Origin of the sequence: Providencia sp. PROV141, assembly GCF_028481645.1 — a bacterium.
Lineage (GTDB): Bacteria > Pseudomonadota > Gammaproteobacteria > Enterobacterales > Enterobacteriaceae > Providencia > Providencia rettgeri.
Genome location: NZ_JAMPPR010000008.1, coordinates 288,356 through 346,026 on the forward strand (window position 1 = coordinate 288,356; position 57,671 = coordinate 346,026).

General features: G+C 38.9%; 56 protein-coding genes, 1 tRNA gene and 1 riboswitch (2 of these 58 running past the window's edge). Of the genes, 27 read left to right on the forward strand and 30 right to left on the reverse strand.

Annotated features, from left to right (window positions below):
* A protein-coding gene (gene adhE / locus PSF09_RS07700; protein ID WP_198641108.1) for a bifunctional acetaldehyde-CoA/alcohol dehydrogenase crosses the window boundary here: on the forward strand, nt 1-611 show its 3' end. Its footprint begins 2,095 nt before the window's first position; 611 of the gene's 2,706 nt are visible here — the last part of the coding sequence; its start codon lies off the left edge, out of view; its stop codon occupies nt 609-611.
* Nucleotides 612-809: 198 nt separating this feature from the next.
* Here the strand turns inward: adhE and PSF09_RS07705 are convergent, their stop codons facing one another.
* Complete coding sequence (locus tag PSF09_RS07705) at nt 810-1,439, reverse strand: thymidine kinase (protein ID WP_210838696.1); 630 nt, start codon at nt 1,437-1,439, stop codon at nt 810-812.
* A 531-nt stretch (nt 1,440-1,970) separates the two neighbouring features.
* Here PSF09_RS07705 and hns point away from each other — a divergent pair.
* On the forward strand, nt 1,971-2,381 hold the full coding sequence (hns, locus tag PSF09_RS07710) for a histone-like nucleoid-structuring protein H-NS (RefSeq protein WP_004254106.1): 411 nt from the start codon (nt 1,971-1,973) through the stop codon (nt 2,379-2,381).
* 465 nt (nt 2,382-2,846) lie between these two features.
* On the opposite strand, the gene galU is transcribed toward hns, so the two are convergent.
* Both galU and rssB read right to left on the reverse strand, forming a co-directional pair.
* A complete protein-coding gene (galU, locus tag PSF09_RS07715; RefSeq protein ID WP_272683707.1) occupies nt 2,847-3,767 on the reverse strand; it encodes a UTP--glucose-1-phosphate uridylyltransferase GalU in 921 nt (306 codons plus the stop codon).
* 159 nt (nt 3,768-3,926) lie between these two features.
* A complete protein-coding gene (rssB, locus tag PSF09_RS07720; RefSeq protein ID WP_210840354.1) occupies nt 3,927-4,937 on the reverse strand; it encodes a two-component system response regulator RssB in 1,011 nt (336 codons plus the stop codon).
* 125 nt (nt 4,938-5,062) lie between these two features.
* Between rssB and PSF09_RS07725 the strand changes: the two genes are divergently transcribed.
* The 3 genes from PSF09_RS07725 (at nt 5,063) to PSF09_RS07735 (ending at nt 6,728) form a co-directional block, all read left to right on the forward strand.
* Entirely contained in the window at nt 5,063-5,542 is a 480-nt protein-coding gene (locus PSF09_RS07725; protein WP_272664816.1) for a YchJ family protein, read from the forward strand.
* Between the two features lie 93 nt (nt 5,543-5,635).
* The gene (purU, locus tag PSF09_RS07730; RefSeq protein ID WP_210840352.1) at nt 5,636-6,484 is read left to right on the forward strand and encodes a formyltetrahydrofolate deformylase; all 849 of its coding nucleotides are present in this window, start codon (nt 5,636-5,638) and stop codon (nt 6,482-6,484) included.
* A gap of 159 nt (nt 6,485-6,643) precedes the next feature.
* Nucleotides 6,644-6,728 (forward strand) — tRNA-Tyr (locus PSF09_RS07735).
* A 1-nt stretch (nt 6,729) separates the two neighbouring features.
* Here the strand turns inward: PSF09_RS07735 and PSF09_RS07740 are convergent.
* Nucleotides 6,730-7,605, reverse strand: a complete 876-nt coding sequence (locus PSF09_RS07740; protein WP_004911163.1) for a LysR family transcriptional regulator — start codon at nt 7,603-7,605, stop codon at nt 6,730-6,732.
* 565 nt (nt 7,606-8,170) lie between these two features.
* Here PSF09_RS07740 and xthA point away from each other — a divergent pair.
* Complete coding sequence (gene xthA / locus PSF09_RS07745; protein ID WP_272683708.1) at nt 8,171-8,983, forward strand: exodeoxyribonuclease III; 813 nt, start codon at nt 8,171-8,173, stop codon at nt 8,981-8,983.
* Between the two features lie 65 nt (nt 8,984-9,048).
* On the opposite strand, the gene PSF09_RS07750 is transcribed toward xthA, so the two are convergent.
* The 3 genes from PSF09_RS07750 to PSF09_RS07760 are packed head-to-tail and all read right to left on the reverse strand — an operon-like array spanning nt 9,049 to nt 12,578.
* A complete protein-coding gene (locus PSF09_RS07750; RefSeq protein WP_272664815.1) occupies nt 9,049-10,968 on the reverse strand; it encodes a DNA topoisomerase III in 1,920 nt (639 codons plus the stop codon).
* A 3-nt stretch (nt 10,969-10,971) separates the two neighbouring features.
* Nucleotides 10,972-12,015 carry a selenide, water dikinase SelD gene (selD, locus tag PSF09_RS07755; RefSeq protein WP_004911178.1) on the reverse strand — a complete coding sequence of 348 codons (1,044 nt, stop codon included), beginning with the start codon at nt 12,013-12,015 and terminating at the stop codon, nt 10,972-10,974.
* An 11-nt stretch (nt 12,016-12,026) separates the two neighbouring features.
* Nucleotides 12,027-12,578 carry an NAD(P)H nitroreductase gene (locus PSF09_RS07760; RefSeq protein ID WP_272664814.1) on the reverse strand — a complete coding sequence of 184 codons (552 nt, stop codon included), beginning with the start codon at nt 12,576-12,578 and terminating at the stop codon, nt 12,027-12,029.
* Between the two features lie 471 nt (nt 12,579-13,049).
* Here PSF09_RS07760 and sppA point away from each other — a divergent pair, with 471 nt between their 5' ends.
* The 3 genes from sppA to pncA all read left to right on the forward strand — a co-directional run bounded on the left by sppA (nt 13,050) and on the right by pncA (nt 16,742).
* Nucleotides 13,050-14,906, forward strand: a complete 1,857-nt coding sequence (gene sppA / locus PSF09_RS07765) for a signal peptide peptidase SppA (RefSeq protein WP_272683709.1) — start codon at nt 13,050-13,052, stop codon at nt 14,904-14,906.
* A gap of 167 nt (nt 14,907-15,073) precedes the next feature.
* A complete protein-coding gene (gene ansA / locus PSF09_RS07770; protein ID WP_272664812.1) occupies nt 15,074-16,093 on the forward strand; it encodes an asparaginase in 1,020 nt (339 codons plus the stop codon).
* 22 nt (nt 16,094-16,115) lie between these two features.
* A complete protein-coding gene (gene pncA / locus PSF09_RS07775) occupies nt 16,116-16,742 on the forward strand; it encodes a bifunctional nicotinamidase/pyrazinamidase (protein ID WP_272664811.1) in 627 nt (208 codons plus the stop codon).
* A gap of 110 nt (nt 16,743-16,852) precedes the next feature.
* Here pncA and PSF09_RS07780 read toward each other — a convergent pair whose 3' ends face one another.
* Both PSF09_RS07780 and msrB read right to left on the reverse strand, forming a co-directional pair.
* On the reverse strand, nt 16,853-17,158 hold the full coding sequence (locus PSF09_RS07780) for a YeaC family protein (protein WP_004911191.1): 306 nt from the start codon (nt 17,156-17,158) through the stop codon (nt 16,853-16,855).
* Between the two features lie 107 nt (nt 17,159-17,265).
* Nucleotides 17,266-17,679, reverse strand: a complete 414-nt coding sequence (gene msrB, locus PSF09_RS07785; RefSeq protein WP_115167186.1) for a peptide-methionine (R)-S-oxide reductase MsrB — start codon at nt 17,677-17,679, stop codon at nt 17,266-17,268.
* A 355-nt stretch (nt 17,680-18,034) separates the two neighbouring features.
* Between msrB and gapA the strand changes: the two genes are divergently transcribed.
* A complete protein-coding gene (gene gapA / locus PSF09_RS07790) occupies nt 18,035-19,030 on the forward strand; it encodes a glyceraldehyde-3-phosphate dehydrogenase (RefSeq protein WP_004911198.1) in 996 nt (331 codons plus the stop codon).
* Nucleotides 19,031-19,314: 284 nt separating this feature from the next.
* Nucleotides 19,315-20,196 (forward strand): D-hexose-6-phosphate mutarotase, encoded by an 882-nt coding sequence (locus PSF09_RS07795; protein WP_272664810.1) that lies wholly within the window; start codon nt 19,315-19,317, stop codon nt 20,194-20,196.
* Nucleotides 20,197-20,298: 102 nt separating this feature from the next.
* Here PSF09_RS07795 and PSF09_RS07800 read toward each other — a convergent pair whose 3' ends face one another.
* From PSF09_RS07800 to PSF09_RS07810, 3 genes are all read right to left on the reverse strand, one after another.
* Nucleotides 20,299-21,051: a MipA/OmpV family protein gene (locus PSF09_RS07800; protein ID WP_004911202.1), complete on the reverse strand. Its 753-nt coding sequence runs from the start codon at nt 21,049-21,051 to the stop codon at nt 20,299-20,301.
* Between the two features lie 133 nt (nt 21,052-21,184).
* On the reverse strand, nt 21,185-22,264 hold the full coding sequence (gene alr / locus PSF09_RS07805; RefSeq protein WP_272683710.1) for an alanine racemase: 1,080 nt from the start codon (nt 22,262-22,264) through the stop codon (nt 21,185-21,187).
* A 61-nt stretch (nt 22,265-22,325) separates the two neighbouring features.
* Nucleotides 22,326-23,627: a D-amino acid dehydrogenase gene (locus PSF09_RS07810; RefSeq protein ID WP_272683711.1), complete on the reverse strand. Its 1,302-nt coding sequence runs from the start codon at nt 23,625-23,627 to the stop codon at nt 22,326-22,328.
* A gap of 444 nt (nt 23,628-24,071) precedes the next feature.
* Between PSF09_RS07810 and PSF09_RS07815 the strand changes: the two genes are divergently transcribed.
* Nucleotides 24,072-24,422: a hypothetical protein gene (locus PSF09_RS07815; RefSeq protein WP_272683712.1), complete on the forward strand. Its 351-nt coding sequence runs from the start codon at nt 24,072-24,074 to the stop codon at nt 24,420-24,422.
* A 92-nt stretch (nt 24,423-24,514) separates the two neighbouring features.
* On the opposite strand, the gene fadR is transcribed toward PSF09_RS07815, so the two are convergent.
* Nucleotides 24,515-25,231, reverse strand: a complete 717-nt coding sequence (gene fadR, locus PSF09_RS07820; RefSeq protein ID WP_272683713.1) for a fatty acid metabolism transcriptional regulator FadR — start codon at nt 25,229-25,231, stop codon at nt 24,515-24,517.
* Between the two features lie 221 nt (nt 25,232-25,452).
* On the opposite strand from fadR, the gene nhaB reads away from it, so the two are divergent.
* Both nhaB and dsbB read left to right on the forward strand, forming a co-directional pair.
* Complete coding sequence (gene nhaB, locus PSF09_RS07825; protein WP_272683714.1) at nt 25,453-27,003, forward strand: sodium/proton antiporter NhaB; 1,551 nt, start codon at nt 25,453-25,455, stop codon at nt 27,001-27,003.
* Nucleotides 27,004-27,153: 150 nt separating this feature from the next.
* Complete coding sequence (gene dsbB, locus PSF09_RS07830; RefSeq protein WP_210838327.1) at nt 27,154-27,669, forward strand: disulfide bond formation protein DsbB; 516 nt, start codon at nt 27,154-27,156, stop codon at nt 27,667-27,669.
* Between the two features lie 57 nt (nt 27,670-27,726).
* Here dsbB and PSF09_RS07835 read toward each other — a convergent pair whose 3' ends face one another.
* The 4 genes from PSF09_RS07835 to PSF09_RS07850 form a co-directional block, all read right to left on the reverse strand.
* A complete protein-coding gene (locus tag PSF09_RS07835) occupies nt 27,727-30,009 on the reverse strand; it encodes an FdhF/YdeP family oxidoreductase (protein WP_272664806.1) in 2,283 nt (760 codons plus the stop codon).
* A gap of 288 nt (nt 30,010-30,297) precedes the next feature.
* Complete coding sequence (locus PSF09_RS07840; RefSeq protein WP_004911219.1) at nt 30,298-30,597, reverse strand: DUF333 domain-containing protein; 300 nt, start codon at nt 30,595-30,597, stop codon at nt 30,298-30,300.
* A gap of 47 nt (nt 30,598-30,644) precedes the next feature.
* A complete protein-coding gene (locus PSF09_RS07845; RefSeq protein ID WP_115167178.1) occupies nt 30,645-30,977 on the reverse strand; it encodes a DMT family transporter in 333 nt (110 codons plus the stop codon).
* A 140-nt stretch (nt 30,978-31,117) separates the two neighbouring features.
* Entirely contained in the window at nt 31,118-32,317 is a 1,200-nt protein-coding gene (locus tag PSF09_RS07850; protein WP_210838331.1) for a sugar transporter, read from the reverse strand.
* A 382-nt stretch (nt 32,318-32,699) separates the two neighbouring features.
* On the opposite strand from PSF09_RS07850, the gene PSF09_RS07855 reads away from it, so the two are divergent.
* A complete protein-coding gene (locus PSF09_RS07855; RefSeq protein WP_102138673.1) occupies nt 32,700-32,921 on the forward strand; it encodes a DUF2594 family protein in 222 nt (73 codons plus the stop codon).
* Nucleotides 32,922-33,098: 177 nt separating this feature from the next.
* Here the strand turns inward: PSF09_RS07855 and PSF09_RS07860 are convergent, their stop codons facing one another.
* From PSF09_RS07860 to PSF09_RS07890, 7 genes are all read right to left on the reverse strand, one after another.
* Nucleotides 33,099-33,377: a hypothetical protein gene (locus PSF09_RS07860; protein ID WP_004911225.1), complete on the reverse strand. Its 279-nt coding sequence runs from the start codon at nt 33,375-33,377 to the stop codon at nt 33,099-33,101.
* Nucleotides 33,378-33,575: 198 nt separating this feature from the next.
* Complete coding sequence (locus PSF09_RS07865) at nt 33,576-34,958, reverse strand: alanine/glycine:cation symporter family protein (RefSeq protein WP_272664803.1); 1,383 nt, start codon at nt 34,956-34,958, stop codon at nt 33,576-33,578.
* Between the two features lie 344 nt (nt 34,959-35,302).
* Nucleotides 35,303-36,184 carry a protease HtpX gene (htpX, locus tag PSF09_RS07870; RefSeq protein WP_272683715.1) on the reverse strand — a complete coding sequence of 294 codons (882 nt, stop codon included), beginning with the start codon at nt 36,182-36,184 and terminating at the stop codon, nt 35,303-35,305.
* A 417-nt stretch (nt 36,185-36,601) separates the two neighbouring features.
* Complete coding sequence (locus PSF09_RS07875) at nt 36,602-37,273, reverse strand: cell envelope biogenesis protein TolA (RefSeq protein ID WP_272683716.1); 672 nt, start codon at nt 37,271-37,273, stop codon at nt 36,602-36,604.
* Between the two features lie 283 nt (nt 37,274-37,556).
* Nucleotides 37,557-39,599 (reverse strand): carboxy terminal-processing peptidase, encoded by a 2,043-nt coding sequence (gene prc / locus PSF09_RS07880; RefSeq protein WP_272683717.1) that lies wholly within the window; start codon nt 39,597-39,599, stop codon nt 37,557-37,559.
* Between the two features lie 19 nt (nt 39,600-39,618).
* On the reverse strand, nt 39,619-40,308 hold the full coding sequence (gene proQ / locus PSF09_RS07885) for an RNA chaperone ProQ (RefSeq protein ID WP_004911233.1): 690 nt from the start codon (nt 40,306-40,308) through the stop codon (nt 39,619-39,621).
* 110 nt (nt 40,309-40,418) lie between these two features.
* Nucleotides 40,419-40,901 carry a GAF domain-containing protein gene (locus tag PSF09_RS07890; protein ID WP_004911236.1) on the reverse strand — a complete coding sequence of 161 codons (483 nt, stop codon included), beginning with the start codon at nt 40,899-40,901 and terminating at the stop codon, nt 40,419-40,421.
* Between the two features lie 132 nt (nt 40,902-41,033).
* Between PSF09_RS07890 and yebS the strand changes: the two genes are divergently transcribed.
* From yebS to PSF09_RS07905, 3 genes are all read left to right on the forward strand, one after another.
* Nucleotides 41,034-42,260, forward strand: coding sequence for a membrane integrity lipid transport subunit YebS (gene yebS / locus PSF09_RS07895; protein WP_272664791.1), 1,227 nt, complete (start codon nt 41,034-41,036; stop codon nt 42,258-42,260).
* Nucleotides 42,235-44,574 carry a PqiB family protein gene (locus PSF09_RS07900; protein WP_272683718.1) on the forward strand — a complete coding sequence of 780 codons (2,340 nt, stop codon included), beginning with the start codon at nt 42,235-42,237 and terminating at the stop codon, nt 44,572-44,574. Before yebS ends, PSF09_RS07900 begins: the two co-directional genes overlap by 26 nt.
* A 147-nt stretch (nt 44,575-44,721) precedes the next feature.
* The gene (locus PSF09_RS07905; protein ID WP_272683719.1) at nt 44,722-44,955 is read left to right on the forward strand and encodes a DUF1480 family protein; all 234 of its coding nucleotides are present in this window, start codon (nt 44,722-44,724) and stop codon (nt 44,953-44,955) included.
* Nucleotides 44,956-45,377: 422 nt separating this feature from the next.
* On the opposite strand, the gene PSF09_RS07910 is transcribed toward PSF09_RS07905, so the two are convergent.
* From PSF09_RS07910 to ftnA, 4 genes are all read right to left on the reverse strand, one after another.
* Nucleotides 45,378-45,725, reverse strand: coding sequence for a YebY family protein (locus PSF09_RS07910; protein WP_210838344.1), 348 nt, complete (start codon nt 45,723-45,725; stop codon nt 45,378-45,380).
* Between the two features lie 64 nt (nt 45,726-45,789).
* Nucleotides 45,790-46,686 (reverse strand): copper homeostasis membrane protein CopD, encoded by an 897-nt coding sequence (copD, locus tag PSF09_RS07915; protein WP_272683720.1) that lies wholly within the window; start codon nt 46,684-46,686, stop codon nt 45,790-45,792.
* A 1-nt stretch (nt 46,687) separates the two neighbouring features.
* Nucleotides 46,688-47,074, reverse strand: a complete 387-nt coding sequence (gene copC / locus PSF09_RS07920) for a copper homeostasis periplasmic binding protein CopC (RefSeq protein ID WP_210838348.1) — start codon at nt 47,072-47,074, stop codon at nt 46,688-46,690.
* A gap of 238 nt (nt 47,075-47,312) precedes the next feature.
* On the reverse strand, nt 47,313-47,816 hold the full coding sequence (ftnA, locus tag PSF09_RS07925) for a non-heme ferritin (protein WP_272683721.1): 504 nt from the start codon (nt 47,814-47,816) through the stop codon (nt 47,313-47,315).
* A gap of 290 nt (nt 47,817-48,106) precedes the next feature.
* Here ftnA and PSF09_RS07930 point away from each other — a divergent pair, with 290 nt between their 5' ends.
* Nucleotides 48,107-48,337, forward strand: a complete 231-nt coding sequence (locus PSF09_RS07930; RefSeq protein ID WP_004253885.1) for a DNA polymerase III subunit theta — start codon at nt 48,107-48,109, stop codon at nt 48,335-48,337.
* A 77-nt stretch (nt 48,338-48,414) separates the two neighbouring features.
* Here the strand turns inward: PSF09_RS07930 and yebF are convergent, their stop codons facing one another.
* Nucleotides 48,415-48,780 carry a protein YebF gene (yebF, locus tag PSF09_RS07935; RefSeq protein WP_272683722.1) on the reverse strand — a complete coding sequence of 122 codons (366 nt, stop codon included), beginning with the start codon at nt 48,778-48,780 and terminating at the stop codon, nt 48,415-48,417.
* A 180-nt stretch (nt 48,781-48,960) separates the two neighbouring features.
* Complete coding sequence (locus PSF09_RS07940; RefSeq protein ID WP_004911263.1) at nt 48,961-49,140, reverse strand: YoaH family protein; 180 nt, start codon at nt 49,138-49,140, stop codon at nt 48,961-48,963.
* A gap of 124 nt (nt 49,141-49,264) precedes the next feature.
* Between PSF09_RS07940 and pabB the strand changes: the two genes are divergently transcribed.
* The 8 genes from pabB to mntP form a co-directional block, all read left to right on the forward strand.
* Nucleotides 49,265-50,635, forward strand: coding sequence for an aminodeoxychorismate synthase component 1 (gene pabB / locus PSF09_RS07945; RefSeq protein ID WP_272683723.1), 1,371 nt, complete (start codon nt 49,265-49,267; stop codon nt 50,633-50,635).
* Entirely contained in the window at nt 50,628-51,188 is a 561-nt protein-coding gene (locus PSF09_RS07950; protein WP_210840166.1) for a CoA pyrophosphatase, read from the forward strand. Before pabB ends, PSF09_RS07950 begins: the two co-directional genes overlap by 8 nt.
* 280 nt (nt 51,189-51,468) lie before the next feature.
* Entirely contained in the window at nt 51,469-52,833 is a 1,365-nt protein-coding gene (locus PSF09_RS07955) for an L-serine ammonia-lyase (RefSeq protein WP_210840165.1), read from the forward strand.
* Nucleotides 52,834-53,507: 674 nt separating this feature from the next.
* Nucleotides 53,508-54,476: a PTS mannose transporter subunit IIAB gene (gene manX / locus PSF09_RS07960; protein WP_272664786.1), complete on the forward strand. Its 969-nt coding sequence runs from the start codon at nt 53,508-53,510 to the stop codon at nt 54,474-54,476.
* Between the two features lie 80 nt (nt 54,477-54,556).
* Nucleotides 54,557-55,360: a PTS mannose/fructose/sorbose transporter subunit IIC gene (locus tag PSF09_RS07965; RefSeq protein WP_004253851.1), complete on the forward strand. Its 804-nt coding sequence runs from the start codon at nt 54,557-54,559 to the stop codon at nt 55,358-55,360.
* A 12-nt stretch (nt 55,361-55,372) separates the two neighbouring features.
* Nucleotides 55,373-56,224: a PTS mannose transporter subunit IID gene (locus PSF09_RS07970; RefSeq protein WP_102138691.1), complete on the forward strand. Its 852-nt coding sequence runs from the start codon at nt 55,373-55,375 to the stop codon at nt 56,222-56,224.
* Between the two features lie 89 nt (nt 56,225-56,313).
* Nucleotides 56,314-56,772, forward strand: a complete 459-nt coding sequence (locus PSF09_RS07975; RefSeq protein WP_004911283.1) for a DUF986 family protein — start codon at nt 56,314-56,316, stop codon at nt 56,770-56,772.
* Between the two features lie 152 nt (nt 56,773-56,924).
* Nucleotides 56,925-57,069, forward strand: a riboswitch (yybP-ykoY riboswitch).
* Nucleotides 57,070-57,115: 46 nt separating this feature from the next.
* Nucleotides 57,116-57,671, forward strand: partial view of a manganese efflux pump MntP gene (gene mntP, locus PSF09_RS07980; RefSeq protein WP_004911288.1) — the 5' portion only. 26 nt of this gene lie beyond the right edge of the window; 556 of the gene's 582 nt are visible here — the first part of the coding sequence; its start codon is at nt 57,116-57,118; its stop codon lies beyond the right edge, outside the window.

Consider the following 57,671-nt stretch of genomic DNA (forward strand, 5'->3'; position numbering starts at 1 on the left):
CAAGAGAACGTGTTCATAACGGAGCGACACTTGCGGGTATTGCATTTGCAAACGCATTCTTAGGTGTCTGTCACTCAATGGCTCACAAACTTGGTTCAGAGTTCCATATTCCTCATGGCCTTGCGAACGCATTATTAATTTGTAATGTTATCCGTTTTAATGCTAATGATAACCCAACAAAACAAACTGCGTTTAGCCAATACGATCGACCTCATGCACGTCGCCAATATGCAGAAATTGCAGATCATTTAGGGCTCACTAAAGTTGGAGATCGGACTGCTGAGAAAATTGAAAAATTACTCGCATGGTTGGAGGAAATGAAAGCTGATTTAGGCATTCCTAAATCTATTCGTGAGACTGGTGTAACTGAAGCCGACTTCTTAGCCCGTGTAGATAAACTTTCTGAAGATGCATTTGATGACCAATGTACAGGAGCAAACCCCCGCTATCCTTTAATCTCTGAAATTAAACAGTTATTACTGGATTCTTATTATGGTCGTGAGTTTGTTGAGCATCAAGATACGCCTGTGATTGATAAAGAGGAAAAAAAAGCGCCTCAGAAAAAAACAGCCGTAAAAAAAGAAGTAGAAAAGAAAAACGCTAAGAAATAATGTGTTAAACATTATTTAAAATAAAGGCACTACAATTATTGTAGTGCCTTTTGTTTCACTATTTGAAATGGATGACAGCAAGAATACATAAAATCAATATTATATAAAATAATTTAACCCACTGAGTTGATTTCATTAACTGCCGTAATAATCCGATAACCGAAGCCTATTTTAGTCCCTACACCAAAATATTTCTGCTCATCGAAAATGAAGTGGCTGCTTAGGTATAACGCCCTCATTCATCAACTGAGCTTGTTTTATTGCTTCTGAATAGTGCTTACGACAAACAGAGATATACTTTTCATTACCCCCTATATCGACTTGTAAGCCTTCATATACAGGCACCCCATCACTTCCTATTCGTAATACCTTGCTCGCCTTACGCCCGCAATAGCAAACCGTTTTTAGCTCAACTAATTTATCAGCCCAAGCAAGCAAATATTGACTACCCTCAAATAATTGTCCTGCAAAGTCGGTACGCAATCCATAACATAAAACCGGAATATCCTCGTTATCGACTATGTCACATAATTCTTCAACTTGCTTTTTTGTTAGAAACTGACATTCATCAATAAGAACACAATGTACTTTTTGTTCACTATTTTCTTTTTTGATTAACTCGGCCATATTTGTTGTCGTTGAGTATAGTAACGCTTCTGCAGATAAACCTATTCGCGATGAGACTTTTCCTTGTTCAAAACGGTTATCTATCTCTGCCGTAAAAATAACCGTACGCATTCCTCTTTCATTATAGTTATACGATGATTGCAATAATGACGTTGATTTTCCCGCGTTCATTGCTGAATAATAAAAGTAAAGCTGAGCCATTTGGCTGTTCCCTCAAAATTAATATACATAATAATTTTACCATAAAACATACTTCAGGATTAACAATATTGGTGTAGATGTCCTTTACTTATTGAAAATTTAACTTTTTTTAGGCTCAACTTACACCTTATTGCAAATAATTGCTTAGCTCGTATGCAATAAAAATCAATTTGATATTAACTATAAACAGTTTCAACTAAAGCACATTCCGCTAAAAAACATCATCAAAAAAAGAAAATTTAAGCCAGACCTTCCCTTCAATTCATTCCGAGTAAAAGTAAAATGAGACACGCCTCTTCTTTTTTGAATTATTTAATCACTAAGATTTTGGCTTATTCCTATTTTTCGTTTAGTTCAGTTATTGATAATAGCTATATATATATCTACGAAAAGTTTATTTTTCTTTTGTAAAAAAATTGCATTCGTTAAAGATTACTTTTAAACTAAGGAAGTAATTTAGCTATTGCAGAATTTAAAATAGCATTCTATTATTACTGTACACATGCCAACAAATAATTTGAGACCAGGAAAATGAGCGAATCATTAAAAGCGTTAAATAACATCCGTACTCTTCGTGCTCAAGCTCGCGAAGTAACTTTAGAATCTTTAGAAGAAATGCTGGAAAAATTAACCGTCGTTGTTGAAGAACGTCGTGATGAAGAGAGCCAAGCTCGCGCGGAATTAGAAGAACGTAACCGTAAATTGGAAAAAGTTCGTGAAATGATTCTTGAGCAAGGCGTCGATTTAAATGACCTTCTGCAAACCATGGACTCAGGTAAAAGCACTAGCACCCGTGCTAAACGTGCTGCACGTCCAGCTAAATATAAATATGTTGATGAAAATGGCGAAACTAAAACTTGGACAGGCCAAGGCCGTACTCCAGCGGTAATCAAGGTTGCCATTGAAGAACAAGGCAAATCTTTAGATGATTTCTTAATCTAATAGCCTCAACATGTATTCTAAACACCCTTTTATAAGGGTGTTTTTGTTTAAACCTTTATATATTATTTTATATTAACCTCTACTAAGAAAAAGCGCTTAGCTATTATACCCCCCTTTTTTAGCACTAAAGCCGCATAACTACCGCCCCACTTCATTTAACTGTTCTGTTTAAGCCTTTGCGCTGTATTACACTACCAATCAAATAATCATGATAAATAAAAAAGAGTAGTAAAGATATGTAAGCTTAATTAGATAAACTTAAATATTGTTCAGTGATTTTATTTATATAATGGGGTTATATGTTAATTTTTGTACACCTCTCACTTATAATGAGTAGCAACTAAACAGTCTAAATCAGAGCGATACGCCTTAATACCTGATGTTTATTGTTAATAATTTATTTTTTTACGCATAAAAAAGGCTAACAAATTAAGTTAGCCTTTAATAAAAATTTATTGTGAAATTTTATTTTGTTGAATTCAATGACATTGATAATTTCGTCAGCCACTGAGTAAACTCTTCACCCAACGCATCATGCTGCATTCCATATTCAACAAATGCTTTCATATAACCTAATTTATTTCCACAGTCATGACTTTTACCACATAAGTGGTAGGCCTCTACAGGCTCATTATTTTCCATCATTAATGCAATAGCATCAGTTAATTGTATTTCATCACCAGCACCGGGGGCTGTTTTAGCTAATGCATCCCAAATCTTTTCAGATAAAACATAGCGACCAACAATAGATAAATTAGATGGAGCTTCTTCACGTTTTGGTTTTTCAACCATACGAACAATTCTTTTGCTATCCCCAGGCGCTAGTGTTTCTCCACTGCAATCCACAATACCATAGCTAGATACATCTTCTTCAGGGACTGGTTCAACTAAAATTTGACTTGCACCTGTTGATTCATATTGTTCGAGCATTTCACGCAAGTTAAACTTGGTTAAATCTGTACTGTAACGGTCTAAAATGACATCAGGTAAAATAACCGCAAAAGGTACTTCACCGACTAACGGTTTAGCACACAAAATTGCATGCCCTAATCCTTTTGCTATTCCTTGTCGCGTTTGCATAATCGTTACATGGCTTGGACAAATAGATTGAACCTCATCCAATAACTGGCGCTTAACACGCGCTTCTAAAATAGCTTCTAACTCAAAGCTTGTGTCAAAGTGGTTCTCAATGGAATTTTTTGATGAATGTGTTACTAAAACAATTTCATTGATCCCCGCAGCAATACACTCATTAACAACATATTGAATAAGTGGCTTATCGACTATTGGCAACATTTCTTTTGGAATCGCTTTTGTTGCAGGAAGCATACGTGTCCCTAAGCCCGCAACGGGGATTACCGCTTTACGCACCTTGCGCTGTGTCATTTTTATCACTCCAGATATCATCCTTGTCTCTCGAATTTCACTAAAGTATCAAGAGGCATTTTAAGTGCGCAAAAGTATATCAGGAAATATTTATGAATAAATAGCGACGAGTCTGAATAGAGTTATTTAGATGACATATGCATGTATTTTAGGCATTAGTTATGTCTCCGAGTTAAACATAAGTTTTATTTTCTGGCTATCATTACGAATTAAACACTGCCAAGCAGTCCCTTTTACCTCTAAATGATTAGATTGATAAAATTTAAGTGTGCCTAAAGGAAGACTTCTTGGTAACTTAACATGCGTATTTTCTGTCGTTATTTCCGCTTCTAAGCCTGCACTCGCCATTATAATTGCTTTATTCTGTGTATTAAAATACCCCAATAAGAGAGGGAATTGCCCACTAAACCCCGAGTCCTCTAGTAAATAGTTTATTTGATTAATAATCCTATCAATATTCGGTAATTTTTTTTCTGGGTAGCTTACCGCACTTTTTAATAGGTCATTGAACACAACACGAATCAAAAAAGCAGCCATAATACCTTCCTGGGGAGAGCGCTCAGTGTCAATGCAGTAAAATCCTATTTGACTGTCTGAAATAGCGGCTAAATCTAATAATAAGCCAAAGCGGTTAGCCTCATTAAGTTGGCGATAGTTAATTCGGTAATTATTTATAATTTGGTGTACCGGCGGTTGTAACTGCTTCAACACTGTCAACATATCTTGAGTATGATCTTGCATTAATGTAGAAATTTGATGAATTTCCTCCCCCATTAGCTCTGTTAGATTATTTTTCTCAGGATACAGTGCAGAAAGGAGGGTCACTTTAACTTCATCTAAATTTTTTATTGGCTTAAGCAAAGCATCTTTTGCCCCTAAACGAAACATTCTATCTAACTGGGTAAAATCGGTTGTTGCTGTAATCACAATGACTGGAATATCAATATTACGAGCGATCAGCTCTCGCATAAACGCTTCACCATTCATTATCGGCATATTAAGGTCACATAGAATGATATCAGGGTTGATACCGTCTATTGTTAACATCTCTATTGCTAATTGACCATTATCTGCGGTATAGATCTCAATACCCAGCGTTTCGAGGTAATTTTTTAAAATTGTACAGAAGGTGATTTCGTCTTCTATTATGAGTACTTTTCTATTTTTCATAAGATACCTACTGCAAAAGCCTGGTTTAATTAACAATACAATTATTCATACGATAAAATCATTTATTCGCCATCATTTAAGTATAGTGACTTTTCAATCTTATACTTATTTTTATAGAGAGTGTTATGAAATCACAAGTAGAAGATAGGTGTTGCTGTGGCAACGAAGCACAATTTGAACAATGCTGCGCCCCTTTTTTACAAGGGAAATCTATTCCACAGACGCCTGAACAGCTTATGCGCTCCAGATATAGCGCTTATGTACACCAAAATGCCGATTATCTGATTAAAACATGGCACCCGGATTGCCATGCTCAAGAATGGCACCAAGAAATTGTAAATAGTTTTTCGAAGACACGCTGGTGTGGTCTTCGTGTTATTAGTTCTTCTTATGCTAAAAATCACGATGAAGCTTATGTCGAATTTTCGGCTTGCTTTATTGATGAAAAAGCTGATCATAAGCAGCTTATTCATGAACGTTCGCGTTTTATTAAGATGGATTCGTGTTGGTATTATATAGACGGTATTACCCCAAAAATCGGTCGTAATGATTTATGTCCTTGTGGCTCTGGCCAAAAATATAAAAAGTGTGGGCACCCAGACTAATTACCCTTTATTTAATACCTGTCAACAAGACACATTTAATACTCAATCCGTCATTTTTTATATCGCTTTGTTAGTTAAGGATTAGGCTGTTTCATGCAACACAAAATTGTACAAAAGAAAATTCTCAGGACAATTTGCCCTGACGCGAAAGGATTAATCGCGAAAATCACCAATATTTGCTATAAACACCAACTCAACATTGTACAAAATAATGAATTTGTTGATCATCACACTGGCCGTTTCTTCATGAGAACTGAGCTAGAAGGTATTTTCAACGATGAAACATTATTAGCGGATCTCGATGATGCATTACCTGTCGGGTCTCAACGTGAATTAAATACTGCAGGTCGACGTCGTATTGTCGTCATGGTAACCAAAGAAGCGCATTGTCTGGGCGACCTACTCATGAAAAGTGCTTATGATGGCTTGGATGTTGAAATTGCTGCGGTTATTGGAAACCACGATACACTAAAGAACTTAGTCGAACAATTTGGCATCCCGTTCCACCATATTAGTCATGAAGGCTTAACTCGCGAACAACATGACGAAAAAATGACAGCACAGATTGACCAGTATCAGCCTGACTATGTTGTGTTGGCTAAATATATGCGCGTATTAACGCCTGCATTTGTTCAGCATTACCCAAACCAGATTATCAATATTCACCATTCGTTTTTACCTGCCTTTATTGGTGCCCGCCCGTATCACCAAGCTTATGAGCGTGGCGTAAAAATTATTGGTGCTACTGCGCATTTTGTTAATGACAGCCTTGATGAAGGACCAATCATTACACAGAACGTGATTAATGTAGACCATACATTCACAGCGGATGATATGATGCGTGCTGGACGTGATGTTGAAAAAAATGTACTAAGCCATGCTCTTTACTGGGTTTTAGCTCAACGTGTATTTGTATATGGTAATCGCACCATTATTTTATAAGCCAACACTGTGGCTTCTTTAGCAACACTTTGTTGATTTAACACGCATTAAGAATAAAAAAACAGCAAACAACCATTTTATTGAAAATTAATGCTTTACAGCGGCGCGTCATTTGATATGATGCCGCCCGCTGTCAATGATTACAGCAACTCAAAATCTGGTGGGATACCCAAGCGGCCAAAGGGAGCAGACTGTAAATCTGCCGTCACAGACTTCGAAGGTTCGAATCCTTCTCCCACCACCATTTAATTAACATCCCCCCCTAGTTTATCAACAACACCCATAAAACGATTTAGTACACTAGAGTGTGATTTCGATTTATAAATGTAACAAACACTTTTCCCCAAAATCTTGTTTAATGGTATATAAATTAATGATTTATCGATTAATTCTTCTTCTGGATAGTGGTCTATAATGCCTATAAAGTCACCATCTTGAATAAAACTTTGGCAACAGCCAATATTATCCATTTGCCTCACGCTCGTTTTATTATCAACCGTTTCAATTTTTGCTAATAAATCGCTCATCAATGAACTTTTATAAAATGCTGGGTCACATAGCCAGGTACTTTTTTGTAATAATGTAACAAGATCATAATGAAATTTCTCATACAGTTCTTTCCGACAATAAATACCTAATGGTGAATTTTCTATTATTTTTTGTAATGAAAATCGCTCACTGACAACCTGCTCTGAACTAAGAATAAGTGTATTTCCATCATAATCGACAATTTCATCTACTTCATCATAATTAAACCTTAATATATTTACTTGTACATTATTTTGATGTGCTGATTGATATAAATTAATTAAATGATTTTCCTTACCCCAGTCATAATAAATATTAGCCTCATTGATTATATAACCTGAAAAATGTTTTTTCGTTATTTCCTTCTCCTGTAAATAAAGATCTCTTAGATCGTTATAAAGTTCTTGGCCATCCTTAGTTAATGTCATTCCAAATTTTTCTCGTTTAAAAAGCCGTTTACCTAGGCTTGTCTCAAAGTCTTTGATTGACTTTGCGATGGGAGGTGTCGTACGGTTCATCACTCTTGCCGCTTTGCTTAACGAGCCATTCTCAACAACCGCCATAAACGCCTCTAATTTTCTTGAAAAGAACATATCTATGACCCCATTCCATTTATTAAAATGTTAATCAACATACTTAACTTTCTCATTAATAATTATATTGATTAGCCCATAAATTAATCCAAAAAATAAAAAGTCAAAGTTGATTTTTTATTGAATGATTAACAATATTTCATAAAAGTATTTTTATAATTTCCATCATTACAAAGCAATATATTATACTGTTTCGATTAATTATTTTTTATGCCTCCACTATTAAATCACATTAAAATATAAATAACCAATTGACTTTAAATGAAATTAAAACTAGTTAATATTGAAATTATTAATTTAATTTTAATCGGAAATTAAATTCTAGCACCCATAATAAATTTAATTAATCATAATATTTTTTGATTAACTAAATTTATTATAATTTTTATATTAAGCGCTAAATTTTGATATTATACCAAGAATGAGTTATGTAATGACCATTTTTATCATAATCGTTATTAACTATAAAACAACCTAATCGTTGAAACATGCTACGCGGGGTTACAGTATTGCTACCATCTGGTAGAATAAGCATAATAATCATAAAACTAGGTGATAAAAAACCATGAAATTCATATCGTTCAATATCAATGGCCTTCGAGCTCGTCCTCACCAACTCGCTGCAATCATCGAAAAACATCAACCTGAGGTTATTGGTTTACAAGAAACAAAAGTCCATGATGATATGTTCCCTTATGAAGAGGTTAGCCAGCTCGGCTATCATGTTTTTTTTCACGGCCAAAAAGCCCATTATGGCGTGGCTCTTTTAACAAAAAATGAGCCTCTTGCTGTCCGTAAAGGCTTTCCAACTGACGATGATGACGCACAGCGCCGTATTATCATGGCTGACATCCAAACAGGGCGTGGCCCATTGACTGTTGTTAATGGTTATTTTCCTCAAGGGGAAAGCCGCGACCACCCAACAAAATTTCCAGCAAAAGAAAAATTTTATCAAGATTTACAGAATTACATTACATCAACACAAACGGCTGAATCTCAATTACTCATTATGGGTGATATGAATATTAGCCCAACCGATCTGGATATCGGTATTGGTGATGCAAACCGCAAACGTTGGTTAAAAACCGGAAAATGTTCTTTTTTACCTGAAGAACGTGAATGGTTGGCTAAATTGTTAGGCTGGGGCTTGGTCGATACATACCGAGCTAAAAATCCTGATGTTGCTGATTGCTACTCATGGTTTGACTACCGTTCTAAGGGTTTTGATGATAACCGCGGTTTACGTATTGATTTATTACTAGCCTCAAATAACCTTGCTGAACGTTGTATTGCAACGGGCATTGATTATGATATTCGCGGAATGGAAAAACCATCAGACCATGCACCGGTGTGGTCTGAGTTTGACCTAACAAAATAATTTTCCTCACTGGTTATAATGCAAAAAGGCGCTTAAAGCGCCTTTTATTGGTTTACCAGACTCAGCTAATTCTTTTTCGTTTTCTTACCCGTTTTTGCTGATTTTTTCCCTGCTTTTGCTGATGGGGCTGGTAATTCTCGAAATGCCCTCAAATTTGAAAATTGGCGTGCATGGTGAATTAATTGCATCAACGTTTGACCTAGCGGGTGCATAAAGTCATCATAACGTGATTGTTTTTCACTAATTTGAGTTAACACTGATTCCCAATGAGCGGTCATGTCCGGTAATGTTGCCATATCGGGTAGAACATGAATTAGAGCCCTTCCCGCCGGAGAGGAATGAATGTAACGCCCTTTCTTGTAGAGAAATTGGCGCTTGAATAGTAAGTCAATGATGCCCGCCCTAGTCGCTTCCGTACCAAGGCCATCCGTTTCTCGCAATACTTTTTTTAATGCTTTATCTTGCACAAACCGCGCGATCCCAGTCATTGCTGATAATAACGTTGCATCCGTAAAAGGGCGCGGAGGCTGTGTTTGCCGTTCGACAACTTCCCCTTTCTCACATAACAACTCATCATTTTTGCTCACAACCGGCAAAGGCATGCCATCGTTTTCGGCATCACGTTCTTTATTGCCTAATACAACTCGCCAACCCGCTTCAGCAAGAAAACGAGCTTTTGCAATAAATTTACCCTTTTCAATTTCGAGATCAATTGTACACTTACGGTATACCGCATCTGCCATAAACTGGATAATATATTGGCGTGCAATCAGTTGGTAAATTTTACTTTCATTTTCCGTTAATTTGACTGCTGCCGTTTTTGCTGTTGGAATAATTGCATGGTGGGCATCCACTTTTTTATCATCCCAACAACGATTCTTCTTATCTAACTCTGGCAGTTCAAATTCAGTGAGATCAGGCTGATGCACAGCAATCGCATTCAATACACTGTGTCGCCCTGCAAAATGTTCATCAGGTATATAGCGACTATCTGAACGTGGATAAGTAATTAACTTATGTGTTTCATACAAGCGTTGGCATATATCCAACACTTCTTGTGCACTCAACGCATACTTTTTAGCGGCTTCAATCTGTAAAGACGACAAAGAGAAAGGCAATGGTGCAATTTCAGACTCGCGCTTGTCCTGATATTGCGTCACGATGGCAGGCTTGCCCTCAATTCGCGATACCACATGATCTGCAAGCGGCCGGTGGAACAAACGCCCTTCTTCGTCTTGGTAATCTATGCAGGAGTCACTTGGCTGCCATATCGCCACAAAACGCTCATCTTTTGGCGTAACAATATGGGCTTTCACCTCGAAATAGTCTTTAGGGATAAAATTTTCTATTTCTTCATCACGCCTAACAACGAGGCCCAAAACTGGTGTTTGTACTCGCCCAACAGAAAGAACACCTTGATATCCACCTCGTTGCCCTAATAGCGTATAAGCACGAGTCATATTGATACCATAAAGCCAATCCGCCCTTGCTCTCGCTAAGGCTGAGACACAAAGAGGGATAAACTCACGATTTTCTCTTAAGCGGTCAATTGCCCGCTCAACGGCTTGTGGGTTAAGGTCATTGATCAAACAACGCTTTACGGTTTTGCGTTTCTCAGGGTCGAGCTTTAAAAAATCAAGCACTTCGTCCACTAGCAGTTGACCTTCTCTATCGGGGTCTCCTGCATGGACGACTATTGAAGCTTGCTTCAGTAATGTTTCAATGGTTTTTAACTGTTTCGTTACTGCGGGACGGGGCTTCAATTGCCACTTATCTGGGATAATTGGCAAATCCTGAAGATTCCAACGTGCATACCGAGGTTCATAAGCATCGGGTTCCGCCTGCTCTAAAAGGTGGCCAATACACCATGTTACGGTTTGGCCATCACCACATTGAATAAAACCATCACCTCGTTTATGGGGTTTGGGTAATACATCTGCAATGGCCCTTGCAAGGCTCGGTTTTTCCGCAATAAACAAACGCATAAATTAATCTATCACTTCAACTAAAGGAACATTATCCTGATGGGGTAATAATTTACCGATAGACTGTAACAAAACACCTTGCTGCTGTGCAATCTCTTTAATTTTAGAGACTTCGGAAGGTTTTACTGCAATGAGTAAGCCACCAGAGGTTTGCGGGTCACACAATAACTGACGTTGCATATCACTCATTGGGCCAATAAGATGACCATAACTGTCGAAGTTACGGGTTGTTCCGCCAGGAACACAACCTGCTTCAATATATTTTTCGACGTTAGCTAATTTAGGAACTTTACTAAAGGAAATTTCAGCGCGAACTTTAGACCCTTCGCAAATCTCACTTAAATGCCCCAATAAACCAAAACCAGTTACATCCGTCATAGCCGTCACACCCTCTAAAGGTGCAACCACCGCCCCTAACTTATTCATTTGGCACATGGTTTCTGCCGCTAAGTGTTGATGCTCCGGCGCAAGTACCCCTTTTTTCTCAGCGGTTGTCAAAACACCGATTCCAAGCGGTTTAGTCAAGAACAATTCGCAATCCGCTGTTGCGGCACTATTTTTCTTCACATATTCTGTATTCACAACACCTGTAACTGCCAAACCAAAAATAGGTTCCGGTGCATCAATAGAGTGCCCTCCAGCCAATGATATGCCAGCATCCGCACAAGCGGCACGTCCACCCTCAATCACTTCACGAGCCACTTCTGGTGGTAACTTAGCAATTGGCCAGCCTAAAATAGCGATTGCCATAATCGGTTTTCCGCCCATAGCAAAGATATCGCTAATCGCATTAGTTGCGGCAATACGGCCAAACTCAAACGGAGAGTCAACGATCGGCATAAAAAAATCTGTCGTGCTGATGATACCAATCCCGTTACCGAGATCATAAACCGCCGCATCATCTTTCGTTTCATTTCCAACTAACAAATGTGGGTCATGAAATTTTGCTTGTTCCGTGTGTAAAATTTGCTCTAATACTTTAGGTGCAATTTTACAGCCGCAGCCTGCACCATGACTATATTGTGTTAATCTAATTTTTTCAGTCATTATTATTCTCTTTAGAAGTAAGATACAAAGCCTGTCATATCAGGAGATTGTACTTTTGCTGGTGCTTTAAGCTCTGGCGTTCCTAAATAAAGAAACCCAACAATACGGTCGTTATCTCCACAACCTAATCCCGCACGAACCACAGCATCTTCTGTCCATGCTCCTGAGCGCCATATACCGCCAAACCCTTGAGCAACCGCAGCCATTTGCATTGCTTGAACAGTGCAACTCGCAGCAACTAATTGTTCCCATTGTGGTATTTTCGGATGGTCTTTTAATTTTGCAATTACAGTAATAATGAGTGGAGCACGAAAAGGCGCGTTACGTGCTTTTTCTTCTACTTCAGCACCTAATTGCCCTTCAATTGCCGCTTTTTCTAATAGCTCACTGAAGCGGTTAATACCTTCATTTTGCATAACAACAAAATGCCACGGCTTCAACGCACCGTGATCAGGTGCTCTCATCCCCGCTGCAAGTATATTGTTAAGTTCTTCACCTTGCGGTGCTGGTGATGTGAGTCTTGAAGCTGAACGGCGGTTCAACAAAAGGGTTAAAGCATCCATATTTGTCTCCGTTTAAGAGTAAACTGATATGATAATCATTCAATTAGATAATGATACCCACGCTATCTATTGTTTAAGCTTAAAGGAAAATCGCTTACACTAATACAATAATAACGGTTATTCGCTAGGTAAAATTACGTTATAAATTCATTGAATTGTATCATTTGTCACACGTGAAAAATATCATTGAAGCATTGTACCTTGCGTATCATAATTTTGTGATGCATAAAAATAGCCTGCAGTTGCAACTAATTGTATTGATACAACTAAGACATCAACAGTTCGATGTGATGACCGGGTAACAGATTTGCTTTTGAGTATACTGTCGTAAATTCGTGCTACAGGCGGAAATAACCCAACTGTAGAAAGAAATATTTATGTGATATCCAAAAATAGTTTGTGCCATAAGCCAACGGCAAACCAGTGAAGCCAACACCCGTATGGTGCAAAATATACAGGATAGGAGAAAACATGCGTCAACTTTGGGACATCATCGCTACCATCTTTAGAATTAGCTGGCGAGCACTAAATTTTATTAGGGAATTCGTTTTTAACGCCATTTTCTTAGTGTTATTCTTTGTCGTTATTGGGTCAATTGCCCTTTACCAAACAGAGACTCAACCCGAAAAAAATTATTTTGGTGCTTTGTATGTTGATTTGCAAGGCGTTATCGTAGACCAAGTTTCTGCTCCGGACCCCTTTGGTCGTATGAGCCGTGAACTGCTTGGTACTTCAAATAGCCGCATGCAAGAAAATTCATTATTCGACATCGTTGACACCATTCGTACCGCCGCAAATGATGACCGTATTACAGGGATGGTATTACGCCTAGATGATTTAGTTGGTGCCGACCAACCCTCTCTGGCTTATATCGGTAAAGCAATCAATGAATTTAAAAGTTCAGGGAAACAGGTTTACGCTATCGGTAGCAGTTATAGCCAATCACAATACTATCTCGCCAGTTACGCTGATGATATCTACCTCACACCGCAAGGCGCTGTTGGGGTATATGGTTTTGCAACTAATAGCTTGTATTACAAGTCACTACTAGAAAAACTCAAAGTTAGCAGCCATATTTTCCGTGTTGGTACCTATAAATCAGCGGTTGAGCCATTAATGCGTGATGAAATGTCCCCTGAAGCACGTTTGGCCAATAAACAATGGTTGGATGCTCTGTGGAATAATTACCTAGAAGAGATCGCCAAAAACCGCAATACAACCAGCACGCAAATTTTCCCTGGGGCTGATGCTATTTTAGAACAATTACGTTCTGTGAAAGGCGATAGCGCACAATATGCTTTAAAACAAAAATTGGTTGATAAACTTTATACAAACGAACAAGTTGAAGATTTACTCAGTAAACACTTTGGCTGGAATAAAGATGATAAGCAATTCAATAATATTAGTATCTATGATTACTCCGCTAAAATAACAGATACCAATGCGAATCAAAGTGGCAATATCGCCGTGATTGTTGTTCAAGGTGCTATCATGGATGGCCCGCAAACGGCTGGGATTGCAGGAGGCGATACCATCGCAGCACAAATTCGAGATGCTCGCCTTGATGATAATATTAAAGCAATTGTGTTACGCGTTAATAGCCCGGGGGGAAGCGTAAGCGCTTCTGATTTGATTCGCAGTGAGCTGGCTTCGGCCCATGCTGCCGGTAAACCCGTGGTGGTTTCTATGGGGGGAATGGCAGCATCTGGGGGGTATTGGGTATCGACTCCAGCTGACTATATTATTGCCAGCCCAAACACGCTGACTGGTTCAATTGGTATATTTGGTGTGATCAATACCTTTGAAAAATCTTTAGATTCTATAGGGGTGTATACTGATGGAGTATCAACATCACCATTAGCCGATATTTCTCTGACTAAAGGGATTAGCCCACAATTTGCTGATATGATGCAAATTACGATTGAAAATGGTTATGAGACATTTATAGGCTTAGTCGCAAAAGCTCGCCATAAAACACCTGCAGAGATAGATAAAATCGCTCAGGGCCGTGTGTGGATCGGGCAAGACGCGCTTAAAAATGGCCTTGTAGACCAGCTAGGTGATTTTGACAATGCCATAGATAAAGCCGCTGAACTCGCTAAACTCACTGATGTTAAGCTAGATTGGATGAAGCCTGAGATGACCTTTATGGATCAATTGTTGCTTGAATTAACCACTAGCGTTCAAGCCGCGATGCCGGATGTACTACAGGTGTTTTTACCCCCCGCAGTCGCAACGGATATCCGCCAGCAAGCTCAGTTTTTCTTAAAAATGAATGACCCTCAAAACCGCTACGCATTTTGCTTAAATTGCGCGGAAATTAACTAATCGCTCAATCCCCTTCAGCGCTGATGAAGGGGATTTCTCTCACAAACCCATCAATAACCCCATATCAATCTAATTATTCGCAAGTTAACGATAGTAATACGCTAACAAATACGTCAAAATCCTAATAATCACTCTCCTTCGATAAGTTGGATAAATTAGGTAATAAGATGCAGAAGAAATCAATTTATGTAGTCTACACTGGCGGAACAATTGGCATGCGCCATTCACCACAGGGATATGTTCCTGTTTCTGGTCATTTGCAAACTCAGTTAGCTCAAATGCCCGAGTTTCACCGCCCTGAAATGCCTGAGTTTACCATCCGTGAGCATCAACCGTTGATTGATTCGTCTGATATCACCCCTGAAGATTGGCAGCTCATCGCTGATGATATTCAGGAAAATTATCCACTTTATGATGGCTTTGTTATATTACATGGCACTGATACCATGGCTTTCACCGCCTCAGCGTTATCTTTCATGTTTGAAAACTTGAAAAAGCCGGTAATCGTGACAGGGTCACAAATACCGTTAGAAGCATTACGTTCTGATGGGCAAACGAATCTATTAAATGCCTTATATTTAGCGGCTAATTATCCAGTTAATGAAGTTGGGCTATTTTTTAATAACAAATTATATCGCGGTAACCGCACCGTTAAGGCTCATGCTGACGGCTTTGATGCTTTCAGTTCGCCTAACTGCTCCCCCTTAATGGAGGCGGGTATCAATATTCGCACATTCAATACGTGCCCTGCACCTATTGGCATAGGTGAATTTAAAAGCCACCGAATTACGCCTCAACCTATCGGTGTTGTTACACTTTATCCTGGACTCTCGGTTGAGATTGTTCGCAATATTCTCCAACAACCTGTTAAAGCGCTTATATTGCGCTCTTATGGTGTCGGTAATGCCCCTCAGCAACCTGAATTACTACGTATACTCCGCGAGGCAACGAACCGAGGCATTATTGTGGTGAACCTGACACAATGTATTTCTGGCCGTGTTAATATGGAAGGCTATGCCACAGGACACGCTCTGGCAGAAGCTGGTGTGATAAGTGGATACGACATGACTTTTGAAGCCGCCTTAAGTAAATTGCACTACTTACTAAGCCAAAATTATACCCCAGCTTTAATCCGAGAGTTAATGCAGAATAATTTGCGCGGCGAGTTGAGCTATGCTGATGAATAACAGATAACATACTGAGGACACAATGAAAGTAGCATTACTGTTAGTCGATTTACAAAACGATTTTTGCACCGGTGGCACATTAGCAGTAAATGAAAGTGAACATGTTATTGATGTTGCTAATAAGGCGATGGCTATTTGCCAACAAAAACAGATAGACATCATTGCAAGCCAAGATTGGCATCCTGCGACACATCTTAGTTTCGCGGCTAATTCAAATACTCAAATTGGCGAAGTCGGTGAGTTAAATGGCATTACACAAGTTTGGTGGCCTATTCATTGCGTACAAGGTGAGCACGGCGCTAAATTACATTCAAATTTAAACCAATCGCTGATTAGTGCAACTTTCACCAAAGGGGAAAACCCGCAGGTTGATAGCTATAGTGCCTTTTTCGATAACGATAAAATCAGCCAAACCCGCCTACATGCATGGTTACAAGAACAACACATTTCGCATTTAATTATTATGGGAATTGCGACGGATTACTGTGTCAAATTTACCGTATTAGATGCATTAAAATTAGGCTATAGCGTAGATGTTTTAGTAGATGGATGTAGAGGTGTTAATCTTGCAGCCAATGACAGCCAAGAAGCTTTAGACGAAATGCAAAAGCAAGGTGCGGGGTTAATCACGTTAACTGACCTGCATTAACCCATACTCTGTAGACAAGTTTTCTCATGTCAGATGAGAAAACTTGTCTTAGTGACGCTGTCACTGTGCAGCACCATATTGAATAACCAACCTATTTTACAAAGTCAATGTTACTCATCATTATTTTGCGGTTTTAATGTTGCCAACATTTCACCTTGAAACAACGTTTTTAGCTCTTGCTTGCTCTTCATCGTAATTTCGCCATTAGTCCCTACCGTCATATGCTCTGGGTCATGGTTATGCCGCGACTGCCACAATAATACCATTTGCAAGCTATGCTCTTTTTGTTCTGGCGTTAACATCACCCCATCCGGCCATTTGCCAAGCTCAACTGCGGTTACTAGGCGCTGATAGATTTCAGGTGTCATTACTGCTAATAATTGTTCAAGTTGCTCTGGATTAACTTCAACGCTCACGGTAAGGCTCCTTCAAGTACGCAATTAACACGTTATTTTATTATTCTTAATTTTAGCTGAATCGTTTTTGTCATTCTAATATTAAAATTTCAGCACCCTTCAGCTCTTTATCCACGGGTCTTTTCACCGCTATCATCATCAATAAAGCTTAATGATGCTGAATTAATACAGTAACGCTGACCCGTGGGCTGAGGACCATCGGGAAATACATGCCCTAAATGCGCATTACAGTGTTGACAGCGAACCTCAATACGATGCATTCCATGTGAGAAATCCTCAATGTATTTGATAGCCTCTTCATTGACGGGTTGATAAAAGCTTGGCCAACCACAACCTGCATCAAATTTGGTCTCAGACATAAATAAAGGTGAACCACAGCATAAACATTCGTACACACCGTCTTTACGGTTATGCAATAATTGACCACTGAATGGCGGCTCGGTGCCTGCTTGCTGTGTAACGTAGCGTTGCATTTCATTTAACTCTGAAATATCAATAGGTTGGTTATCTTTTTTTGACATGTCACACCTAAATATTTAAATAACTAAAATGTTCAATGGTTATCATACATCAATTTCAATCAACAAAAAATTAACAACATTTTCTGTAAAACTATTCTAAACTAAGAAGCATCTTACTTTCCGTTTTGATTTGTGAACCGTATCACATATATCACTGATAGATGGTTTCATTATGCCGCACAATCCCGATAATACGTGCGGCTGTATTTGCCGCTAAAGTGGCTGACAAATAAGCAATTGGTGGTATCAGAATTGATTTTTTTCAATAATTGACACGATTCCGCTTGACGGCTGGCAAGGTTTTGGTAACTTTAACTACAACTTAATTCACGAATAAATAGCTGGTGGAAATACTATGACTATCAAAGTAGGTATTAATGGTTTTGGTCGTATTGGCCGTATCGTTTTCCGTGCTGCACAAGAGCGTTCTGACATCGAAATCGTTGCTATCAACGACCTGCTCGATGCAGAATACATGGCGTACATGCTGAAATACGACTCAACTCATGGTCGTTTCAACGGTACTGTTGAAGTTAAAGATGGTCACCTCGTTGTAAACGGCAAAAAAATCCGTGTAACAGCAGAAAAAGATCCTGCAAACCTAAAATGGAACGAAGTCGGTGTTGACGTCGTTGCTGAAGCTACAGGTATCTTCTTAACTGATGAAACTGCACGTAAACACATCCAAGCAGGTGCTAAGAAAGTTGTTCTGACTGGCCCTTCTAAAGATGATACTCCTATGTTCGTTATGGGCGTTAACCACAAAGCTTACGCAGGTCAAGAAATCGTTTCTAACGCATCTTGCACAACTAACTGCTTAGCTCCACTGGCTAAAGTTATCAACGACAAATTCGGTATCGTTGAAGGCCTGATGACAACTGTTCACGCAACAACTGCAACACAAAAAACTGTTGATGGCCCTTCACACAAAGACTGGCGTGGTGGTCGTGGTGCTGCTCAAAACATCATCCCATCATCAACAGGTGCAGCTAAAGCTGTAGGTAAAGTTATTCCAGAACTGAATGGCAAACTGACTGGTATGTCTTTCCGTGTACCTACTCCTAACGTTTCTGTAGTTGACTTAACTGTTCGTTTAGAAAAACCAGCAACTTACACTCAAATCTGTGATGCTATCAAAGAAGCAGCAGCAGGCGAGCTGAAAGGCGTTCTGGGTTACACTGAAGATGACGTTGTATCAACTGACTTCAACGGTGAGAAACTGACTTCAGTATTTGATGCTAAAGCTGGTATCGCACTGAACGATAACTTTGTTAAATTAGTTTCTTGGTATGACAACGAAACTGGTTACTCTAACAAAGTATTAGACTTGATCGCTCACATCTCTAAATAAGAGCTGTAACGAAATTTGTCTAACTGAGCCGCCGATTGGCGGCTCTTTTGTATCGTATCCAATAACAAATTAACACTTCATATTTTCTGCTATATCGCTTATGGTTGATCTCCTATTGGATACGCTATAAACATGACTTATTTTAGAATGAATACTATTCACCGCGCCTTTAAATATGCCGAATAGATACTCTAAATAATTCAAGTGAATGAACACAGTCAGCAATGCTGCAGTTTGAAAGATGACGAGTATTCACACTGTTCCATTAACACAGGCCTAATACCATGCACGACAAACTTTTTGCACTACCAGTCATTAAACAAGTCTCTGCTTACATCACTCAACGCCAACTCGGCGAGCTTCCACTCATTGTCATCTCGCATCCTAAGGTGCGTGGGGCCGTCAGTTTACAAGGTGCTCAACTTATTGATTGGCAACCCGCAGGGCAAAAACCTTGCTTATGGCTAAGTTCAGAAAGTGCTTTTAAAGAAGGTGTTGCTATCCGCGGTGGCATCCCTATTTGTTGGCCTTGGTTCGGCCCTGTTGCTAGTCCTAGCCATGGTTTTGCGCGAATTTTACCTTGGCAATTCACCGCACATAATGAACATGAAGATGGTGTTATTTTAACCTTCACGTTAACAGATACCGACTATACCCGTAAATTATGGCCACATGAGTTCACTCTGATCCTCCGTATGAAACTCGGTGAAACATGTGAACTTGAGCTAGAAAGTTATGGGGATTTCGAAACGACTGCCGCACTGCATAGTTATTTCAATATCAGTGATATTCAAAAAGCCACCGTCTATGGGTTAGGCGGTCACTATTTCGATAAAGTCGCAGATAAAGAAGTTTATGCCAATGAACCTCTCAAATTTAATAAACATACTGACCGTATTTATTCAGAACCGGATGAATATAGCCTATTACGTGATGATGGATGGGCTCGTACAATAGAAATTCATCATTACCATAATAGTGATGTTGTCTGTTGGAACCCTTGGGCAGAGTTATCATGCAGTATGGACGACATGCCAAATAATGGGTACAAACAAATGGCTTGTGTAGAAACGGCAAGGATTAATGTCCCAATGAAAAGTGAGGCACAGCACCCCGCTCGCCTTTCATTAGTAATGGTCAGCCGCGATAATAAACCACAATATTAATTATCCAGTCTAAGTTGTATAAGATTTCTAAATAGATAAAATTGAGCCCCTGATAAACATAATGATATCAGGGGCTCAATAATTTAACTTTCGATAACAAACTTAGAATGTGTAAGTGACACCTGTCCACATAATGGCGGAAACATCTTTATTCACCATTGGGCTATCTTTCACTTCACTTGGTAGGCGGTCAACACGGCCCATTGCAAATACCGTCCAATTTTCATCAAAGCGATAATTTCCTGTCACTTCAACGTATGGTGTCCAACTTGAACCTGGGTTATAACGTTTTAAACCGCTATTACGAGATTCTTTTGAAGAAATACCATATTCATAACGGTTTTGGTTCTTGCTATCCCATTTAATACCAAGACCTGGGGTAATTGACCACTTATCACCCTCAAAACCATACAGATAAGCAAACTCACCACGGATACCATTACTGATACCTAGGATATCACCAGAAATATTCGTTCTCAACGTACCCCAATCAGCGTTATGACGATAAGTCAGACCCGTCATCACCGTATCACGGCGGCGGTCTAATTCACGCATTGCTTTATCATCATTGTCTTTAGGTTTAAAAAATTGCGGGTAATAAAAAGCATCTAATGATAGTTGGTCTTGCGTATCATTCCATAGGTAATAACCGGCTGCTAATGTATGAAAATAGAAGTTCTCACTGTCATAATTAACAATAGGCACTGGCGTGACATAATCACGGCTCTTAATTCCTTTATAAGGTGTTGACTGCGCTAATACTGAACCACCAACAGACCAAGTTCCAGCAAACGCAGCCCCAGATAACACACTCAAAGCCACAGCAAGTGTCGTTAATTTAATTGCTTTAGACATATATTTAACCTAAAAATAATGAGAAATAGATCACCGCTATATGTTATATCAATATAGCTATAATCCCAATATTCGTAATCAAAATCACATTTAAAGCTAAATTCTAACTGTTTTTAGCGTGATTGATTAATAATTATTCTACTTTATTTTCATAAGAAACAGGAACTCTTTTTGCAAGCGCACAAAGTAGCTCATAACCTATTGTCCCTGCGGCTTGCGCCACATCATCAACCGGTAAATTTTGCCCCCACATCTCCACTCGCTCACCAAGCTTAACATCGTTACAATCACTGATGTCAATTGTCAGCATATCCATCGAAACCGCACCCAATAGCGCACAACGTTTACCTTTACACCATACAGGCGTTCCATTTGCAGCATGCCGAGGGTAACCATCTGCATAACCACACGCCACTGTCGCAATACGCATCGGTTTAGTTGATGTAAAACGGCTACCATAACCAATTGATTGACCTGCTGGAATTTCATGGATAGCAATCACTTCTGATTGTAATGTCATCGCTGCCTTCAAGCTCAACCCAGAGATATCAGTAGATTTTCCACTTGGAGACGCACCATACAGCAAAATACCCGTACGAACCCAATCATATTGCGTGTGTTTATGCCACAGTGTTGCCCCTGAATTTGCGATACAGGTTTCTAAAGATAAATGTTCAAATTGCTGGATTTGTTGAAAAGGCTCAATAACGCCTGTTTTGATATCTGAATTAGCAAAGTGGCTCATTAGCGTTAAACTACGTACATTCGGCATTTTAGATAACCGTCGTACGATACTTTCATAATCGTTCGGTGAAAAACCTAACCGATTCATCCCACTGTTTAGCTTAATATAGACTGAAATTGGTGATGATAATTGGGCATTTTCAATGGCGAATAATTGCCACTCACTATGAACACTAGTTGTTAAATTATACTGGTCAATTAATTGTAAATCTTGAGGCTGAAAAAAACCCTCTAACAATAGAATTGGCCCATTCCACCCTTCTTTTCGCAATAAAATGGCCTCATCAAAATCTAACACCCCAAAGCCATCCGTTTCTTTTAGCGCAGGCCAAATCTGCTTGATGCCGTGACCATAACCGTCTGCTTTCATGACTGACCAAATTTTTGATTTTCCAACATGTTGCCGTACGATAGACAAATTATGTTGTAAATTCTGTAGATGAATGACAGCACTTATAGGGCGCGGCATTTTAATTCCTTAATACATTTAATTAATTCTAAAATTACAATGATGTCAAAATACCAAACGCTTAACGTGCTGGCGTTAAATCACCATGAGTAGTCAGCTTGGTATTAAAACCATCAAGATACCTAAATACCGATAAATCATCAGACGCTATCTCCGGTGTATTCCCTGAAATTAAATCTGCCAGCAGTTTCCCTGCACCACAAGCCATTGTCCAGCCCAGAGTCCCATGTCCAGTATTTAAATATAAATTACCGTATGCTGTCGGCCCAACTATTGGGGTACCATCTGGTGTCATTGGACGCAGGCCCGTCCAAAATTGTGCTTGTGCGATATCACCACCGCCTTGATACAAATCTTGTACCACCATTTTCAATGTTTCGCAGCGTTTTTTCAGGATATTCAAATTAAAACCAACAACTTCAGCCATTCCACCAACTCGAATGCGCTGATCAAACCGCGTTACTGCAATTTTATATGTTTCATCCAAGATGGTGGACATTGGGGAACGCTGTTCATCGATAATCGGCATAGTCAATGAGTAGCCTTTGAGTGGATAGACAGGAATTTGAACTAGGCTTTGTAGCATTGAAGTAGAATAAGAGCCCATCGCAACGACATATCTGTCAGCTTGCAAAATTTCACCATCAATTTTGACGCCACTAACTTTATTTCCTTCTGTTAAAATCTGTTCTACATGGCCACCAAATTTGAATTGAACTCCAGCAGCTTGTGCCATTTTTGCCAGTTTTTTGGTGAATTGCTGGCAATCCCCTGTTTCATCATTGGGTAATCGCAGCCCACCGGTGAGCTTGTGTTTAACAAATTCTAACGCAGGTTCCGCTTTAACTAATTCATTTGATGCCAATAGTTCGTACGGAACACCTTCTTGCTGTAAGACTGCAATGTCATTCGCTGCATTATCAAACTGCTCAGTAGTACGAAAAAGCTGTAAGGTACCACCTTGGCGAGCTTCATATTCGATACCTGTATCCGCTCTTAATTGGCGAATACAATCGCGACTGTATTCTGCGATACGTACCATACGACTTTTATTCATTGCATAATGTTGAATATCGCAATTTTTTAACATCTGCCACATCCAGCGCAGCTGAAATAACGTTCCATCTGGGCGTATCGCCAGAGGTGCATGTTTTTCAAACATCCATTTCACGGCTTTAAGGGGGATCCCGGGAGCTCCCCATGGGGTTGCATATCCAGGAGATACTTGCCCTGCATTTGCGGCACTTGTTTCTTCTGCGACATCATGTTGTCTATCCACCACCAGCACTTCGTGCCCTTCTTGTGCTAAATACCATGCTGTTGTTACACCAATCACTCCTGCACCTAACACTAGAATTTTCATAGCTTCCCCACAAAATAAAAGTATGCACCATTTGTTTTAGGATAATATTCTAGAAATCATTTGCCAATGTGGTGAATTAACACTTTTAACAATACAGATAATAAATCCATTTTGATTCACATCTCATTTACATTACAGATGAATATTCTCACCGAAGATTTTAAGATTATTTAATATTCTATTGATTTTCAATATATTAACCCAATAAAATCAATTATTGATGATTTCTTTAACTAATAAATTCAGTATTTAATACTTTAATATTGAAACATTATGTCGCTAACCATTTTTAGCAAAATTTAACAAAACTAATGATACTATTTTTTTATCTCTTTAAATTATGATTGTATAGATAATTTGACTGCTCAATCGAATTAGTCATCTTAATAATGAAATAAACTAACCAAATCATCTTATTAATCAATTAGAATTTAGGGTATCCCCATGATTAGAAAAAGAAAATTATTTACCTTATTTATTATTTTATTTTTATCTGCAGGGGTGAGTCTTGCCGATGAACTTTGTAAATCATCTCTCGCTTTAAGAACACAAGTTTATGATAAAGGAGATATTATCTGTTTAAGCACTAAACCTATCTCTGTATGCCTCAGCCCTGCCATCGTCATAGACAGTTATCCAGTAAGGGTTGATTACCATTGTTTATTTAAAACTGACCATCCGCTTCCCGATGGTCAGGATTGGACTGATAGAGTGGATTTAGACCTATCACACAAGAAAGTGGATTATTCAGACACGATACTTGCTGCTAAGTCCTGTGCGTGCCCCAATAATTGACAACTAGCCTCAAGCCGTTTTAAAGCTTAAAAAACAAAAAACCAGCCGCAAAAATTATCAGCTGGTTTAATTGGTGATAGAGTCATTCGAGTTTAGCGGATGTGTGCTAAGTCGCTAGGCATATTACCTTGCATACTATGCCAAATTATCCCACTTTCTTTTCCGTAATTACGCACACAATCCATAATACGGTCATAGGCTTGCTCACGACAAAGATGGCTTAATTGCTGATAGAAGTTTAACGCTAAGCGCCTCGCTTCAGGGTTCGAAAAATAATAGCGGCCTACACGGGTATACAACCCCCTTAAACCGTTAATAATCAAGCCATAAATTGGGTTGCCGGATGCAAATGCAAGCCCACGGAAAATGTTATAATCCAAATCACTGAATGCATCTGAATTATCTTCCACTTTTTCCCGTCCAGCTAACACCTCTATTGATTTCTCAGGGTTATTTCGAAAGGCCGTACGGATAAAAATAGCAGCGATATTGGTACGTACTGCCAATAAATTATCGATTAACTGTGGCACTCTATCGTGATCTAGCCTAGCCAATGTCTCCAATATATTAAGGCCGGACGTTTCCCAATAGTTATTCACTTTAGTTGGTTTACCATGCTGAATGGTTAGCCAGCCGTCACGAGCCAAACGTTGTAACACTTCACGTAAGGTTGTTCGTGTCACACCGATTAATTCCGAGAGTTCACGCTCCGCGGGTAAAATTGAACCTGGTGGAAAGCGGTTGTTCCATATGCTCTCAATAATATACTCTTCCGCGAAACCAGCCGGACTTTGAGCTTTAATAACCATATTTTTATTATTCCAAACATTTAGACGGATATTGGGCAAATCATACCAGATTGTCATCGCCTGATATAGTTAGACTAAAAATAAAGAGTGAAGCAAATCATAGAATTTCCATATAATTCATACATTATCAATTAGCAAATAAGCTTAAAATTCGTAAAAGATAAGAGTAGTATGTATAGCACAATACACGACATCCGCATAAAAGAGGATAACGAACCATAATGGATTTTAGTTTAAAAACAGCTTTTTTGAAAAATTTTCTGGGAAATTCGCCTGACTGGTACAAATTAGCAATTATTATATTTTTAATAATTAATCCTATTATCTTCTATTTTATCAGTCCCTTCGTCGCAGGCTGGTTATTAGTTGTTGAATTTATATTCACATTAGCAATGGCTCTTAAATGTTACCCATTGCAACCCGGTGGCCTTCTCGCCATAGAAGCCGTGATTATCGGCATGACCACCCCTGCACAAATTTCACACGAAATTAGCAATAACCTTGAAGTTATCTTGTTACTGATCTTTATGGTAGCTGGTATCTATTTCATGAAACAATTGCTGCTGTTTGTGTTCACCAAACTGTTGATAAACGTGCGTTCTAAACGCATTCTTTCCCTTGCTTTTTGTATGGCGAGTGCATTTTTATCTGCATTTTTAGACGCACTGACCGTTATTGCTGTCGTCATTAGTGTTTCAATTGGTTTTTATTCTATCTATCACCAATATGCCTCTAATCAACCTAGCAACACTGACTTGCAAAATGATGGTTTCATTAAAAGTGCAGAACAAAAACAAACCCTCGAACAATTTAGGGCTTTTTTACGTAGCTTAATGATGCATGCTGGTATTGGTACCGCGCTAGGTGGTGTCATGACGATGGTAGGTGAGCCACAAAACCTCATCATTGCTAAACATGTTAATTGGGATTTCATTACCTTTTATATTCGCATGGCTCCTGTCACTATACCTGTTTTTATTTGTGGCTTAGTCGTCTGTTTTGTTGTTGAGAAATTCAAGTTATTTGGCTACGGTGCTGAGCTTCCAGACTCTGTGCGTCAGATTCTAACTGAGCACGATAAAAAACTGACGGCGAAACGCACCAAAAAAGATCTCGCACAGTTGGTCGTTCAGGGCTTAATTGGTATTTGGCTAATTGTCGCCCTTGCTTTCCATTTAGCGGAAGTTGGTCTGATTGGCCTATCCGTCATCGTATTGACGACCGCATTTTGTGGTATCACAGAAGAGCATGCGCTGGGAAAAGCCTTTGAGGAAGCGTTACCATTTACCGCATTACTGACCGTATTCTTTAGCATTGTTGCTGTTATCATTGACCAGCAATTATTCACTCCATTTATTCAGTTTGTGCTGCAATCCTCTGAATCGTCACAATTATCATTGTTCTATCTATTTAATGGCCTACTTTCTGCCGTATCAGATAACGTATTCGTAGGGACGGTTTATATTACTGAAGCCTTAAAAGCGGCAAATGAAGGTTTAGTATCAACGGAACAATACCAATTATTAGCTGTTGCAATTAACACAGGGACTAACCTACCTTCTGTTGCAACGCCTAATGGGCAAGCTGCTTTCTTGTTTTTATTAACGTCAGCGTTATCACCTCTAATCCGTTTATCATACGGCCGTATGGTGTGGATGGCACTGCCATATACCATCGTAATGACCATTGTTGGGCTATTAGGGGTCGAATTCTGGCTAGTTCCCATCACACATTGGATGGAAAGCATCGGGTTGATTACGTTCGCACAATAACTATACTTTAAATAATTAGCCGTACACCAATACGGCTAATTGTAATGTTAGGTAAAACCCTCTCTAAAATTGCATTATTTCACTTTAATTACTTTTTTTATCGGGCCGATAGGGGCAAAATGTGCGCATTACTCAATTAGGATACTAAGTATGTTCAGATTTTTTAACTACTGTTCGCAAGGAAGAGGCGCTTGGCTACTCATGGCATTTATTGCCTTTATGCTCGAGTGCGCGGCTTTATATTTTCAGCATGTTATGAAACTACAACCCTGTGTTATGTGTATCTATGAACGCGTGGCATTACTTGGCATTATGGTTGCTGGCTTAATTGGGGCGATAGCACCACGGAACATGGTCATACGCTGGGTTGCTATTCTTATTTGGATTTACTCTGCTTGGCGCGGCTTAGACCTTGCATGGGAACATACCATGCTACAACTTTATCCTTCACCATTTGCATCATGTGATTTCTTCGTTAATTTCCCTGATTGGTTACCATTACAAGAGTGGGTACCCGCAGTATTCGAAGCTACAGGTGACTGTGCCGTTAGGCAGTGGGCATTCTTAGGGCTTGATATGCCACAATGGTTAATTGGTATCTTCGCGGCTTATCTCTTAGTTGCAATCATTGTTATCATCAGCCAGTTCTTCCCAGCCAAAAAATAGCCTTTAAACCCCAAATGTTAAATTCAACATTTGGGGTTCCTAAGTAATAAAATTAACCTATTGAATGACTCGTTCTAATTTCACAGGGATATTTTTATACGCAGGAATACCACATTGCGGGTCGAAATTATCCAACGAAATTAAATTATTAGCTTCAGGGAAATAAGTGGCAACACTACGGTCTGCCATATCATAAATCACCACAGTGAGGTTATCTAAACGGCGTTTTGTTGGTTTCTGCTCGCGATCTAATGCGATGAGATTCACTCTATCTCCCGCTTGTAACTTCTGCTTTTGGGCTTCTGCACCACTGATGAAAACAACATCGCGTTGCCCAAACACACCGCGATATCGATCATTTAATCCATAAATTGTTGTATTATATTGATCATGGCTACGTAATGTTGCCAAAATTAACTCACTGTTAACTGCTGAGTTCGGGTCTTCAATAACACCTTCTGTCGGTACAAAGTTAGCTTTGCCTGATTGCGTCAACCAACGGCGCTCAGAAGCTGCATTAGTCAGATGGAATCCTCCGGGTATTTTAATGCGTGCATTATAATCATCAAAACCGGGTAATACTGCTTCCATCGCGTCACGAATTAAATCGTAATTGCCGATAAAATCATCCCATTCAACTTTACTCTGCGGTATTGTCGCTTTAGCTATCCCTGCAATAATCGCACACTCAGATTTAAGATAAGGGCTGCACGGTTTAAGTAAACCTTTTGAAGCGTGAACCATCGACATTGAGTCTTCTACGGTCACACATTGTACACCACTGCTTTGCCTGTCTATTTCACTGCGTCCTAATACAGGTAATAAAAATGTCTGCTTAGCGGTTAATAAATGGGAGCGATTTAGTTTAGTTGCAGTATGCACCGCTAAATCAAGCTTTTTCATACCTGCAAAACAAGCGTCTTTATCTGGCATGGCAACAGCTAAGTTTCCGCCCATGCAAATTAAAGCCTTCGCTTTTCCTTCAGAAATAGCTTGCATGCTCGCTACGGCAGCATGACCAAATTCGCTTGGTGGTTTAAAACCAAATCGTTGTTCAATTTTGTCTAAAAAGCTTTTTGACGGTTTTTCTGTAATACCAACGGTTCTATCACCCTGAACATTCGAATGACCACGCAATGGGCAAATACCCGCACCTTCTCGACCAATATTACCTTTCAATAGTAATAAATTAACGAGTTGCTGAACGTTTTGCGTACCATGCTCGTGCTGAGTGATCCCCATGCCATAACAAATAATAGTACTTTTTGCCTCAATATAAAGATCCGCAATCTCTTCGATGGACTCACGCGGTAAGCCAGAAACCCTTAAAATATCTTTCCAGCTCGTTGTCAGTAAGTCATTTTTTAAAGCTTCATAACCCTGCGTATGTGTTGATATAAACTCAGTATCAAGAATAGGTTCTTTTCCTGCATCTACTGCAGCTTGGTGTTTTTCAATCAATAACTTCATCACACCTTTAAGTAACGCAGTGTCTCCGCCAACACGAACTTTATAATAGTGTCCAGCTAAAGGGGTAGACTCCAACGTGAGCATTTCTACCACGTCTTGCGGGTAGGCAAAACGTTCAAGACCCCGCTCTCTTAAAGGATTTATGGCAATGATTTTAGCTCCGCGTTTAGAAACCTCACGCAATGAGCTCAACATCCTCGGATGGTTAGTCCCTGGATTATGGCCGATACAAATAACTAAATCCGCTTTATCAAAATCGTCTAGCAATACTGTCGCCTTACCGACACCAATAGAGTCAGCAAGACCAACACTCGTTGGCTCATGACACATATTTGAACAATCAGGGAAATTGTTTGTGCCATATTCACGAGCAAGTAGTTGATATAAGAATGCGGCTTCATTTGAAGTCCGCCCGGAAGTATAAAATTCAACGGTATTTGGGTCTGAATAACTTTGTAAACACGTACCTATTTGTTGAAATGCATCTTCCCATTCGATAGGTTCATATTTATCTGTTTGTGAATTATATTTCATGGGGTGAGTTAAACGCCCTTCATCCTCTAAATGAAAATCATCCCACTCAAGTAATTCTGTTACGGTATATTTAGAAAAAAACTCCGGCGTTGTTTTTTTAGATGTTGCTTCCCAAGCAATTGCTTTTGCACCATTCTCACAAATATCAAATGACGCTGTATGTACTGGGTCTGGCCATGCACAACCTGGGCAATCAAAGCCGTCCACCTTATTCATTTCAAACATCGCAATGATATCATGACCTACTTTCATTTGGCCGCGCAATGCTTCTGCAACTGCTTTTACAGCACCCCAACCGGCAGCGGGGCCATCATACTCTTCAATTTTCTTTTTCATTTGGCATTACTCTTTAATAAATGTAAATGTCTTTATATGTGCTTTTATAATTATCTAAAATATTCTTTGTTATTTAATATTAGTAATATCATCGTTAAATATCAATAATTAAAATAAGCACTTAAATAGATGCTCGTAATTAGACGACTTAAGAATAAGAAATGAAAATACAACTCAATAAATGAAAAGATAAATATTAAAACAAAACTAATTTAAATGAATACATATAGTTAATTAACCTCATATTAATGATTAATAAAAGGTTAATTAACTTCATAAAAAGAAGAGTTATATACAAGCACCCGATTGTATAATATCAACAGCACAACGTTTACCATTCGCAAATTGGCATACAGCTGTTTGTGACCCATTTAATTCTAATGTGAGCGCTGGTAACCCACCCGCTGAAACACAGGCCTCTTGTGCCCCAGGGCCTAAATTGACCACTTGTTGGGCATATTGACTCGCAGAATGTTCCACAGAGTTATCTATATTTGAGCTACCACACGCAGATAGCATGACAGATATAGCCCCAGTGAGTAACATTGTTAGTACTGGTTTAAAAAATTGATTAACCCTATGCCTCATTTTCCTGCTTCTCCAAAGATGCTGCCTGAACATTCTGCAATAACCGCTTAATGCCCGCCGCTTTTTGAATATAGATTGATGACTAAGACACCAATAATAATTAATAGCATACCAATAATTGCAGGTAAATCGAGTTTTTGGTTGTAAATAAAAATTGCAGCGACGGAAACCAATACAATCCCTAAACCTGACCAAATTGCATAAGCAATACCCAATGGCATGACTTTTACCACCTGCGAAAGCCCCCAAAAAGAGACTGCATAACCGATAATAACAATCAACGATGGCCAAAAACGACTAAAACCATCAGACGCCTTCAGTGTTGTCGTTGCAATGACTTCGGCAATAATCGACATTAATAAAAAACCCAGCCCCTTCATTATATTTCCTTATTATTAGAATTAGTAATGATAAAATTTATCATTTTTTTGATTATTTACTCAGGTAACGATAAAAAAAGCTCTGTTTATCATTAAAATAACACGGAGCTTTCACCTCTATTTTATGATGAGAATGCGAGTTAGTGATTTGCGGCAACGTCTACTCTATCGTTAAGAGACTCACTATAACGCTTGAATAAATAGACACACAAGATGAAGGCTATGACACCAATTGCACCACCAATATAACCAATCTGGGTCATTCCCATATGAACAATAACTTGATTACCTAACAGTGCGCCAGCACCAATGCCAATGTTAAAAATTCCAGAGAAAATTGACATAGCCAAGTCGGTGGCATCTGGAGATAAATCAATGACCTTAACTTGCATTCCTAAACCAATACACATCATCGCCATTCCCCAGAACACTGATAACATAATCAAAGACCAAACATCTCGACCTAATGGCATCAATAATAATAAGCAAATCGTCATAAATGCGATTGCTGCGGGTAAGAATGATAATGAAAATTTACTGCTATAACGGCTAAATATTACACTTCCAACAATACCCGCACCACCAAAAATAAGTAGTAGTAAAGTGGCAAAGTTTTGGCTTTGTAAGGCAACTTCGCGAACAAAAGGCTCAATATAACTGTAAGCCGTAAAATGTGCAGTAACTGCCAAAACAGTTAACGCAAACATTCCAACGAGAGCAGGCCGTTGGAATAGCATCGGCACACTTTTTAGTGAGCCTGAATGCTCACTTGGTAAGCGTGGTAAAAAGCGAATCAACACAACCATAGTGAACAATGCTATAACACCAATACCTAAAAATGTCGCTCGCCAACCTAAGAATTGCCCAACTACACGGCCAAGGGGAAGACCTAATACTGTTGCCAATGCCGTTCCTGTCGCTAATAACCCAAGCGCTTGAGCTTTTTTACCTGCAGGAGCGACCCGAATCGCTAAAGATGCCGTAATTGACCAAAAGACAGCGTGAGATAAAGCGACACCAATACGCCCTGCTATTAAAATATCAAAACTCCATGCAAACCCTGAAATGATGTGACTAACGATAAAGATAACAAATAAGAAAGCTAATAATTTGCGACGCTCTATTTTACTGGTTAATAGCATCAAAGGTAACGACATCAAAGCCACAACCCACGCGTAGATTGTTATCATTAATCCAGTATGTGCGACCGTCATGTCAAAGCTTTTTGCAATATCACTGAGTAATGCAACAGGCACAAACTCTGTTGTGTTAAAAACAAATGCAGCAACTGCTAATGCTATTACACGGATCCAAGCTGTTTTTCTAGAAACTTGCGTCATATTTCTCTTAGCCTTCACTTTCCCACAAATAATAGATGCCCACGGCTTAACCGTGTGTAAAAAATGCTGCGAAAGGATATTGGTATTTAGTACAGGATTGAGTCGTTACTGCGCAATCTATATTGCTAACAACACTTTTTTGTGAATTGTATCACGATTTTTCATTACTCATAAAGAGTCCTCTTTACCTATTGGCAAGAAATTGGCAAGAAAAATATCTTGCCAACTTATTTTTATTTCCCCAACTCTTCCATTTAATTATTCGTTCAAATTTAAGCCATTTATCTGAATATTTATTACATTCAGTTATATGAAAACACATCGCACTACTTTCTATGCTACAATCTCACTATTATTTTTTTATGCTCAAAGGACCGCTTTAATGAAAAACCATTTTCCAACTGAACCTAACGTTAATACCTTAGCGGATGAAGTGACTTGTCTTAAAAATTTACTGACACATATGCTAAAAGCTATCGGCCAAGCGGATGCAGGTAAAATCTTAATTAAGATGCAGCGTGAAATTGCACAAATGGAAGACGAAAAGCAGGCAGAAACCTACAAAAATACGTTAGAACAGATAAAAACAGGGTATCGCCAATAGATTATTTAGCGATAAATGCTATTTTAAGGATATACCTACTATTAAGTGGTTTAAACTGCACAAATAACTAAGTTTTAATCGTGAAAATCATCTATCTTTATTCATGAATTAAACCATTCTTTATTCATTTAGCTCCCCCTTCAGAACCCTATGAAGGGGGCTTTTTTTTTCTAAAGCTTATGTATTATTGCGTTTATAAATATCTTGGCAATGCTGAATGTATTCATCAACTGTTGTATCGTCGGTTTGCTTATCCCAACTTTTCTGCTCTTCAAAAGCCCACACTTGAAACGTTTGCCCAAAGTTAGCTCCAGACATACCAACTTGCTTATATACTCGGTGGTAAAAACCTTGCTCAGAACGATAGATCTCAAATTTAAACGGAACTAGCCTAGCGGGATTTGTTGTTGTCAAAAAATCATTACCAAATAATAACGTTTTCTCCAGAATATCCATTCTATCCCCTTGTTTAATTTATAAAATATGCACGGACTGCACTATCCCTTCTAAGCATAGCGCATTTAACGCAATTCCGTGATTTTACCTATAAAAACATACGATTTATATAATATCCATAGAGAATATTGATGAATGACAGGAAGTACTGATGAAATAATAAGCTTCACGATTAAAATGAAGCTTATTATCGCTGGTTTATGATTTGTTGTCGTACAACTGTTTTGCCATATCAATGCTGTCTGCATTCACATCTTTTATATGGTCACGTGTTAACCGATAAACAACGGGGCTTAACAGCAACAAGGCTATCAAATTAGGGATCGCCATCATGGCATTTAATGTATCCGCCAATAACCAAACAAAATCAAGGGATTGCGTTGCACCGATAGGTAAAGCAATCAACCATAACACTCTATATGGCTTTATCGCACGCAACCCAAATAAATATTGCACACATTTTTCGCCATAAAAACTCCAACCGAGAATAGTGGTAAATGCAAATATGGCTAATGCGATAGCAACAATATAATTTCCACCTGGTATTGCTGTTTGGAATGATGATGCGGTTAATGTCGCTCCTGTTTCACTAGTCAACCACCCACCGGTTATAATAATAGTTAACCCCGTGACAGAACACACAATGATAGTGTCAATAAATGTCCCTAACATCGCAATAAGTCCTTGGCGAATAGGGTTTTGTGTTTTTGCAGCGGCATGGGCGATAGGTGCACTCCCCAAACCAGCTTCATTGGAAAATACGCCTCGAGCAACCCCAAAGCGGATTGCGGCCCATACTGCCGCCCCCGCAAACCCACCTTGGGCAGCAACTGGGTTAAATGCCGAAGTAACAACCAGTGAAAGTGCTGCAGGGATCTCAGTAAAATAGATGCCAAGTACAATGACACCCGCGCCAAAATAGGCAACGGTCATAAATGGGACAAGTTTTCCTGCAACATCAGAGATACGTCGCAGCCCACCAATCAATACCGCACCAACTAATAAAACTAAAACCCCTGCAGTCAACCATTTATGCACACCAAAGTTACTTTCTAGTACATCTGCCACTGAGTTCGCTTGTACTGTATTTCCGATGCCAAAACTGGCACATGCACCAAAAAAGGCAAATAATGTTCCCAACCAAATCCATTTAGGGCCTAATCCATTTTTAATGTAGTACATTGGACCGCCAATATACTGGCCATATTTATCCACTTCACGAAAGCGAACGGCTAAAACAGCCTCCGAATATTTTGTTGCCATTCCTACTAATGCCGTCATCCACATCCAGAATAATGCACCTGGCCCGCCCATGACAACTGCCGTCGCTACCCCGGCAATATTCCCCGTACCGATAGTTGCCGATAACGCTGTCATTAATGCATTAAAAGGTGATATTTGTCCCTCACCGCGTGATTCGTTCTTTTGAAATAATAACTTAAAACCTGTTCCAATTTTTCTTATCGGTAAGAATGCAAGCCGGATTTGCATATAAATACCAACGCCTAAGATCCCAACAAGCATTGGTACTCCCCACACTATTCCATTTAGTTCACTTAACCACGTAGTTATCAAATCCATCCTACCCCCAATTAACTCGTATTAATTAACAAAACAATCAAATTCATAACAATTTCTTATCAATCCAATAAAGATTAAAAGTGACATAAAAGCGAATTAAATTTCAATAATTCATCATTTAAAGTAGAAGATTGTGAGTAAGCTCACTTGTGGTTTATCGTTTGCAGTTATTAATACAGTTAATTGTGAATCGAAATTAAGATTGAGTTTGTTAGATATGAATAGGTATTTTGAGGGAATATATTTGCATATTGTGTCAATAAAAATGCCCAGTAATTAAACTATTACTGGGCAGATACTAAAATAGTTGTCTATATAAAGCTAACTTAGACTCATTATCTCGGCTACTTTAAGTATTCACCTAAGCGCAATGCTTCAATCCGTTTGTCTAATGGCGGGTGTGATAAAAATAACTCACTAAATGCTTTACCACGACCATTAATACAAAACGCCATTAAACGGCCTTCTTCTTGTGGCTCATAGCTCGTTTTTAACCGTTGCAAAGCAGCTATCATCTTTTCACGACCGACTAATTTTGCCGAACCCGCATCCGCATGGAACTCACGATAACGAGAGAACCACATAGTGATAATGCTCGCCAAAATACCGAAGACAATTTCAAGTACCATAGAAACCGCGAAATAAACCATTGGGTTACCATTGCTACTCTCACTTTCGTTATCACTGTTGGACATAAAACCTGCCGCAACCTGTGCAATTATACGCGAAATAAAGATAACGAACGTATTCACGACACCTTGTAATAAAGTCATCGTCACCATGTCACCATTGGCAATATGGCTAATTTCATGAGCAATAACCGCTTCCGCTTCATCACGGCTCATATTTTCTAATAACCCAGTACTCACCGCGACAAGTGAAGCATCACGACGGGCACCTGTTGCAAACGCGTTGATATCAGGCGCATGATAGATAGCCACTTGTGGCATTTGAATGCCAACTTGTTGTGCTTGGCGCTCAACAGTTGAGACTAACCATTGTTCCGTTTGGTTACGTGGAGTTTCGATAACTTCACCACCTACTGATTTCAGCGCCATCCATTTAGACATTAATAGTGATATGAAAGCACCACCAAAACCAAATAGACCAGCCATGATCATCAGGCCTTGAACACTACTACCGCGGATCCCAGTTAAGCTTAGGATTATCCCAAACACAAACATAACCGCTAAGTTCGTGAGTAAGAATAAAGCAATTCTCATCATTTTTTATGTATTCCTTGGTAAAAACAAATATACGTAGAATTTACTTTATAAATAAGGTTTTTTCACACTTTTTCAAGTGCATTAACGCGAAAACCCTAAAAAATAACATAACTTTACATAGCTATGCTCAAAACTCATTATCATAATCTAAATAAATTATAACCTCTTACTATAAAAATTTAACCATTTGTTTTTAAAGGTTCATTTAATAACCACTTAAATTTAAAGTTAATTTTAATTGAAACGATAAAGCTGTTTGCTCAATCACCAAAAGCAATTTAGTGTATTTATCTATCTTATCACTCATTTTGTTCACCAAATGAATGAATATTCATTTTTACTTTCATTCTATTAAAAAATAATGCCACATTAAGTGGCACTATTTATTCTATTTCGATCTGTTGTTTTGTTCTAAAGCTAATTAGTTTTTTCTTTAGTCGTTTTTGTTACTTTATCTTTTGCTGTTTTAGCCGATTCTTTATCTTTGGCTTTAGACGCTTTTTCTTTTACTGCTTTGGCTGAGTCTTTATCTGCGGCTTTAGGCGCTTTTTCTTTTACTGCTTTGGCCGATTCTTTATCTTTGGCTTTAGGCGCTTTTTCTTTTACTACTTTGGCTGGCTCTTTATCTGCGGCTTTAGGCGCTTTTTCTTTTACTGCTTTAGCCGATTCTTTATCTTTGGCTTTAGTCGCTTTATCTTTCACCTCTTTAACGTCTTTATCCGCAGTTTTAGAGGCCTTTTCTTTTACTGTTTTAGCAGTGCCAGATGCTTTGTCACTGGCCTTGTCGGCTTTATCACTCGTACTTTTTATTGAATCAGATACAGACGGTTTACTTGGTTGCTTGGCAACACCAGCACCAATCACAGCACCAGCGGCTTTCGCTTTGCTGTTGATATCATTTTTTAGTTCAATAGTACACACTTGCTCTGAGCGACTCGTAGAACCATCATTACAAATAAATTTACCACCTTCACAGCGATCAATTCCCCCTTTACTTCCAGAACAAGGGTAGTTTCTTGCATTCGCTGTGTTAATAGATGCAACCATCATTACACTCACTGCTATTAATCCTACAAATAATTTACACATGGTATTGCCTCGTTGCTAAGGAATCTATACCAAAAGTTTAGGATAAATTAAGTAAAGGTAAAGAAACCTATAGTTAATTATTAATTTCAGTCAGTCATTTTAAAAATAAAGTAAACACAGCATAAAACTGCATCTACCTAGGGGATACTTGCTAAAAAAAACAAAATTAACAATAAGTTACTATTCAGTTTCTGTTTTGCTGTATGTATTTAGGTTGTATTGAAAAGACACAAAAATTAAGCCAGCTTGCGCTGGCTTAACCTGACAAATAATAAGAGAAATATTATTTATTATTTGATAATAGCTTAGTGTGCTGATTCGCTAAGTCGATCGCCATTTTCACCGTTTCATCAAGATATGGGTCTGGCCCCTCATAATCTTTTGGCAAATCATCAATTGATTTCAATAGCGGTTTGCCTTCCCGAGTATTACGTTCGTTTATACGTTTCAGTTTTGTCGCTTCAATTTCAGAATCTTCTTTTTGACGCTCAGCATAGTTGAGCGAAATAAGATTCTTACTCTCTTTGTTTACTTTATAGCGAGCAATATCTTCATCAATATAATTGAATTCAGGGTCTTTGCTAATACGCGCCAAATGCTGCGTTTTTATTGACGATAAATCAGAAGAAACATCACCAACAGGCGTATATTTTGCCGGTGGAATGCTATCCCATGGCAATGCGTTGTCCTCGAAGCTTTCACCCGTTTCAGCGGGATCTTGACCTGTTGGCATGACTACATCAGGGGTTACCCCTTCACGTTGTGTACTACCACCATTAACCCGATAAAACTTCTGAATAGTATACTGAACAGAACCTAAGGAAGGCCATTCAGGCTTCAGCATTTGGTCGTAAACACGACTCAAACTACGGTGTTGCTGAACAGTTCCCTTACCAAAGGTCGGCTCACCAACAATCATCGCCCTGCCATAATCTTGCATTGCCGCAGCAAAAATTTCAGATGCAGATGCACTAAAACGGTCGACTAAAACAACGAGAGGGCCTTTATAATAAATAACGTCGTCATCATCGATATCTTGACGAACTTGGCCATTGTTATCACGAACTTGAACTATTGGCCCTTGTGGAATGAACAAGCCAGATAAGGAGACCGCCTCAGTTAATGCCCCACCACCATTACCACGTAAATCAATAATCAATGCGGAAACATTATCTTTTGCCATGTTTTGCAATTGAGTTTTAACATCATTCGTTAAACCAACGTAAAAACCAGGAATATCTAAAACAGCAACTTTATCTTTACCTTGCTGTTTGATTGTCAACTTGACAGCTCGGTCTTCTAGCCGGATCTGCTCCCGAACTATGGTGACTATATGAGGTTTCGCCCCTTTAGTATCAGAAACGACTTCCAACCGAACTTTACTTCCTTTCGGGCCTTTAATTAAAGCAACCACATCATCAAGTCGCCAACCAACTACATCAACAATAGGTTTACCCGTTTGGCCTACACCGATAATTTTATCGCCGACTTTTAGCTCTTTGCTTTTAGCTGCTGGGCCTCCAGCAACCAACGAATTGATAACCGTATTTTCATCATCTTGCTGTAAGACCGCACCAATTCCTTCTAATGATAAGCTCATTTCTGAATTGAATTGTTCAGTATTACGAGGCGATAGATAACTTGTGTGTGGATCGATTTCACGAGCAAAAGAGTTAACTATCAATTGAAAAACATCTTCACTTTGCGCTTGCGTTAAACGTCGCAATGCAAAATTATAACGTTTCGTCAATTTTTCTTTGATTTCTTTATCATCTTTGCCTGATAGTTTTAAGTTCAACCAGTCATAACGGACTTTTTGGTCCCATAGACGATCAAGTTCTTGCTTATCTTTAGGCCACGGTGATTTAGAACGATCAACTTCAATAGAATCCGTCGCATTTAAATCGATAGGTTGCTCTAAACGAGCCAATGCATATTTAAAACGTTCGAAACGTCTTTCCTGAGACAGGTTATACAGGTCATAGAACGTATCTAATTTGCCATCCTCAAGCCACTGACCTGCTTTGCCTTTATCTTTGGCATATTGGTCAATATCGGATTGAAGTAAAACATTATGGCCGAAATCTAACATATTAAGATAACGATCAAATATTTTCTCAGAAAACGCATTGTCTAAATCAAATTGGCGGTAATGTGAACGAGTGAACCGAGATGTCACTCTCTCACTCACCGTACCGTGCTGTGCACTCTGCTTTAAGACCGGTAACTGAGCCGCAGTGACCGGAGTCACTGCTTGAGTATTAGCTATTGCACTGCCAAAGGTCGCTAGACTGACCACCAATGCAATTTTAAGAAGTTTGTTCATGACCTGATTGACCTCCGTATCAGAACTTTAAGTGTTCCGCGCGTACAATCATTGCCAGCCCTGTTGGCAATTGAACCCTAACACCATCTTTCGCAATTTCTAAAACAGAGGCGTCCATCACACTAGTACCAACTTTGACTTTCAAAGTTTGACCAATTTGGAGTGTGTTGATGTCAGTCACTGATTTCAGATTTTGCTCTGGTGCAGGTGTATTACGGCGAGGGGCTTTAGCTGATGTATTTTGCGAGCGTTCTTTATTGTCTGTTGGACGGCGGCGAGGCGCTTTTTGCTTAGTTGCGTCTTGTGTACGTGGTGTTTTATCACCCGTTTTTTGTGCAACTGGACGTTTTTGCGCTTTTTGTTCAGCACGTTGTGCTTGAACGCGAGCTTTCGCTTCGGCTAATTGTTGGCGCGCATGAGCAATATGTTCTGCATCTAATTCACCACAATCTTCACCGTTTAGGTCAACGCGTTTAGCGCCCTCTTTAACACCGTAGAGATAACGCCAGCTAGAAGTGTACATGCGCAATGCAGAACGCAATTGCGTTTTGCTAATACCATCTTCTTCTTTTAAGCACCCTACGATATCTTGAAAAATTCCGACTTTTAACGGACGTGCTTCGCCTTCAGCGATAAAACAGCGAGGAAAACGCTCTGCTAGAAATGCGATAACTTCTTTACTACTATTCAACTTAGGTTGATTTTCCATGAAATTTCCTGATAACAACGATTTTGCCAACCTCACGGGCATGAACAAGCCGACATTATAATCGTGTTGCTGACAATTGCCACGTTACTATTAATTTAACTGACCATTATTTAGTGATATTTAGGCATAGAACACATTGCCAGGTGTTGACACAACTGGTTTACAAGGTGTTGTAGCCCTTTTTCGTCTTCATGGTCGAATTGGCTAATATTTGGGCTATCTATATCTAAAACCCCGATAATTTGCCCATTAACTACCAAAGGAAAGACAATTTCAGCGTTACTTGCTGCATCACAGGCAATATGACCTGGGAATGCATGAACATCTTCGATACGCTGAACTTGGTTATTACTAAACGCTGTTCCACACACGCCTTTACCAAAAGGGATCCGAACACACGCAACTTTACCTTGGAAAGGACCCAGTACTAATTCTTGCCCATTACTGAGATAAAAACCAGCCCAATTAACCCCTTCTAAACAGTCATATAATAATGCACTGGTATTTGCTAAGGTTGCAATTAAATCATATTCCCCTGCAAGTAGCGCAGAGAGATTGTCTGAAAGTTCGTGATAATACTTCTTTTTATCCATAATTATTTCTTGTAATAATCAAGCAATTAATCAAATATTTGTAAGAGTAGCCCTAAGGTTACCAATTTGTCACTTTGAGGTAAATTTTTTTACACTAGATTACATCGAGGTAACCACCTAAAATGAGTCAATATGAACCACATTAATCACACTGATTTGCTTTTTCAACGTTGTAATCATTGCGATCAGAAGTTACTAACGCCTCGATTCAACATACGGCAAGTTGTTGTTTGCCCTCGTTGTTTTAGTCAACTTAATGATGGGCGTTCTTGGTCACTCAACCGTTTATCAATACTGGCTATCACCTTATTGATGCTTGCCCCTATTGCATTTTGGCAACCACTCATTTCTATTCACTTATTAGGAAGCCAAATCAATGCAAACGTCATTGAAGGTATTCACTTAATTAATCAACAAGGGGACCCATTTACGGCCAGTATAGTGGCTTTTTGTGCTATTGCAGCCCCATTATTATTACCCATTTTGATTTTATTATTATCTATTGGTCAGCATATCAATTTGAATCTCCGACCTGTTCTTTTAGTATTAAGTCACATCAAAGAATGGGTTATGTTAGATGTTTACCTCATCGCGCTAGGTATTGCTGCGATTAAAATGCAAGATTATGCGAGTGTTTTCATTGGTCATGGTTTAATCGCTTTTATCACCATGTCTATTCTCAGTATATTAATCCTCATTCACATAAACGTAGATGAGTTATGGAACAAATTTTATCCCATTAATAATAAAAAAGGACAAGATAACTTACTGGTCTGTACAGCTTGTCATTATTGCGGCCCTGCAACTAGCAATGGAAAATGCCAACGCTGTTATCGTCCCCTTCACTATCGCGAACCGCACAGTTTACAAAAAACATGGGCCGCACTAATTGCTGCCATGGTGCTATTATTTCCTGCTAATTTAATGCCAATCTCTATTTTTTATCTCAATGGGCAGCGTTTAGAGGACACCATTTACTCTGGAGTCGTTTCTTTAATTGATTCAGGTAACTGGCCAATTGCAGTCATTGTCTTCATTGCCAGTATATTGGTGCCCTTTATTAAGATTATTATTATGATATTGCTACTGTTTTCTATCCATTTCAAAAGCAATACTGACCCTATTTTACGTATGAAATTACTTAGGTTTGTTTCATGGATTGGTCGTTGGTCCATGCTAGATTTATTTGTCATTGCTTTGATGATGACACTCGTTAATCGCGACCAACTGATGTCTTTTACTATGGGGCCTGCCGCACTGTATTTTGGTACAGCCGTTATTTTAACAATTTTGGCTGTTGAGTGGTTAGATAGCCGTTTAATTTGGGATTCTTATGGAAAATCAAAACCCGCAAAATGAACCCTCTGAAGAAATATCAGAAGCTATATTACGTAAGCGCAAACAAATTTCGCCTTTCTGGTTATTGCCTTTAGTTGCTATTTTCATTGCCGGTTGGCTTTTGTTTCAGCATTGGGTTGAACGAGGAACGGATATTACTATTGAGTTTATATCTGCACCCGGAGTAGTTGCCAACCGAACACCTATCCGCTATCAGGGTGTTGAAGTCGGTTTAGTGCAATCTGTTGCTATCAGTAAAAACATGAAAACCATTATTGTTACCGCTAGTGTGAATAAAGACATGCGGCCAGCCTTGAATTCAGGGACTAAATTTTGGTTAGTGACCCCTAAAGCATCATTAGCAGGCGTTTCTGGTCTTGATGCGTTAGTTGGTGGGAACTACATTGGAATGTTACCAAGCACGGGAACAGAGCAATTCTCTTTTGTTGCACAGGATACGCCACCGCAGCTAAACATAGATAAAGGTGAATTACTTATTCACCTTACTGCGCCAGATTTAGGTTCGTTAAACGAAAACTCTCCGATTTATTACCGGAAAGTACCTGTTGGTTATATTTCAGACTATACCGTTTTGCCAGATAACCAAGGTGTTTCTATCTCTGCTGTTGTCAAAAAACCGTATGCTAACTTAGTACGCAAAGAGAGTCAGTTTTGGAATGTATCTGGGTTACAAGGAAGCTTTGACCTTAAATCCGGGGCGAGCGTGAAAATGGAAAGCCTTTCTGCTGTGATAAATGGCGCCATTGCTTTTGACTCACCACAAAGTAGTCCTCAAGCAGAAGAAGGACAACAATTTGTTCTGCAAGATAGTAAAAAAATAGCCAAAACTGCAGAACAAGACGGCAAAGAGCCCCTCATGCTAACACTTTGGGCACATGACACCTATGGTGTCGACAAAGGACAACCCATTGTTTATAAAGGCATTCAAGTTGGCGAGGTGTTACAGCGTCACCTAGCAACTGAAAAAGTGAATTTTAGTATCCTAATCTATGATGAGTTCCAGCACCTTGTTCGTGAAGACAGTAAATTTGTTGCGAATAGCCGAGTGGATATCCAATTAGGTCTTAATGGATTACAATTCCAAGGTGCTACGCCCCAAGAATGGTTAGATGGCGGGATTCACCTGATAGCTGGACAAAGCCAAGATAAACTTCCCGAAACCTTTCCTTTATATCGTAGTGATGATAATGCAAAAGCCGGTATTTTAGGCGCTTTACCCCCTACAACTATCACCCTAAATACCACGACACTACCAGACATTCAGGCGGGCTCTATTGTTCTTTATCGCCAATTTGCAGTCGGCAAAATCATTGACATTAAACCAACTAAAGCTGGGTTTGCTATCAATGTAAATATCTCAAATGAATATCTTCATTTGCTCACAGAAAATAGTGTATTTTGGGCTGAAGGTGGCGCAAAAGTTCAGCTCAATAGTAATGGTTTAACCGTTCAAGCTGCACCTCTGAGCCGAGCGATTAGCGGTGCAATTAGCTTTGATAACTTAGATGGTGGCGTTGCCAATACTGCTCGACAACACACACTTTACCCAAATGAAACCTCTGCGAAGGCAATAGGAAGCATTATTACGCTAACTACGTTTGATGCATCAAAGCTTTCCGAAGGTATGCCAATCCGTTATTTAGGTATTAATATTGGCCAAATTGAATCATTAAAGTTGTCATCTGATAAACGTGAAGTACAAGCTAAAGCAATTCTATACCCTGAGTATGTCAGTACCTTTACCCGGTTAGGAAGTCGCTTCGCTGTGGTAACACCTGAATTATCCCCTGCGGGTTTAAATAATTTAGATAGTATATTGCAGCCTTACATCAGTGCTGAACCGGGACGCAACAGTAAAAGCCGTTATCAATTTGAATTACAAACTGCCAATATTACAGACTCGCGTTATCTAGACGGTTTAACTATTTACCTTGATGCAAGTGATGTAGGTGCCATTCAAATTGGTACACCTATTTTGTTTAGGGGTCTAGAAGTCGGTGTTGTTACAGGTCTCTATTTGGGAGAGCTTTCCGATCGCGTATATGTTGCAACACGTATTGGTAAGGAGTACCAATATCTCATTCGTAATAATACCGAGTTTTGGCAATCTTCTGGTTTTAATTTTTCATTTGGCTTAACTGGAGGCGTTGCCAAAAGTGGGACTTTCAAACAATTTGTGCGCGGCGGTATTTCCCTCGCAACGCCGCCATCAGTACCTCTAGCCCCACAAGCTAAGCCTGAACAGCATTTCATCCTAAAATTGGAGCCCCCTAAAGATTACGTGGACTGGGGAACATCTATCCCGAAAAAATAATCACTATTAGGGTGCATATTAACCATATATAGCACCCTTCCCTCATAAGCACCTTAAAAATTATTTTGGAAATTAATTCCATTTATACTATGCTTAAATTCGTTGAGCTGATTATATATGGTTAAAATCGATGAATGAGGTGCTGTTATGTGTATTGTAAAATTGAAAATATCTTCCTATGAAATTAATGATGCGGTTATGGCTTCCCATAAAAGCGATACAGTAAGTATTCCATGTGATTCTGATGCAGACTTTTGCATGCAACTTGATGGCTGGGACGAGCATACAAGTATCCCTGCAACTTTAGATGAAAAACCGGTTCTACTCTACCGTGATCGTTATGACAAAGAAAATCACCATTGGGTGATGAAACTTGCTTAATAGTTTTGTTAGTACGCTTAGGTTATTAGCTAAGCATATAAATAGGTAGGAACCGATAAGCTGATATGAAATGAGAACTGACAAAATAATAGGCAAAAAAAGAGGCCTGGTAGATTCCGATTACCGGGCCTTGGGAAATGGCTCTGGCAGAGCCGTGCGCTAAAATTGCCATTGAGACGTAACAAAGTACACTCTAATACTAGCTTTCAATGCACGTTCTTACCATGTTTATTATCAAATATTTTACATATTATTAACGCAATTTATTTCTTAATTTTCTAATATTGAACTATTTGTTTAATAGGTTATACCTATTCATGCAATCATTCAAACCTTTCAATTAATCAATACATTGAATAATAACAATAATTCTTTGTTTTCCACTTCCCTTCTAGGTTGATAATTTTAACTGAGCGATAAACTTAATTGCTCGCACACAATTTTGCAGCAGCTTCTTTTATAGGCAATATTCTTTCCTCAACTGCTTTGGTGCTGTCGGTAGGCTTAAGCAGCACATCAATAGGCTGTGCTTTAATTTCTTTTTTAATCATCAATTCAGTCGCTATGTCATTTAATGGATATTGCATTAGCGTGGCAGGGTTAATGACGACCAAAGCCCCATTATGGCGGCACTCTAGCATGACTTCCTCTCGAGTAAATGGCCAATCATCACCAAATTGTTTTTTACTCACAGATGTTAACGGCGCAGAAAAAGCAGTACTCACAGTTCCACCCAATAATAGTGAGCAAATAATGAGTTTAAATTTCATGGTAGTGACCTTATTAAACATTGAAGATATCTTTGCATATTATCAATTAAATATAAAAGTTTAGCTAGATTGGCTGGTAGCTTGCAAAAATTGCCACAGAAAGAATCGCCATCGTACCTAACAGTAACTCAACCCAACTGTTAATGATTAGGTAATTGACTCGCCCTTTTTGCTTAATAATAGGTACGATGTAATAACGATTGATAATAGCTAATAAAAGCATTCCTCCCACTAAAATGATCTTAAACCAAAGTAGTGATTGGTATTCTGACCCTGAATAATTTAATGGCCAGCCAGGTAAGAGCGTTATGGCACTAATGACCCCAGTAATGATCACCAGTGCAACAGCGATATGGCCGAAACGCGAAAAACGCATCATGGTATTCACAATTTGTTTGTCCATCCCTTCTGCCATTTCTTTTTTATTGCGTAAAAATTGGATGCAAATTAAAAATGGCCACAAACCGCCGAACCAATAGGCGGAGCTAATGAGATGAATAAATTGATTAATACGATGGAACGTTCCGAGTAGGCCATCATGCATAGCTGCGTGCCCAATAAAAGCATGCAAACCAAGTAGGATTACTGAAAAAACTAATATTAGTTTCAATCGTAATTGAATTGATTTTATAAATAAAACCAATAGCAATAATACAGATGACAAAAGTTCCCAACGCCATATTTGGCCGAATGACGTCCCTAAAACCCCTTGCCATATCTGCCAATCAATACTATCTTCCCAACCATCACCCATCAGACCTGCTTGCGCAAGCATCCAGCTAAAAGTTGTTAGCACCGTAACGATGGCACAAAAGAAAATGCCTTTATTCAAATAGCGGCTTAGTAAATAATTAAATGAGCCACGACTAAGTACCACTGCAAATATTGACATTCCACACATCAATATTGCAGCGATAAAATGAATAAAGCGAATAAGGGTATAAAAAGCTTCTAGTGACATATTATTTCACTGTAAAGCTATACGTTCCTTTTGTTTTGTGCCCGTCGACAGAAACGACGCTCCAATTAACATCATACTTCCCAGCAATGAGCTTGTCTTCCACAGGAACGATCACTTTTGTGTCGTTACTTGGGTCTAACGTTGCTTTACCAGTTTTCACTATTTTATTTTCAGGCCCGATAATACTGACCTTAGTGAAATTAACTTCGATACCTTCAGAAAAGCTTAATGAGATAGACTCTGGCGCTTGCTCCACTGCCGTACCTTCAGCAGGAAGCTGGTCTTTTAAATGAGCATGGGCAAATGCTTGTTGGAAAGACATTCCTAAAAATAGAACAGCGACAGCACTAAGTTTGCGCCATGAAGATTTAATAGGGTTAATTGGCATAGTAACCTCTTAATTTGCAGGTGAATTTAGAATAATTGCCAATCATTATACGGAAAACAAACCATTTTACCGCTTAAAAATGGGTTTTATCGGCCTGTCCTGTGAGTTTTCACACAAAATGAAAAGAAAAAGACTTATGAACATTGAATTACAGAATTCATGCCCATAAGTCTAGAAAGATCTTTATGCATCAAGTAGAGATAAAAACTCGATTTCTATCTACCTACTGGTGGATAAATTAGACATGTGTTGCTGCTGACAAGTTTTTCAAATCTTTATCTAACAAGAATAGTGCTTTACCAGACTCACCCACCATATCCAGTTTATCCAGTACTGATTTAAATAATTTCTCTTCTTCATGTTGCTCTGCAACATACCATTGTAAGAAATTAAATGTAGAATAATCTTGTGTTGTCATTGCTAAATGAGCCAATTTATTAATTTCACGAGTAATTAATTGCTCATGTTCATAAGTTTGGGTAAATACATCACTAATTGATTTGAAATCAATTGGTGGCGCAGCAATTTGCCCTAACAGTGGCAATGCTCCAGTGTCACTAAGATAATCAAATAAACGCTGCATATGTTCCATTTCTTCTTGTGAGTGTGCTTTTAAGAACGCTGCTGCGCCTTCATAGCCTTTATCACTACACCAAGCACTCATTTGCAAATAGAGATTTGCAGAATAAAATTCAAGGTTTAATTGCTCGTTTAATTTTTTGACCATATCTGTAGTTAACATATTTATGCCTTATTGGTTAATCATTCATGCGTATATTATGCACAGTATTACAATAATTAAAACCCTAAAACAATCTTAAAACAAAAAAATCCAATTTACTGATAATTAATAACTTTTGTTAAAAACAATAATAATCAATCTCATTATCTTTCCCTGTTTTTTTATTAATTACTAAATATATAAATAGATAAATTTAACTCTTATTTTTATTATTATAATTAATGTAATGAGATTTTTTCTCATTATCCAGTTACAATAATAAGGTATGAATTTAACCGTAGAGATCAAATATGAGTCACAACCTTGCTTTATTGCCTAAAGATGAAATGGATAAGGTCAATGTCGACCTTTTGGCTTCCGGTGTTGCATTTAAAGAACGCTATAACATTGCCATCATTGCTGAAGCTGTTGAGCGAGAACAACCTGAACACTTAAGGGAATACTTCAGAGAGCGATTAGTATACTACCGTCAGCTGTCACAAAATTTTGCTCGTATGCCTTATGAACCACGTAATCGCTAGGCTCACAGATACACAGAAAAAATGATACAAAAAAAGGGATAGCCTTAACGGTTACCCCTTGATATACAATAAAAAATTTATTTTATTGTATTATATGTCACCGTATTATTTTGGCAGTCTACCGCAACTGAATAATGCAAATCAGATTTTGCACCTCGAACAACCAGCGGCACGGTGTAACCTGTTTCAGTTTTAGTGACTTCACTATCATTGACCCAGGCAACCGCTTTTTTGCCTAAAGCCGCTTTTTCATCTGCCCAGCGAGGCAAACGATTATGCATAAAGTCACTTTTCACCTGTGCTGCAATTTGTGGCTCAGTTAACGTACCACAGCTGACGAAAGGCGCAGCTTTACCTTCTTCATTATTTGCACTTAACGCAAAAGAGCTAAAAACCAGAGCACAAGCACCTAAAATTACAGCAATTTTTCGATTCGCTTCCATACCATCCTCCGATACCCATTACTAGGTAAAGATTTTTGATTAGTTTAGCGGCTTATTTCAGCCTATCAGATACCAGTTATCTTCTGGTTATTATCTAGTCTTCATTGATAAATAGAATGACTTAACTAATATTAATCTATCAGATTTATGCATGAATGTTAATAGTATGTTTATAAATTATTAATTTTCATCATCGAAACGGACGTGGATCTGCTCTTTACCTTGGTGCTTTTCTCTAATTTCATGAGCGACTATTGCAATCGCCTCACCACTACTCATACCTTCCGCCATCAATTGATGAATTTTTTCAACAGCTTCTTGCTGTTCTTCGTGATTAAGTGCTGGCATACCAGAAAACATGGTTTAAACCTCATGAATAAAAGACTAAAATCAATGATTAAGATTTTAACATCTCTTCGCCTATTAAGATAAGAATATATGTTAATCTGTATTGATTCACTTGCGGAAATTTAGACTCATCATTATGGTTATCAAAAAAATCCAATTACCTTATAGCCCTAACGCAGCCATTGATTATTTTACCCCACTAGCACACCAGCCATGGGCGATGTTACTGCATTCGGGTAATGCAAAACACTCACATAATCGCTTTGATATTATCGTTGCTGACCCGATTGCCACACTGACGACTTATCAGCTTAAAACAACTATTACAGAGCAAAATCATGCTGCTCTCGTTTCTGAGTCAGACCCTTTTGAGCTCCTTCAAGGATTGCTTGATAAATACCAACCGAAACGCCAGGAAGATAGTGAGTGCCCCTTCAACGGGGGTGCCCTTGGCCTTTGGAGCTACGATTTAGGGCGACGCATTGAAAAATTACCTGAAATTTCGACCACAGAGCTACAATTTCCAGACATGGCAGTTGGCATCTACTTGTGGGCTCTCATTGTTGATCATCATGATAAAACCACTACATTAATTAGTTATGATGATGCTGATGCTCGGTTAGCTTGGCTAAACAACCAAAAAAGGCCACGTAAAAACAAATTCCAATTAACCTCTGCATGGCAATCCAATATGTCAGAAGAGGCATATCATCATAATATCGCGCGCATCCATGAATATTTACGTAATGGTGATTGCTACCAAATCAATTTAGCGCAAAGATTTAAAGCCAAGTATAAAGGAGATGAATGGAATGCATTTTTAGCACTACTTGATCGCAATGGTGCTCCCTTCTCTTCTTTTATACGTCTTCCCGAAAATGCGGTTATCAGTATTTCACCTGAACGTTTTATCTTTTTGCAAGATGGAGATATTCAAACCCGTCCAATAAAAGGAACGCTTCCGCGCTTAGATAATGAACAAGATGACCTTGCTCAAGCAGCAAAATTGTCTAATTCAGTAAAAGATCGCGCAGAGAACTTAATGATTGTCGACTTGCTACGTAATGATATTGGTCGCGTCGCCAAACCGGGTACGGTCAGTGTTCCTGAATTATTTGCTGTTGAAGCTTTCCCGGCAGTACATCATCTGGTTAGTACCGTCACGGCAAAGTTAGATAGCCAATACCGTGCAACTGATTTATTACGAGCGTGTTTTCCTGGCGGGTCAATAACCGGTGCACCGAAAGTGCGTGCAATGGAGATAATTGAAGAATTAGAACCCCATCGCCGACATGGCTATTGTGGAGCAATAGGCTATATTAGTTTCAATGGCAATATGGATAGCAATATTACTATTCGTACTTTATTGACATATAAAAAACAGGTTTATTGTTGGGCTGGTGGTGGTATTGTTGCAGATAGCCAAGCAGACAAAGAGTATCAAGAAACCTTTGATAAATTAAGCCTGATCTTACCTTTATTAGGAGCGCTCAATAACGATGACTGAACTGAATAACTTTATCAATCGTTTTCAGTTTACTTTACCGGCTACCCGCCAATTTGAAGCTAAGGCGGGTAAATCGGCGGCTGTTCTTTTACCCATTATCAATAAACCAAACCCAACGTTACTTCTCACACAAAGGTCTCCTTTTTTACGCTCCCATGCAGGCCAAGTCGCCTTTCCAGGGGGGGCTAGTGACCCAGAGGATGGAACGCTTGTGAATACCGCTTTACGTGAAGCTTATGAAGAAGTGGCCATCCCTCCGGAAAAAGTCACCGTACTGGGTCAGTTAAGCCCTTTACAAAGTTATGGTGGTTATGAAGTTACGCCAATTGTTGGGCTAGTACCACATAATATTCAATATCAGGCTAACCCCAGTGAAGTTGCTGACATCTTTGAAGTTCCATTGTTTGATGCGCTTTCACTCCAACATCATAAGTATGTCGATATTAAGCGTTCAGGGCGGCATAACCGCATCTTTTTTTATTGGTATAAAGGCCATTTAGTTTGGGGATTAACCGCTTCGATTATTCACCAACTTGCCTTGCAGTTAGATTAACGGCTAACACAACTTTTCACCATATAATGCCACTATTGCAGTAAAATCTATTTAAGATAACAAGATATCGCGTCATATATGACAAAATATACCTCTACCACATGTTGTTTTTTTAGCCATATCACAGACATTTTGTGCTATTTACAATCAATTACCCTTCAGCAACTACCTTATTTCAAAAAATACTTTAAACTTACTGGTTAACACTACTAAATAACAGTAAAGTAGCGCCTTTTAAAATAATGCACTACATTTTCATCTTTTTTTTAAGGAGTCCTGCGTGATAAGCGTTTTCGACATGTTTAAAGTGGGCATAGGCCCTTCAAGCTCTCATACCGTTGGTCCAATGAAAGCTGGGAAAGAATTTGTCGATGATTTAGTAAGCAAAAATTTATTACCTAACGTCACTCGTATTTCAGTGGATGTTTATGGGTCATTATCGCTTACTGGAAAAGGGCACCATACTGATATCGCCATTATTATGGGGCTAGCAGGTAATTTGCCTGCCACTGTTGACATTGAATCCATCCCAACTTTTATCAAGAATGTAGAAGAAACAGAAAAGTTATCATTAGCAAATGGCCTTCAGGTCGTTGACTTCCCTAATGAGGGTGGCATGAATTTTCGTCAAGATAACCTGCCATTACATGAAAATGGCATGACTATTCATGCTTTTGCCGATAATGATGAAATTTACACCAAAACCTATTATTCCATTGGTGGTGGTTTCATTGTCGATGCAGAGCATTTTGGCGAATCAACTCTTGATAGCAAACCCGTCTCTTATCCATTTAATTCCGCGGAAGAGCTACTATTAAATTGCAAAAAATCCGGTCTTTCTATTTCTAGCTTAATGATGAAAAACGAGTTAGACCTTCATACCAAAGAAGAAATTGAAGCCTATTTTGCTGATGTATGGCATACCATGCAAGCCTGTATCGAGCGTGGTTTAAGCACCGAAGGCGTTTTGCCGGGCCCATTACGTGTACCTCGTCGTGCACCTGCACTTAACCGAATGGTGACCTCATCAAGTAAGCTATCTAATGACCCAATGAATGTCGTTGACCTGATCAATATGTATGCCTTAGCCGTAAATGAGGAAAATGCTGCGGGCGGCCGTGTTGTGACAGCCCCGACTAATGGTGCATGTGGTATCGTACCTGCCGTATTAGCTTACTATAACCATTGTATAGAACCTGTAACGCCTGAGTTATATATGCGCTATTTCTTAGCTTCGGGCGCTATTGGTATTTTATACAAAATGAATGCGTCCATTTCAGGTGCTGAAGTTGGCTGCCAAGGTGAAGTCGGTGTGGCATGTTCGATGGCCGCGGCTGGCCTGGCCGAATTATTCGGTGGTAGCCCTGAGCAAGTGTGTATTGCTGCTGAAATCGGTATGGAGCACAATTTAGGTTTAACTTGTGACCCTGTTGCTGGCCAAGTTCAAGTTCCTTGCATTGAACGAAATGCCATCGCATCTGTTAAAGCGGTGAATGCCACACGTATGGCTCTACGCAGAACAAGCGAACCACGAGTTTCACTTGATAAAGTCATTGAAACTATGTACGAAACAGGGAAAGACATGAATGCAAAATATCGTGAGACATCCCGAGGCGGGTTAGCCATCAAAGTACAATGTGACTAATTTTATTAGCATTTAATCCTTAAGCACCCTTTTCTATTCTGTTATCACTTTAAACAGGATTTTGAGGGTGCTTTTTTAGCATGCATTAAAAAGTTTTTTCTATTTTTGCTATGCTTCTCTTCCCATATAGTCCAATTCAACTAATCAATTATCCACAGTTTTTTCATTGAATTAACTCAATTTTCTTATGCTCAGCAAACTATATCAAAACAAAATTTATACTATTTTGTGCTAAAGACTGTTTTGACATGACTGAAAGATAACTGTTCCCCATTGAATTTTGGTTATTTTATACTCTAAAAATCAATATCACACTATTTTTCGGGCTGCTTTTGTTACCGATAACAAAATAATAAGCCAATAAAAGATAAATATTTAGTTTATTGATTTTTTTAAATAAAAATAAACAGCAACTAACTGCGATTTAATATCATTTTTTAGGTGTATTCTTATTTTTCTGACGCGAAACAAGTTTTTAGGATAATACGAGATGATATGCTAATAATGTAATTGATACTAACAACACCATGAGTTAGCTCATGAATATTATGAGACGTTTGTAATTATTCAGCTAAAATTATCTTACAGGGGAAACTGATAAAAAGGAGTCTAACTTAAGTGTCCATTTTATCAACAGATGATATTTTGTTTTATCTATCTATGAGGGAAAAATAGTGAGTATAGCTATTATGATTGGTACACACGGAGTCGCCGCAGAGCAGCTTCTTCGAACCACCGAGATGTTAATAGGCGAGCAAGAGAACGTTTCGTTTATTGACTTTATCCCTGGGGAAAACGCAGACACCCTATTTGATAAGTACACCCAAAAGCTAACTGATTTAGATACATCAAAGGGTGTCTTATTCCTTGTTGATACATGGGGAGGTAGTCCATTTAACGCCGCTAGTCGCATTGTTAATGAAAATAGTAATTATGACATTATTACAGGCGTGAATGTTCCAATGTTAGTTGAAACCTTTATGTGCCGTGATGATGATCCATCTATGAATGAGCTAATCACTGTCGCACTTGAAACCGGACGCGGGGGTGTTCGTTCATTTAAATTCAAAGAAGCTGAAGCAGAAGTAGAACCCGCTCCTGTAGTACCCAGTACTCCTGCCCCAGCACCAGTGAAAGCTGGCCCCGGTGAACATATGGTGATCGCACTTGCTCGTATTGATGACAGATTAATTCACGGACAAGTCGCAACACGCTGGACGAAAGAAACTCAAGTTAAGCGCATTATTGTGGTCAGTGATGACGTGGCTAAAGACCACGTTCGGTCAACATTGCTAAAACAAGTCGCACCACCAGGTGTCACCGCGCATGTTGTCGATGTTGCTAAATGTATTCGCGTTTATAACAACCCGAAATATGCCGGTGAGCGTGTTATGTTGCTTTTCACTAACCCAACTGATGTTAAACGTATCGTCGAAGAAGGCGTTGATGTGAAATCTGTGAATATTGGAGGCATGGCATACCATGACGGAAAAACCATGGTCACAAATGCCGTCTCTATCAATCAAGAAGACATTGATGCATTTAACTATTTGAACGACAAAAATATTGAACTTGAAGTCAGGAAAGTTTCATCAGATAGCAAAGTTTACATGATGGACTTGATTAATAAGCTCAAAAAATAATTTCTATCGCAATTTTTATATTGATTTTAATCCATTACTCAAAACAGATTTTAAAACTTTTGGTTACAGGAGATTAAACAATGGAACTTACCGTTGTTCAAATAGTAATGGTCTTTATCGTCGCGTGTATCGCGGGGATGGGATCAATCCTTGATGAATTCCAATTTCACCGTCCCCTCATTGCTTGTACACTTATAGGTATCGTTCTGGGAGACATGAAAACGGGTATCATCATTGGTGGTACATTAGAAATGATCGCACTTGGATGGATGAATATCGGTGCTGCTGTTGCACCTGATGCCGCTTTAGCCTCTATTATTTCAACTATCCTCGTCATTGCTGGTGGTCAAAGTATTGGTGCAGGTATTGCCATTGCTATCCCACTCGCAGCTGCAGGTCAAGTATTAACCATTATCGTTCGTACAGTGACAGTTGCATTCCAACATGCTGCCGATAAAGCCGCCCTCAATGGCAATTTAACGGCTATTGGCTTTATTCATATATCTGCATTACTACTGCAAGCGATGCGTATCGCAATACCCGCGTTGATTGTTGCCATTTCGGTTGGTACATCCGAAGTACAACAAATGTTGGACTCTATCCCACAAGTTGTCACTGACGGCCTTAATATTGCGGGTGGTATGATTGTCGTTGTCGGTTATGCGATGGTTATCAATATGATGCGCGCAGGCTACTTAATGCCATTCTTCTACTTAGGTTTTGTTACCGCGGCATTTACTGATTTCAACCTAGTTGCACTTGGGGTAATCGGTACTGTGATGGCTATCTTATATATCCAACTCAGTCCAAAATACAATAAATCGCAAACTGTTGTTACCCAAGGAAATAGTAGCAATAACAACCTTGATAATGAGCTAGACTAGGAGGAACGTATAATGGTAGATATCACAAAACCGACAGCTAAAAAGCTTACACAAAGCGATATTCGCGGCGTATTCTTACGGTCTAACCTATTGCAAGGTTCTTGGAACTTTGAACGTATGCAAGCCCTAGGCTTCTGCTATTCAATGGTTCCGGTTATTCGTCGTCTTTATCCAGAAAATAATGATGACAGAAAACAAGCAATTAAACGCCATCTTGAATTCTTCAATACCCATCCATATGTTGCAGCGCCTGTTCTGGGTGTCACAATGGCAATGGAAGAGCAACGTGCCAATGGTGCAGACATTGATGACGGTGCAATAAATGGTATCAAAGTCGGTCTAATGGGGCCATTAGCCGGTGTTGGAGACCCAATTTTCTGGGGAACAGTTCGCCCTGTATTTGCGGCTCTCGGTGCAGGTATCGCAATGACGGGTAGCTTACTTGGCCCTCTACTGTTCTTTGTTTTGTTTAACCTTGTACGTTTATTAACCCTTTACTATGGTGTTTCATATGGCTACAAAAAAGGGATTGATATTGTTCAAGACATTGGTGGCGGTTTCCTACAAAAGCTCACCGAAGGAGCATCCATTCTCGGTTTGTTTGTCATGGGGGCATTGGTAAACAAATGGACACATGTCAATATTCCACTTGAAGTTTCACGGATCAAAAACCCAACAACGGGCACTGAAGACATTACCACTGTCCAAATGATCCTTGATCAACTCATGCCAGGCTTAGTCCCCCTATTGCTAACCTTCGCCTGCATGTGGTTGTTGCGTCGTAAAGTTAACGCATTGTGGATTATTATCGGCTTCTTTGGCTTGGGTATCCTTGGTGCTTGGCTGAACTTCCTAGCGCCATAATTTTCCACCATTATTTGAATTGGGAGGTTGCAGCCTCCCTTTTTTAATTTTAAGCTCTGCATTATGTTTACTTATCCAAGGGCTCACAAATGACCTTCAATGATGCCATTCTTGCTATAATCATTTTGATCATGCTTGTTTATGCGATTTATGATGAATTCATTCAGCATTTGTTAAAGGGTAAAACCTTATTAAAAATTAATCTAAAAAGAAAACATCGAGCAGATGCTATTATTTTTATTGTTCTAATTTGTATCGTTATTTATACAAATATTGTACGCCATGGTAATTTATTAACCACTTACTTATTATTGATTACTATTTTCATGTCAATTTATTTGGCATTTATAAGAACACCAAAGCTATTCTTTAAACAAACTGGTTTTTATTTTGCCAATGCCTTTATTTTATATGACAGAATAAAAACAATGAATTTATCTGAAGATGGTGTATTAATAATAGGCTTAGAAAAAAAGAAAATTAACATACAAGTTTCACATCTTGATGATTTACAAAGAATTTATGAATTCCTTATTAATCATAAGTAATATAGATTTTATATTATCACTAAAAACAAGGTTAATTATTAATTTAATTAGCCTTGTTTTTATCAATAACCTTATTGATAATAATTCTCACTACCGTTTAATATCCACAATTAATTAAGTGTTGCCTTTAATATAATTTATGGTATCTTTCTTTCCACGTCATTGGGGAGTAGCCTGTTCTGGTTTCATATATAATACCAGAAAGTCCGTATCAACATACTCGTTTGGTTTCAAACGTGGTGCGGACACCAAAATTCGGTTGGCAAGACCATAGACACATAAATAAGCCTTTTGGTTGGGGGTAATTTATGTGTATATGGAATCACCCAACCGAGGTTCTGTTATGAGTTTCTATGCTACCCTTATCTTAGCCCTTGCCCTATCAATGGACGCCTTCGCTGTTGCTATTTGTAAAGGTGCAGTGCTTCATAAACCCCGCTTTAGAGAAATTCTCCGTACTGGTTTTATTTTTGGTTTTATTGAAGCCATTACACCCATTATTGGTTGGGGCATCGGTATTTTAGCCAGTCAATATGTTATCCGCTGGGATCATTGGATTGCATTTGGTTTATTATTTGTTTTAGGTGCTAGAATGATCTGGCAGAGCATTAAAACAAAAGATGAAGAATGCTGTTCTAAACCTTCTAGTCATAGCTCAACAAGCCTGATTTTTTCTGCAATAGCCACCAGCCTTGATGCGATGGCCATTGGCTTAGGCTTAGCATTCTTACAAGTGGATATCGTTCATACTGCAATGACTATCGGCTTAATGACAATGATCATGGCCACTATCGGTATGATGATTGGCCGTTATGTCGGCCCATTACTCGGAAAAAAAGCAGAAATTATCGGTGGATTGGTACTAATAGGTATTGGTTTTAATATCTTATTTGAGCACC

Coding starts and splice junctions, on each gene's coding strand:
- PSF09_RS07900 (WP_272683718.1), top strand. CDS start 42,235: ATGGAAAATCAAAACCCGCAAAATGAACCCTCTGAAGAAATATCAGAA.
- hns (WP_004254106.1), top strand. CDS start 1,971: ATGAGCGAATCATTAAAAGCGTTAAATAACATCCGTACTCTTCGTGCT.
- PSF09_RS07970 (WP_102138691.1), top strand. CDS start 55,373: ATGGTAGATATCACAAAACCGACAGCTAAAAAGCTTACACAAAGCGAT.
- pncA (WP_272664811.1), top strand. CDS start 16,116: ATGAAAGTAGCATTACTGTTAGTCGATTTACAAAACGATTTTTGCACC.
- PSF09_RS07860 (WP_004911225.1), bottom strand. CDS start 33,377: ATGGATATTCTGGAGAAAACGTTATTATTTGGTAATGATTTTTTGACA.
- copC (WP_210838348.1), bottom strand. CDS start 47,074: ATGCCAATTAACCCTATTAAATCTTCATGGCGCAAACTTAGTGCTGTC.
- proQ (WP_004911233.1), bottom strand. CDS start 40,308: ATGGAAAATCAACCTAAGTTGAATAGTAGTAAAGAAGTTATCGCATTT.
- galU (WP_272683707.1), bottom strand. CDS start 3,767: ATGACACAGCGCAAGGTGCGTAAAGCGGTAATCCCCGTTGCGGGCTTA.
- PSF09_RS07930 (WP_004253885.1), top strand. CDS start 48,107: ATGAGTCACAACCTTGCTTTATTGCCTAAAGATGAAATGGATAAGGTC.
- PSF09_RS07950 (WP_210840166.1), top strand. CDS start 50,628: ATGACTGAACTGAATAACTTTATCAATCGTTTTCAGTTTACTTTACCG.
- PSF09_RS07840 (WP_004911219.1), bottom strand. CDS start 30,597: ATGAGGCATAGGGTTAATCAATTTTTTAAACCAGTACTAACAATGTTA.
- ftnA (WP_272683721.1), bottom strand. CDS start 47,816: ATGTTAACTACAGATATGGTCAAAAAATTAAACGAGCAATTAAACCTT.
- PSF09_RS07910 (WP_210838344.1), bottom strand. CDS start 45,725: ATGAAATTTAAACTCATTATTTGCTCACTATTATTGGGTGGAACTGTG.
- selD (WP_004911178.1), bottom strand. CDS start 12,015: ATGACTGAAAAAATTAGATTAACACAATATAGTCATGGTGCAGGCTGC.
- purU (WP_210840352.1), top strand. CDS start 5,636: ATGCAACACAAAATTGTACAAAAGAAAATTCTCAGGACAATTTGCCCT.
- alr (WP_272683710.1), bottom strand. CDS start 22,264: ATGCCGCGCCCTATAAGTGCTGTCATTCATCTACAGAATTTACAACAT.
- PSF09_RS07760 (WP_272664814.1), bottom strand. CDS start 12,578: ATGGATGCTTTAACCCTTTTGTTGAACCGCCGTTCAGCTTCAAGACTC.
- PSF09_RS07850 (WP_210838331.1), bottom strand. CDS start 32,317: ATGACGCAAGTTTCTAGAAAAACAGCTTGGATCCGTGTAATAGCATTA.
- PSF09_RS07740 (WP_004911163.1), bottom strand. CDS start 7,605: ATGTTCTTTTCAAGAAAATTAGAGGCGTTTATGGCGGTTGTTGAGAAT.
- ansA (WP_272664812.1), top strand. CDS start 15,074: ATGCAGAAGAAATCAATTTATGTAGTCTACACTGGCGGAACAATTGGC.
- yebS (WP_272664791.1), top strand. CDS start 41,034: ATGAACCACATTAATCACACTGATTTGCTTTTTCAACGTTGTAATCAT.
- PSF09_RS07800 (WP_004911202.1), bottom strand. CDS start 21,051: ATGTCTAAAGCAATTAAATTAACGACACTTGCTGTGGCTTTGAGTGTG.
- nhaB (WP_272683714.1), top strand. CDS start 25,453: ATGGATTTTAGTTTAAAAACAGCTTTTTTGAAAAATTTTCTGGGAAAT.
- PSF09_RS07865 (WP_272664803.1), bottom strand. CDS start 34,958: ATGGATTTGATAACTACGTGGTTAAGTGAACTAAATGGAATAGTGTGG.
- sppA (WP_272683709.1), top strand. CDS start 13,050: ATGCGTCAACTTTGGGACATCATCGCTACCATCTTTAGAATTAGCTGG.
- PSF09_RS07940 (WP_004911263.1), bottom strand. CDS start 49,140: ATGTTTTCTGGTATGCCAGCACTTAATCACGAAGAACAGCAAGAAGCT.
- prc (WP_272683717.1), bottom strand. CDS start 39,599: ATGAACAAACTTCTTAAAATTGCATTGGTGGTCAGTCTAGCGACCTTT.
- PSF09_RS07965 (WP_004253851.1), top strand. CDS start 54,557: ATGGAACTTACCGTTGTTCAAATAGTAATGGTCTTTATCGTCGCGTGT.
- PSF09_RS07835 (WP_272664806.1), bottom strand. CDS start 30,009: ATGAAAAAGAAAATTGAAGAGTATGATGGCCCCGCTGCCGGTTGGGGT.
- PSF09_RS07890 (WP_004911236.1), bottom strand. CDS start 40,901: ATGGATAAAAAGAAGTATTATCACGAACTTTCAGACAATCTCTCTGCG.
- PSF09_RS07750 (WP_272664815.1), bottom strand. CDS start 10,968: ATGCGTTTGTTTATTGCGGAAAAACCGAGCCTTGCAAGGGCCATTGCA.
- fadR (WP_272683713.1), bottom strand. CDS start 25,231: ATGGTTATTAAAGCTCAAAGTCCGGCTGGTTTCGCGGAAGAGTATATT.
- PSF09_RS07725 (WP_272664816.1), top strand. CDS start 5,063: ATGAAATCACAAGTAGAAGATAGGTGTTGCTGTGGCAACGAAGCACAA.
- msrB (WP_115167186.1), bottom strand. CDS start 17,679: ATGTCAAAAAAAGATAACCAACCTATTGATATTTCAGAGTTAAATGAA.
- PSF09_RS07845 (WP_115167178.1), bottom strand. CDS start 30,977: ATGAAGGGGCTGGGTTTTTTATTAATGTCGATTATTGCCGAAGTCATT.
- dsbB (WP_210838327.1), top strand. CDS start 27,154: ATGTTCAGATTTTTTAACTACTGTTCGCAAGGAAGAGGCGCTTGGCTA.
- PSF09_RS07875 (WP_272683716.1), bottom strand. CDS start 37,273: ATGTGTAAATTATTTGTAGGATTAATAGCAGTGAGTGTAATGATGGTT.
- PSF09_RS07855 (WP_102138673.1), top strand. CDS start 32,700: ATGAAAAACCATTTTCCAACTGAACCTAACGTTAATACCTTAGCGGAT.
- gapA (WP_004911198.1), top strand. CDS start 18,035: ATGACTATCAAAGTAGGTATTAATGGTTTTGGTCGTATTGGCCGTATC.
- copD (WP_272683720.1), bottom strand. CDS start 46,686: ATGTCACTAGAAGCTTTTTATACCCTTATTCGCTTTATTCATTTTATC.
- PSF09_RS07975 (WP_004911283.1), top strand. CDS start 56,314: ATGACCTTCAATGATGCCATTCTTGCTATAATCATTTTGATCATGCTT.
- rssB (WP_210840354.1), bottom strand. CDS start 4,937: ATGAAAAATAGAAAAGTACTCATAATAGAAGACGAAATCACCTTCTGT.
- htpX (WP_272683715.1), bottom strand. CDS start 36,184: ATGATGAGAATTGCTTTATTCTTACTCACGAACTTAGCGGTTATGTTT.
- pabB (WP_272683723.1), top strand. CDS start 49,265: ATGGTTATCAAAAAAATCCAATTACCTTATAGCCCTAACGCAGCCATT.
- PSF09_RS07810 (WP_272683711.1), bottom strand. CDS start 23,627: ATGAAAATTCTAGTGTTAGGTGCAGGAGTGATTGGTGTAACAACAGCA.
- yebF (WP_272683722.1), bottom strand. CDS start 48,780: ATGGAAGCGAATCGAAAAATTGCTGTAATTTTAGGTGCTTGTGCTCTG.
- PSF09_RS07795 (WP_272664810.1), top strand. CDS start 19,315: ATGCACGACAAACTTTTTGCACTACCAGTCATTAAACAAGTCTCTGCT.
- PSF09_RS07905 (WP_272683719.1), top strand. CDS start 44,722: ATGTGTATTGTAAAATTGAAAATATCTTCCTATGAAATTAATGATGCG.
- PSF09_RS07705 (WP_210838696.1), bottom strand. CDS start 1,439: ATGGCTCAGCTTTACTTTTATTATTCAGCAATGAACGCGGGAAAATCA.
- xthA (WP_272683708.1), top strand. CDS start 8,171: ATGAAATTCATATCGTTCAATATCAATGGCCTTCGAGCTCGTCCTCAC.
- PSF09_RS07815 (WP_272683712.1), top strand. CDS start 24,072: ATGATTAGAAAAAGAAAATTATTTACCTTATTTATTATTTTATTTTTA.